Consider the following 57,671-nt stretch of genomic DNA (forward strand, 5'->3'; position numbering starts at 1 on the left):
TTAGCACGCTTTTCAGCTTTTGCCTTCTAGCGTTGCTTCAGGTTCTCCCCGAAGCGGGAGGCGCATTCTACGCCTTTCGTTTTCAGTGTCAACATGTTTTTTCAAATTTTCTTAAACTTGAGTAACCGTCTTCACTTCGTCCTGATGTGCCTGAAGGCCTCTCAAAACGTGGAGCGCATTGTACGGATCCTAATTCGTTCGTCAACCCTTTTTTTATCTTTTTTGGCTCTTAACTTAAAATTAGGTCGAAATACCTATAAGTGTTAAAAACATGATCTTAATCGACGCCGTTTCGAGCAATCTATATAAGAATTGTCGAAATTATAAATAAGGGGTAAACTATTCCAAGCCTCCAATGAAATATTAAAAACACAATAAGGTAGGTTTATGAAAGTAGGCTTAATACAGTGCGCTTTAATCAGCGCCATTTTTGCAATAGCAGGATATCTGGTTTTCACATCTACAAGCTTCGATGCGAGTCTTCCTGTAACCGTAGCAGTATCGTTATTGGTTAGTGGGATAGTTACTCCTTGGTTAGCGTCGTTATTCAGTAATTCCAGTTCATCTTCTTCCGTCTCATCATCTCAGGAGACTGCAACGTTATATGTAGGGAATCTTCCTTATAAAGCTAACGAAGATGCAGTAAAGGAGTATTTTAAAAACTATATTGATGTCCAATCTGTTCGTTTAATGAAGGATCGTAGAACAGGTAAACGAAAAGGATATGGTTTTATTGAAGTGTTAACTTCTGATGTTGATACTGCAATCAGCAAACTGAATGATAAAGTTTTTCTTGAGCGTACTCTGAAAGTTAGAGCGGCTAAAGACAAGATTGCTGTTGAATAATCAGATTGACCTGATTCTATATGAAAAAAAACCTGGCCTCGCCAGGTTTTTTTATGCCTTACGCATTAAGCTCACTGCTAACGGGATTCGGCATTGCATTCACTAATCGTTTATTAAATTCATGGAAGCGATTAATCGCAGAAATTAAATCAGGTACCTGTACGTCTTCCATTTGACTAATCAATCCATTCACTATAGCGCCATAATCATTACCACTTTCCAGCCTTTCGTCTGCTTTATTCAGTAAATCCATCATTTTATCCATATACTTGGCAATGGAATTAACCACATTCCCTTTACCCAAGGTTCCATCACTATCTTCTTTGTAATTCTTAACATTTTGGTAAGCCTGCACTACTTCAGTCTGTTTGGTGTGATTTAATTGCATAGCAAAACCAGCCAGCTCTTCATCATTGAAACCAATCTTTAATGCTTGCTCAAAAGCTTTGTCCATATCGCCGGAAAAGAAGGTGTCAGCCAAATCGTGAGCTTGATCAACTAACTCGGCAATCGCTTCCATTTCGTCTTCATCAAGTTCGCCTTTTAATGAAAAGCTAATACCTGCTGTCTCGCGGAATGAATAACTCTGCATATCTGTGAGTTCACCCGCACTACCAGCTCCGTTTCCTTCTACCGCATTATCCCTAATTGAAACCATCGACTGCTGATTGTATTGGAATTGACGCAGACTCTCGAAGTTTAATGATAATTCATCGCCATCTTTAGTACGGATCAAAATGGCACCATCTCTACTTTCACTTGTACCAACGCTTACGGCCTGTGCCGCTCGGGTGTTGTTCGCTTCATTTGGCCCCAATAAGCGTTCCTCCAACTTGTCGAGCTTTTCGCCTAACAAACTGCGACTTCGATCGATCCCTCCAGCAATGTCATCATTCATCAGGCCACCAATTTCTTTTTCGGCCATAGCGATACCTTTGGCAACCCCTTCTCTGGCTTGACCAATGAGTTCACTTAACTTTTCAGTCGATGCACCGTTTTTGGCAGCACCGTTAATTACATTGCCGACGAACTTCATCACGTTTTTGGCGATTTCTTCAAAATCAAAAAGGGTAGAGGGTTTCTCTTCCTGAGTCGTATCTTCAGTTTTATCACGCCTACCTGAATTTTGCTTGCCATCCAAAACGACAGCGTTATCCAGAGCCTGGCTCAGCATCCTCATTCCAATGGTTGTCTGTGTACTACTCACACTGACTTTTGCTGCCTGCTGTTCTTGAAACTCTGCGGCCTGACGTAAACCTTCTTCCTGCAGTTGTTTTTTGATAGCCTTATCAGGGTTAACAGCTGGCTGCTGTTCACCCAGAAACGCCTTCATTTGACCCACATTCATAATTTGATCCTCACTAACCTCAACTTATTATCGGCAGTGGCGCACCATAGTTTAGTTTATGTACGATAATAATTGAAAAAACGGATGAGGATTGCAGTGAGTTCGAAACTGACTACAATGCGTCACCTGCAGAAGATGAGGCGAAAGTTATGACCGACGAGCAATTGGATACCAAATACACTGAACAACTGACTGGTAAAACCGCTCGACTAGTGGAATTGCTAGCACCATTTGAAGCCCCTGAGCCTGCTGTGTTTTCGTCTTCACCAGAACATTACCGCATGCGCGCTGAATTCAGAGTGTGGCATGAGGGTGACGATTTGTTCCACATTATGTTTGATCAAACGACCAAACAAAAATACCGCGTAGACCATCTACCTGCAGCTAGCACCACAATAAATCAGGCTATGACTGCACTGATTGATAAGGTTCGTGCGACACCGACTCTACGCCGCAAGCTATTTCAGATTGATTATCTTAGTGGATTGAGTAACGAACTAGTGATTAGTCTGCTTTATCATACACAGCTGGACGAAGACTGGGAAACTGCCGCGCGTGAACTTAAACATTACCTCTCTACAAATTTCTCAGTAAACATTATCGGCCGTGCACGCAAGCAGAAAATAGTGATAGACCAGGATTTTATTATTGAAAAACTGCCGGTAAATAATAGAACCTATGTTTTCAAGCACACTGAGAATAGCTTTACTCAACCTAACGCAGAAGTGAATTGCAAAATGATTGAGTGGGCTTTATCTGTTTGCGGAGATAAGTCTGCCGACTTACTTGAATTATATTGTGGAGCAGGCAATTTTTCATTACCTTTAGCCCAAAAGTTTAGACGGGTTATCGGTACTGAAATAGCCAAGCCCTCGGTGGCGGCTGCCCAATACAGTATTGAACGAAACGAAATTGATAATGTAAAAATTGTGCGACTTTCGGCAGAAGAATTTGTGACTGCGATGCAAGGTCACCGTGAATTTTCGCGGTTAAACGGAATCGACCTCAACTCTTATAATTTTTCTACTGTATTAGTGGATCCACCCCGTGCAGGATTAGATCCGGAATCCACTACCATGATTCAGGCTTACGATGAAATTGTTTATATCTCATGTAACCCTGACACCTTAGCAGAGAATCTGAAACAACTGAATCAAACCCACTACATTGAAGCCTGTGCACTATTTGACCAATTCCCGTTTACACACCACATTGAGGTGGGGATTAAGCTAAAGAAACGTGGTTAAGTTTTATAACTGGACGCACCAAGCTGCACAAAGCGTAACTGAGATTTAACCCGATTACCGATTTCTTTACGCAATGGTATGTCTGCTTCGAGCGCTTCCGCTCCAGCGCTGAAAACTAGCCTTACCATAGCTTCAGCTTGCAAGCTGGCCAGCTGGTGATCGACACTTTGTTGCTCAATAATATAATCAGTAAGTTCTTCTATAAAATGCTGTATTTCACGCAACACTGCCATACGATAAGCAGCTGATGTACCTGTATGTTCTCTGAGTAATAAACGAAAAACGTTCGCATTGGCGGTGATAAACTCCATAAAAGTATCCACTGAGGTGTCGATTACCCCTCCCCCCGTTTCTATGCGACGTCGCGCTTGCCGCATCAGTTGGCGCAATGCCAGCCCCGCTTCATCCACCAACGTCAGACCGAGTTCATCAATATCTTTAAAGTGTCGATAAAACGAAGTTGGCGCGATACCTGCGGCGCGAGACACTTCGCGTAAACTTATTGCCGATAAACTACGGTTTTCATCGAGTAAGCTAAATGCAGCGTTGATAATATTCTGTCTAGTTTTTAGTTTTTGTTCCTGACGGCTCACTGTTTACCCAGCCCCTCATAAATACAGTCCGAATAATAACGTAAAAAATTGAATTCGAAAGGATATTGTAGAATCGTGTAATTTTGTTAACTAAATTCTACAAAAAAATAACTGCCCAACCTTGCCTTCAGCATACGAAAACGTTAAATTAGCGTACAGTTGTAAGCTGAGATTCATTAATGCAAAGACCTCCTTTAATAGTAACTAATGTTATCGTTTTCATCGTCACAGCAATCATTGCTTTTGTTGGCGTGCCCGTTTGGGCTATTACATATGGAATCGATACCGCTGAAATCGCTACCGCAGTAGTCCTTTTCTTCTTTACCGGTATGTCCATCACCGCGGGTTATCATCGTTTGTGGTCGCACAAAACGTATGATGCCAACATCTTTGTCAGAGTTGTTCTCGCCATTGGGGGTGCAATGGCGCTGCAAAATAGTATTTTGCACTGGGCATCCGACCATCGTGTTCATCACCGTCATGTGGATGATATTGATCAGGATCCCTACTCGGCTAAAAGAGGGCTCTGGTTTGCCCACATTGGGTGGATGCTGCGTGAATATCAAACCAAGCGATATTCTGATTATAGTAATTGCCGCGATTTGCAAAAAGATCCCATCGTGATGTGGCAGCACAAATTCTATTTGCCGATAATGCTGGTTGCGAATTTCGGTATTACCGGTTTCCTAGGCTGGTTAAATGGCGATATTTTGGGAATGATGCTGGTAGCAGGTGTACTGCGATTAGTATTAGTTCACCACGTCACATTTTTTATTAATTCACTTGCGCACTTTTGGGGTAATCAACCATTTACCGATACCAATTCGGCCAAAGACAATGGCATTATCGCGCTCTTCACATTTGGTGAAGGCTACCATAACTTCCATCATATTTTTGAGTATGATTATAGAAACGGAATTAAATGGTGGCAGTACGATCCTACAAAATGGTTGATCCGAGGATTGTCATTGGTAGGGTTAACTAAGAATCTTAGGCGCTGTCCGGAAGAACGTATTGAAAAAGCCAAGCTACAGATGAAGTTGAAATACGCAAATGATCGGTTATCTCATCTGCCAAATGCCCAAGAAATTCTGGCTAAGGTTCATGAGGAATATGATTTATTGATTGAGCGCATGAGCGAGTATTACACCACGAAAAAGCGCTTAATGGCGATTAAACAACAATGCTTAAAACGAAGTGTTGAAAGTCTTGAGCTTGATTTTAAATACAAAGAATTAAAACAATCACTGCAATTGCAAAAACAAAAATGGTTGCAATTGCATAATCTTTCACTGCGCATTGCTTAATTTCAGACGTATGAACTAATCAAGCCTGGCTGACCGCCAGGCTTTTTTTCAGGTCACATTATCAACGAAAAAGTTGAGTTGCCTCAAGAGCTTGTTAAACTTCAGTTTAAACTTAAATTGATGTCGTTTGGTAACAAACGAGTTAGTGAACAAAGGTGATGTGGCCGATGACCAAGAAAAAACCTGTAACCAGTACCCAATATGATTTTGACGCCATAGTTATTGGCACAGGTCCGGGTGGTGAAGGCGTGGCGATGCAATTGGCGAAGGCAGGTAAAAATGTCGCCATAATTGAGCGCTATAAATCGGTGGGGGGTGGCTGCACACATTGGGGCACTATTCCGTCGAAGGCCTTAAGACACTCAGTTAACCGTCTGATCGAATATAACACTACCCCGCTATTTTCAGATAACCATACTAACCATTCCCTGACGTTTTCAGAAGTAATGAGGCAGGCCAGTGGCGTCATTAAGAATCAAGTTCGCTTACGCTCGTCGTTTTATGATCGTAACCGGGTCACGCTATACCACGGTGAAGCAAGTTTTGTTGATAAAAACACGCTGAAAGTGGTGCGTGCTGATGGCTCAGAAGATACCCTGACCGCCAAACAATTTGCCATCGCTACCGGTTCCAGGCCCTATTGTCCGGAAGATATAGATTTTAATCATCCACGCATCTACAACTCCGATACGATTTTATCGCTCGATCACGATCCAAAGTCCATTATCATCTATGGCGCCGGTGTTATAGGTTCGGAATACGCCAGTATCTTCCGTGGTATGGGTGTAAAAGTTGATCTTGTTAACATGCGTGACCGCCTACTTTCGTTTTTAGATGCGGAAATATCTGATGCGTTAAGTTATCACCTGTGGAATAACGGGGTAGTTATTCGCCATACTGAAGCCTACACCTCAGTAGAAGGGCGGGATGATTGCGTTGTATTGAATTTAGAATCAGGCAAAAAAATGCGAGCTGATTGTTTACTTTTCGCGAACGGGCGAACGGGTAATACTGACATGCTCAGTTTAGAAAATGTGGGCTTGCAGGCGGACTCTCGGGGACAAGTAAAGGTAAACAGAAATTACCAGACCGATGTCGCTAACATCTTTGCCGTAGGCGATGTCATTGGCTACCCCAGTCTGGCTTCCGCCGCCTACAATCAAGGTCGTTTCGCCGCAGAGGCAATGCTGGATGGTCAAACTGATGATCGGATGGTAGAGGATATCCCAACCGGTATCTACACTATTCCTGAAATCAGTTCAGTAGGTAAAACTGAGCAAGAACTTACTGCACAGAAGATCCCATATGAAGTCGGCCGGGCCCAATTTAAACACTTAGCAAGAGCGCAAATTGCTTCCACGAAAGTGGGAAGCCTAAAGATTCTATTTCATCGTGAAACCAAAGAAATTCTGGGCATCCATTGTTTTGGGGAGCGAGCTTCTGAAATTGTACATATCGGTCAAGCCATAATGCAGCAGAAAAATGGTGGCAACACATTGGATTATTTTGTAAATACTACGTTTAACTATCCAACGATGGCCGAAGCTTATCGGGTAGCTGCTTTAAACGGTTTAAATAGAATATTCAACGAATAACCGAATTATATTAACCCGCATTGATGTAGGGTCAATGCAGAGGTAGGGGCGGATATCTTATCAAGGCGCGTTGGTTAGATGTGAAGAAGGCTAGCGCTTTTGGAACCAATGCAATGTGGAATAGATATCCGCCTCCATTTCCCTTTGGGCGCGGTTATTTACACTTTGAGTGGCACCACTTATTCGTGGCTGCAGACGTATGTAGAATGGTGCTATGACTCACGCTTCGAATGCAACATCAGCTATCTCCTAAATAACTTTGCCAGACTTTACGTTATTGTCCATTGTACTGGTAAAGCCACCGTTTTAAATTTCCAAGACGTCCTTGATCAGACGGTTAGATCATAGCTGTACCTCTAAGTTGGCTACCGTTCAACTAAATTCCTTACAGAACCTAGCCACACCTCACCGCCCAGACAATGCTTGATCCATAAAAAACCACAAATCAGTATTAACCAACATGCTTTGCGACGATGCGACCAAGGTAGCCATTGCCATTTTTAATCTAATTGTACGACGGTCTGATTAATTCACACTATGCCAAACGAAAATTTTGAACAACTCCTGCAACGGGTCAGACAATGCACAGTCTGCCAGGCAAACCTGCCGCAGCCTCCGCGTCCTGTTTTCGCGGCATCCGAAACAGCCAAAATTGTGATAATTGGGCAGGCCCCAGGGATTAAAGCCCATGATTCAACGACTCCTTGGAACGATGCCAGTGGAGATAGATTACGTGATTGGACAGGGATTGATCGGACTACGTTCTATGACGTCAAACGCGTTGCACTTATACCAATGGGTTTTTGCTTTCCGGGTTACAAAAATGGTGCCGACGCTCCGCCACGAAAAGAGTGTGCGCCAATTTGGCACCATCAGCTTATTTCCAGAATTGCACCTGAACTTATCATACTGGCAGGACGCTACGCGCAGCAATATTATTTGCCTACGTACCGCACATTGACAGAAGCCGTTGCACAGCACAACTTGATGCAGAGTACTAAAATAGTCTTGCCTCACCCATCTGGACGCAATAACAGATGGTTAACGCGCAACCCTTGGTTTGCAGAAGATATTCTCCCACGTTTAAAAGCGCAGGTTGCGCGCATATTGCAATAGTATGTGGGGTGGACGCTGCTTACCTATCGCTTATAAAAACCTATTAAGACTACTCGCCAGATCTCTCTTGTAGAAATGGCATTAGTTCAGCGAAGGGCATCGGTTTTGCAAATAAAAAGCCTTGGGCCTCATCACAGCCCAGTTTTAACATATAACTGGCTTGTTCTCTCTTTTCCACACCCTCAGCAATTGTCAGTAAGCCCAGCTTATTACCTAAGGTCACGATAGTTTCAGCTATGACCGCACTTTTTCCAGGAGTAATATCATTAACAAAAGATCGATCAACCTTCAGTCGGTCCAAGGGTAATTTTTGCAAATAGCTCATTGACGAAAAACCTGTTCCAAAATCATCTATAGCAATGGCCACTCCGTACTCTTTTAATGAGCGTAAGGCGTCGATAACTATTTGCGGTTCATCCATTACAACGCTTTCAGTAATTTCGAGCTCCAATCGACTCGGATCACACCCAAATCTTTCTATTACCGCTTTGACTTTATCAATAAACTGTTTATCTCTAAATTGTAGAATTGATATATTTACCGCGACACGCAAGTGACCAAACCCGGCTTCATTAAGCGCCTTAATTCGCCGACATGACTCTTCTAATACCCAGTCTCCGATGTCTACGATAAGCCCGGAGTATTCAGCCAGAGGAACAAAAATAGCAGGCGAGATATAACCGCCCTCGTTATCGGGCCAACGCAACAACCCTTCCATTCCTACGACCTTTTCAGACACTAAATCAACTTGAGGCTGAAACCAAAGTTCGAGCTTGCGGTCAGCGAAATCGTTGCGTAACCGTCTTATCATGCTTAACTGCCAGGTTGTTTTTTCTTCAATCTCTGGCGCAAAATACTCGAAATTTTCGGCAATGTTTTTCTTCGCCCGGTTTAACGCGATGTTAATCCGTTTGAGTACTTCAATACCGCTTTGACGTACTCTTCCCAGTTTATATAACCCGATAGTAATATTGATGGGAATGGTATGATCGCCGGCCCTAAAGGATGAACGAAAAACTTCATTTAAGCGTTCTGGACTTAAGACCTGTTCATCACCAATCAAACCAAATACATCCCCCCCAATTCGGCTCTTTTTCACTTTATCGTCAAATTCACTTTCAAGTCGTTGGGCAACCGCTTTTAAAAGTTCATTACCCGCTTCCTGTCCTAATCCGTCGTTAACATCAGAAAAGTGATTGATGTCCACTAATACTGCACATGCTCTTTCGCCCTCGTACAAGTGAGATTTGTCTAGCATGTTGATGAACTCATTGCGGTTAGGCAGACGTGTTAGCCAATCGCGGAACGCAGCATTTCTCAATTCATGAAATAAATAAACATTCTCATAACCTACAGAGATGCTGGATAGAAATACTTCGAGCAATTGCTTATCGATCTTACTCAACTCACGACTCATATTCACGTAAACAGCCGCTTCAAAACCAGAACTGTTGATGTAAAGAACGGAGCAGGATGGCTCAAAAATATGATTTTTCACTCGCAGGCAACGATTGACGTGTTCAATAATATCTTCGTTGTGTATTTCTGAAATAGGTTCGTTAATAAAACAAGCGAAATCGCCCGCCGCCCCTAATACATATACCCCATCATCGTCTCTATCTAACACTGAGCCGGCGCGGGCGCAGACCAGCCCTTCGGCGTCCAATCCCATTAAAGAGCTGATTTGTGTTACTACGCCCTCACAAAACCCTTTAACTGAATGTTCTTCCAGCAAATTTGCTGCAGAGGAAATAATTTTCTGTAAGCCTAAGCGACTTTGGTTGATGGTTAAAATTTGCTGATAGGAACGTATAGACGAGATGATTGTGGTTAACAACTTACCCCGGGTAAGTTCGGTTTTAGTTTTGTAGTCGTTAATATCATAGGCTTTAATGATGTGCTCTTCAGGCGCATAACCGGGTTGGCCAGTGCGCAGAATAATGCGCGGTTCTGTTAGCTCCATTTCTTCTCTGAGAAATTTCACCACATGCAAACCAGCATCATCTGTTTCCATCACCACATCTAACAAAATAATGGCTATGTCACGGCTATACTCATGCAGAATCTCTTTAGCTTGTTCGGCTGAATAGGCATGCAGGAAATTCAGCTTTCTGTCATGAACAATTAAATCCGAAAGTGCGAGACGGGTTACGGTATGAATTTCCTCGTCATCATCGACAATTAGGATATTCCATACTTTATAGACCTTAGTATCAAGCTCGTTATGACTATCCTCATCCAGGAAAACCAGCTCATCATTTTCGTAATCAGTTTGCGACATCGTGTCTGAAACCCTCATTACCACTATTCATCCATCCTACTCTTATGGGAGGTAATTGCAAAATTTATACTCCAGTGCGATAGTGTAAAGTATAAGCATCAGTGATGACCTGTTACGTTACTTTCCCGTTGGCCGACGTCGTTTCGTTGAAATAATTATGAAGATTATAAGCAGTCCCCAAACCTCAGCATTAAATCAGGTAACTACTGAAAAAATAGACAATTCAGTCGAAAAGGCAAGTAAACAAGAAGAATCTATCGTTTCTTCGACCAACAGTGTGCATGCAAAAATGACAAGTATGTTCGCCAAAGTAGGTATCAAACCTGCTCTGGTTATGCATGACATCAAGAGCCGCAAGTCGGTGGTAGAACGGCGCAGAGATATTTTAGCATCCAACAAGATCGCTAATTTACAAAGTATACTTAATGTTGCTTTGACTACCTCAGTAACAGAGTCGGAACAAGAGGACTTGGATCCAGATTGGTTTTTTGCGTTTACCAATCTGGCCGAGAACATTTACTCCCCCACCATGCAGGAGCTTTGGGGACGTATTTTTGCTGCCGAAGTAGCAAAACCGGGTAGTTTTTCATTGCGAAGTCTTGAAACATTAAAAGTGTTAACCCAACGAGACGCGCGTTTGTTTACCCGAGCGGTTTCGATAGCAAGTAAACGGGCTGGGGATCCCGTTCCTCGAATATTGGTGGGTTACCATCAACGTAGAGGATTAAGTACTTTACTAAGAAAAGTGTATCCCCATCAGTTAAATTTATCAGCCCATGGTCTGTCCTATCCAGATTTACTTGCACTTGATGATATGAAGCTGATTTATGCCAGCGAAATCGAGAGCGGAGAGTTACATCCACACAACACGGTACAGTGGCGCTGTGGCGCCAGCAGTTTTTCTATCACTGCAAAACGAAAAGGGGTGGCGCTAGTTTATTACAAATTTACCGCGGTGGGCGCTGAATTGTCTAAATTAATTGCCAGACAGGAGCAAACGCATTACTTAGCAGCGGTGAAGCATCTGCTTACTCCCTTTTTCACCATCAAATAGCCCCACGTCCTCATTTCGCCGCTAAAAAAAGCGTAGCCCCTGGCGGGGGCACCTAGATACCATCACCATATTCGTGCAAACCACATTCGCGTTTTAAGCCGAAGAAGCGGGTTTCTTGCTCTTCCATACCTTCCTCAATACTGCGCGTGGTATGCCAATCGCCAATTGAAACGTAACCCTCTTCCCATAGCGGATGATAAGGGAGCTGGTGCTCTTTAAGATAATAATGGAGATCTTTATTGCTCCAGTCGATCACGGGATACAACTTAAACTGACCATTGACCTTCTGTAATACGGGTAATTTTTCACGGGCGTCAGACTGGCTTCGCCGTAATCCAGCAAACCACGTCTTCGCTTCCAATTCAGCCAACGCTCGTTGCATAGGCTCGACTTTGTTCATTTGATTATACTGGTCAATGCCATCAAGACCTTGCTCCCATAATCTCCCGTAACGAGCCTCTTGCCAAGCAGCAGTCATAGAGGCTCTATACACTTTAAGATTCAGTTTTAAGCGCTCGGTTAGATGGTCAGCAAATGCATAGGTTTCGGGGAACAAATAACCAGTGTCCGTTAGTACCACAGGAATGTCAGGTTTCGCCTGCGTAAGTAAGTGCAACATTACCGCGGATTGTGCACCAAAGCTTGTAGAAAGCACATGATTAGAGGGCAGGTTTTCAAGCCCCCATTTCACTCTTTGTTGAGCCGACAAAGCCTCTAATTCCCGATTTATCTCTGTCAACTGCTGCGCAGAAGTATCCATAGATAAGGTAGACGCAGTCGCTAAATTCACGTTACTCATAGAAGTCTCTGGCTGAATCTACTACTGGTTTAATAATGTCTTTGCGAATAACAAAATCCCCGAAGGCTTCATTATGATTTCTTTCTTTTGACCAGCGGCCAATCAACTCATCAAGATTCAACATAATTTCCTGTTCGCTGATATTTTCCCGATACATTCTGGGAATACGTGTACCTTCTCTATTACCACCTAAATGCAAATTGTATTTACCAGGACCTTTACCCACCAGTCCTACTTCGGCCAGCATGGCCCGGCCACATCCGTTAGGACAGCCAGTTACGCGGAAAATAATACTGTCATCCGCCAAATTATGCTTAGCCAATAACCCCTCAAGTTCAGTTACCGCATCGGGTAAGTAGCGCTCAGCTTCGGCCATAGCTAGCGGACAAGTGGGTAAAGACACACATGCCATGGAATCTTTGCGCTGCAACGATGTATCTGGCTGAATTAGTCCATACTGCGTAGCAAGCGCTTCAATGGTTTCTTTTTGATCTTCAGGTACCCCGGCAATGATAAGATTTTGATTCGCTGTCAGACGAAAGTCGCCCTGATGCACTTTGGCTATCTCGGCACAACCGGTTTTTAGCGGTTTACCTGGGAAATCCAGAATACGCCCATTTTCTATAAACACGGTGAGATGAAACTTACCATCGATACCTTTAACCCAACCAAAGCGGTCGCCGCGTCCAGTGAATTCATATGGACGGCTCTCTGCGAATGTGACCCCCGCACGTTTTTCCACCTCAGCTTTAAAGGTTTCAACCCCTACTCTTTCAAGGGTGTACTTGGTTTTGGCGTTCTTGCGATTCACTCTATTTCCCCAGTCTCGCTGGGTAGTTACCACCGCTTCAGCAACCGCCAAAGTATCCGCTAACGCTATAAACCCAAAGTCATCCGCCTTACGGGGAAATGTCGTGGTATCCCCATGAGTCATGGCCAAACCACCACCTACTAATACATTAAAACCTACCAGCTGGCCATTTTCAGCAATCGCAACAAAATTAAGATCGTTGGCATGCACGTCAACATCATTTTGCGGGGGAATGACTACGGTAGTCTTAAATTTTCGTGGCAAGTAGGTCTCACCTAAAATAGGTTCGACCTCTTCTTCTGTCGTTTCAACCTTTTCGCCGTCCAGCCAGATTTCAGCGTAAGCACGAGTCTTAGGTAACAGATGTTCACTGATTTTTGCAGCCCATTCCCACGCTTGTTGATGGATCTCAGATTCAACAGGATTGGAGGTACACAATACATTACGATTAACATCACCCGCAGTCGCTATCGAATCGATACCCGTTTTGTTCAGCGTCTGATGCATCAGTTTTATGTCCGGTTTTAACACACCGTGAAACTGGAAGGTTTGACGTGTGGTTAAACGAATGCTGCCGTAAAGGGAATGATCTTCCGCAAACTTATCAATTACCAGCCATTGCTCTGGTGTGATCACCCCACCAGGTAAACGGGCACGCAACATGACGTTATGCAATGGCTCTAATTTTTGCTTGGCACGCTCCGATCGTATATCGCGATCATCCTGTTGGTACATGCCATGAAAGCGGATCAGCTGGAAGTTGTCCCCTGTGAAGCCTCCAGTAAGGTCGTCTTTGAGATCTTGTTCGATAGTGCCACGAAGGTGACGGCTTTCGCGTTTCAATCGCTCGTTATCGGACAATTCGCCTTCAACCACAAATGGAGATTTTTCATTACTCATTAGTAGACATCCTTCTGATATCGTTTTGCTTTACGCAATGCTAATACATACTCTTTTGCTTCCTGCTCAGTCTTGTCACCAAACTTTTCGACAATATGAAGTAACGCACCTTCAACATCTTTCGCCATGTGCATGGCATCACCACACACATAAAAGTGGGCGCCGGCTTCAAGCCAGTCGAACACTTCTTTTCCGTGTTCCATCAAACGATGTTGGACGTATATTTTTTCTTTCTGATCACGAGAAAACGCCAGGGTAATGTTAGTAAGTAAGCCTGACTTTTTATAGCCCTGCCATTCAACCTGATAAAGAAAATCCTGGGTAAAATGAGGATTACCAAAAAACAACCAGTTTTTGCCTGTCGCGCCTCGGGCATCTCTTTCTTGCATAAAAGCCCTGAACGGTGCAATGCCGGTGCCCGGCCCTACCATAATGATTGGAGTGTCATCGCTCTGGGGAAGGTTAAAGTGGTTGTTTTTTTCAATAAACACCTTAACCTCTTGACCTTCTTCTACACGCTCACTTAAAAACCCCGATGCTCCGCCCTGATGACGCTGCCCGAAGGCCATATAGTCAACATGCCCTACGGTTAAGTGTACTTCATCCTCGACTTCAGCCTGGCTCGACGCGATAGAATACAGACGCGGTGATAGTGGACGCAGCGCATCCACGAGTTGTTGTGCCTCGATCTTCCCTGGATGTTCTCTTACTATATCGATAAGTTGACGTTCTGATAGGTAGGTTCTAAATGTAGCCCTTTCCTCCATTAAGGACTGCAGCGCTGACGATTTAATATAGTCTTGATAAGCATTGACAAAACCGGGATAACTTAACGTTAACTCTAGCTTTTCCGACAATGCTTGTCTTAAGGTCATCGAGTCTCCTTTGACTGTCACCTGACTTTCTCCGTCTAATGACAATAAGGAAACAAACTCATCAACTAAAGCCGGGGCATTAGTAAACCATACTCCCAAAGCATCGCCAGGCTCATACGTCAGCCCAGAATCTTCAAGGCTGATCTCAACATGACGAATATCTTTAACTGAATCTCTACCTGTTATTTTAATAGACTCAATTAAGCTCGCTGAAAACGGATGATGCTTGTTATATTGGGAGGCCACCGCGGAAGCTGGGACGGCTGCCGTTGCCGCTGCGGTGGGTTGCGCCGCGTCAACCAGCTCTTCTTTAAGAGAGGCGATTAACTTTTCCGACCAGCTAGTTGCTTGTTGTTCGTAGTCAACATCACAATCAGCACGGGCGCATATGGCTTTCGCCCCCAATGCTGCTAAGCGGCTGTCAAAATCTTTTCCCGTCTGACAAAAAAATTCATAACTGCTATCGCCTAAACTCAACACCGCATACTTAAGTGAAGGTAGTTTAGGTGCTTTTTTCCCGCCAAGAAATTCATGCAACTCCATGGCGTCATCAGGTGCATCACCTTCCCCGTGTGTACTTACAAATACCACTAAGTGGGTTTCATTTTTTAGCTGGCGAGGCTTGAAATCGGCCATACTGACTAATTTATTATGGTAATTCGCAGCGTCAGCTTTCGCCTTGAACTGTTGGGCCAACGCCTTTGCATTACCGGTTTGGGAGCCATACAGAATAGTAAGTGATGGTGCTGCAAAAGAGGAAGCCGCGGTTGCTCCGCCAGTTAGCGGAGTACCAGACGCAGCCAGGCCGGCCATATAACCACTCACCCAGGTAAGCTGCTGAGAATTAAGCCCAGAAATAGCCTGGGTAATCGCATTAAATTGTTGCTCATTTAAGAGAGACGGCAGTACTGCCTTATTTACTGAATTGTCTGACATAACTCGAAAGCCTTGAACTAATGGCATAAGGCTAACGAGTTTATCTAAATAGAGAAAAGAATAAATCTAACTTTTTAATAACCTAAAGTGATTAAAAAAGAGGATCGGACTGATCTGCCATCAAAAGTACTCAGCCAAGGCACTGTGATTTACTCTTCATAAACCCCAGAGGGAACGTTAGGAAGAGAGAAATTGCACCTAGTTAATATGACTTGAAAGGGGGAGCAAGCCCCCCGCCGTTATAGGATGAAAGAATTCACTCAGGTAGTATTAAGTCAATTTAACTGGCTATATCCATGAATTTTACTTATCGCCAGCGCGCATTAATTAGCTAAAATCTTCCACTCTTAAACTTAAAAACACGTTTACGGGTTTTAGTATTTTTTTAAAAATGGATCTCTAGGCCAGCGAATGCGCCGTCATATTCCAAATCGGCATACACATTATCTAGATCTTCGATATCAATATTGACGCGTCGATAACCGACCTGCACCGTCATATCGACCGCTAAACTGTCAATAAACGCATAGGTTACTGCAACCTGAAAGTCACTGAGCTTATGGTCATCAATACTTAAATAAGAGCCCTCTGCGTACGCTGCAAGACCGGTAAACGGTAAACCTACTTGTACTCGTGAATACACCATAGGCACCACTCCGCTGAACTCTCGGCTGCCTTCAACTGCACTTTCTTCCTCTGCGGCGATGGGGCTAACGGTAAGCATTCCATCCACGTACTTGCCATTTAAACCTACATCGAAGCTAACTAAGTCATTATCAAATAATTCATAATAAAGAATGAAATCAGTGGTCGTGATATCAGAGAGAGTGGAAACCCCCGTTTCTGCTAAATAGGTCGTTCCGTTAAACGTAAAGTCGCTTTGCAGTGTCGTTTTCCCTTGGCTATCTAAAGAAGTATGATTTACTTTGAGGTTAGGAATAAGAGGTAACGGGTGCTCTACAGCAACATAAAATGCGGTGTTTGTTTCATCATCGAAGTTGAAATTTGCCAATGAATTGGTATCAGCAAAGCTACCAGACGTATCTGTTTGCCAGCCTTGACCACCTACATAAAGTCCAGCTACCGTATCAGCCATAACTGGCGCAGAAAGTAAGGTAGCAAGTGAAGCGGTGAGTAAAGCTTTTTTCATTAAGTTATCCTTGGTTAAGTAGTTCTGATAATTCTATCAGGGCTGCATTCGCTCTTGAAATATAATTTGCCATAACTAAGGAGTGATTTGCTAACATCCCAAAACCGCCACCATTTAGTATCATGGGGCTCCAGACTGTCTGTTGGGTTGCTTCCAGTTCACGAATAATCTGACGTAAACTAACTAATGCATTTTTATTTTCTAAAATATCAGCAAATTCAATTTCGACGGCTTTCAAAAAATGCAGCAATGCCCACGTTGCTCCTCTGGCTTCATGGAAATTATCATCTAGCTTCCACCAGCTGGTTTTCGTTTTCTTCTCACCCACCGTAGTTGATTGGCGGGCTTTTTTATCACCGGCCAGATCAGTGTTGTAACGTGACGTTTCCACGCTTGCGCTTAGCCGTTGCGACAGGCTACCCATGCGTTTTTCGACTTGCTTAAGCCACTCACGCAGGTTATCTGCGCGGGTATAAAATTGATGATCGCCAGATTCGTTTTTTACTAATTCGCGGCGATAGGATTTGATAAGATTAATAGCCGCTTGGTATTCCGATTCTGCGGAGGGGAACATCCAACTCCGACTATCAATATTGAACTTTGGTTGAGCCTTCACTAAAAAAGAGTTTTCCAAGGACTGGGATTGTGAGCGACTGAAATCTTTGCGCATGGATAACGCCAGATCTCTTACCATTTCCAACACTCCAAATTCCCATGCAGGCATATTATCGAGCAGAAGTCCGGGCGGCATCACATCGTTCGCCAGATACCCCCCTGGTTTTTTCATCAAGGTCTCTGAAACCGTGATCATTGTGGTAGTCATCGTATAGCCGGCTATACGACTGTGGGAAGGTTCGCTAGCTTGCGCACGCGTATTGGCTCGCACATCAAAAATATCCGGTTGTATACTCCAATACCAACCGACAAGCCAAAAAATAACAAATAGAACAGCAATGGTAATTGCGATAGATTTAGCCGTTAAATACTGTTTCATAGCAATTTATTCTTCCCTTGATAGCAGAGATTTGCATGGGCAGTATGCAAATCATTCATGAACAGTTTTACGTGGCGAAGGATAAATTGTTCACCACCCAGTGATTCCTACTTATCTTTCGTAAAAGGTTATTGGTTGCGAGTGTATCAGGATACAGCATGCCGTGGAGTATCTTTACGCATTAAATAGATAATGGCTGCAATTAATAATACTGGCCAAAAAGCGCTGACCCCCATGGCGAACAACGCAACCGCCGCGGCACCTATGCCAATCACTATCGCCCCAATAACACTTACCGCGATGATAAATCCAATAATACCAAAAACTAACCCCATCGCAGCCACAGCTAACACACTCTCAAAGGGTGAAACAATTTCATCGCCCACTATGATATTCATTCCCCACCAGCTATTTGCCACGTCACCCAGGCAATAGGCCAGAGTGATTGCAATGATCATGGCTATAAAGAAGCTTTTCATAATTCTCTCCTTGGCAGTAATACTACGGCAGCGATATAGGCAATGACAGAAATGCCTGGCATAAAGAATAGTGAGGCCACTGCAGCGGCTCGTACCCAAACAGTATCAACCTCGAAATAGCGAGCAACGCCCGCACATACACCTGAAATGACTGCATTATGCATTTGTCTGTATACACGTTTATGATTCGAAACAGTTTTCATAATTTTACCCCTACAAAATCCAATTGATGCCCGCAGACGCGGGCGTACGGCTCACGCTCTACGCAGCATATTTCTGCTTTAATTCAGCCAATTCTTTATCAATATCATCATTAGCTGTTAATTCATTAAACTGTGCATTTAACGATGTATCGTCTAATTCATTTTTTGACGTTAGATCGTAGGCTTCAACTTGTGCTTCGAGGCTGTCAATACGTTGTTCATACTGTTCAAAACGCGCCATCGCATTTTCAATCTTGTTACTATGCTCCACTGTTTTTGCTTTTAGACGCACAGTGGCAGACTGTTTTCTGGTAACTAACGATTTCTGTTTATTACGCGCTTCTGAAAGTTTCGTCTGTAAGCGAGCCGTATCTTCCTGCAAGTCATTTAATAGTTCGTCAACCTGCAGCAACTGTTCGCCGATAGCTTTAGCCTGCTCAGCATATTTTTGTTTTTCCTGAAGGGCAGAACGCGCCAAATTCTCTTTCCCTTTGCTCATTGCTAATTCCGCTTTTTTCATCCAGCTCTCGACTTCCAACTGAAATTTATCCTGCTGTCTGCGAAACTGCTTTTGCTGTGCAATATATTTTGCCGCTTCAAAACGTATTTCTACCAACGTTTCTTCCATTTCCTGAATAATTAAGCGGATGACCTTTTCAGGATCCTCTGCTTTATCCAGCATGGCGTTAAGATTTGCCTGTACGATATCGGTCATTCTAGAAAACATGCCCATGATTATTCCTCCAAGAATATGTGTTTTTACGTTTTCACAATGACATTTACAATAGACGTGCCAACAGAATTAACTATTGATATATATAGATTTTTTATTTTAACTGTAGCGGACACGATAAGAATAAGCGATAGAGTTAGTCAAATTAACCACTCAAAATATGTTATTTGACCAACTTGGAGCTATCATTTAATAGTCTAGAGAGTCGAGTAAAAAGTAATAAAAAAAGCGGATGCTTTCGCTATCCGCTTTTCAGAATTATTTTCTAGCTAACTACTTTTTAAGCCAATATACACCTGTGGAGAAGAGTACCGCGCTAACTACAAATGTAATAACAGGCAAAATAGTCATAGTAAGTACCAACGCTGGCTGGAACATAATTCAACCTATTAATTTCGTTTAGCTGTATGTTCCTGTTTTGACAAAGGAAGGGCTGCCAGTTCAGTAATTTCTACTTTTCCTTTAACGTAATTCTCTTCCAACGAAAAGTTAAAAGCAGAGCTGCTGATAGAGTGTTGTAATTTTGCTGACAATTCAGCCTTTGTCAGGGTCACTGCATGCTCGACAAACTGACCTACCGCACGTTCAACAACCGACTCCTCAGCATGGGCAGTGACACTACCAAAAGTTAATGCAGTGGCAGCGAGAATAGTAATGGTTTTCATAGTGGCATCCTTCGTTACGGTAATTCATGATTAAATGTTTTTCGTAACAAAAGATAGCGAAAGCCGTGCCACAACCTTAACTAATTGATTTAACTTGTAATTAACTGAATTTATGCAAAAAAAATCGAATACCTAAGCGGAAACAAACGAATAAGTAAGCAAATTAACCACATGCGCTGGTTAAATTGACCATGTTAGCTTCGGTTAAACTCTAATACGTCATGTTGAGCTTGTTTAACCTGCTGTAACGCGTTGAACAGCAAATCAGGGTCAGGGGTTTTTCCGGTCCCGTTTTGACTAAGGTAACGTCGCCAAATTTTGCCACCCGTTTGCCCTTGAAACAGTCCTAACATATGCCTTGCCACATGCCACGGTCGAAAACCTGCTTCAGTTTGACGATTAATATATTCTTGCATCTTAACAACGATTTGTTCGCGAGAGGGTACTGTTGCCCTGCTTTCAAAAATTGTGTGATCCACTTCTGCCAATAGATATGGATTAGCATAAACCTCTCGCCCCATCATTACCCCATCTATATGCTCCAGGTGGGATTGGGTTTGTTCTAACGTTTTAATGCCGCCATTTAGTGAAATATGTAAATGTGGATGCGCTAGTTTTAACTGATAGACCCGCGGGTAATTTAATGGCGGTATTTCCCGATTTTCTTTCGGACTTAAGCCTTGAAGCCAGGCTTTTCGGGCGTGAACGATAAATATTTCACACCCACCTTCCGCAACGATATCAATAAAGCGTGCAAAGTCAGCGAATTCATCCATATCATCAATTCCAATACGACACTTCACAGTAACTGGAATATCTACGCTTTTCTGCATCTCAGTGACACATGCGGCAACGGCGTCTGGGTTCGCCATAAGGCAAGCTCCAAAACGGCCATTCTTCACGCGATCTGAAGGACAACCAACATTGATATTCACCTCATCATAGCCGCGCTCTTGCGCCATTACTGCACAGCGGGCCATGTCGGCCGGGTCGGAGCCTCCCAGTTGCAATGCCACTGGGTGCTCTTCTTCATTAAAAGCAAGATAATCCCCTTTCCCATGTATCAGAGCTCCAGTGGTTACCATTTCGGTATACAGTAAGGTGTGTTTTGAAAGCAATCGCAAAAAATATCGGCAATGGCGATCTGTCCAATCAAGCATTGGGGCGACAGAGAATCGGCGGTCTATAATAGCAGGTGACTTTTTCAACTTAACCTCATGAAATAATCGATCTTTAATGCGAAATACACATTAAACTTTGCGGCTCTTTACCTTTTCATTCCTCATTTTTTGTCTATTTCGGCCACCTAAAAGCCTTTGCGGTGGAACAGTATTTGAAGATGAGGGGCAACGATTGGCGCATTTTAGCATTTCTAGGTCAGTTAGAAAAAATGAATTCATTAATCAGGCTGGCGTGAAATAAAGAGTGGAATGAATTTTTGGAAATGGAAGGAACTTCATGAAGATAGCTATGTTTAAATGCTAGCAAATGTCATTTCTTCCTATTTAGGCTGTAGGAAACCATTTCTGACACCTACCCTTTAATTTTGTCTAACTTTTTTACACCCTTCTGCATGTGGAATTGTAACCAACTGATAAACATCAGGTTTTATTGTGGCTCAGTTTATGCCTTGACTGTTCTGACTAAATCAGAGGAACTATATTTATGAAAAAAATCAAACAATTAAGCACACTCTTGGTCAACGTGCTACTAGCTTTTGGTATGTTAGCAAGTTTGTCATCTGCACAGGCCGCGTTATTACTTTCGGTCGACCTTAGCGTTGAAGATCAGATTACTATTACTGCCACTGACGGTGTGGCATCAGCGACTGTAAGCGGAGACGATTTTATTGGTTTTTACTTAGAAAATTTTTTCGAACCTGAAAACAATTCACTTTCGGATATTCTTGTTTCGGGGGACCTCGTCAGTGCACAAGATGTATCGGATCTGACGCCAGACCTCTTCAGGTCAGACGACAATGATACAGGATTGAATGTATGGAGTTATGCCGATGGAGCTATTTCAAGCTTTGTGGCCAACGAAAGAGCGTTTGAGGGCTCTGCTACTTGGACAATCTCATCTGGTGCATACCAAAATGCCCTTAACGGTGCTATGCGCGGCGATATTTGGTTTCCCGCCGATGATATTAACGATCTGCCCAGTGCAATTGTAATTGGTCAATGGGCAGTGGTGGATGCGGATGTTCCAGAAGCCCCTACTTTCGCTTTATTCAGCCTTCTATTATTTGCCTTTTCCCGTACACGAAAAGCGTAACTTCTAGCCGGAGGAGGCTAATCCCCTCCTCTTCCCCCCTCCCATCCAAAGGTATTTCTTACACCATAACTGACTCCTGGATTATCACACTACTGATTATAATAAGATGATGAGAGGTAAATTAACTGGGGAACGAACCAGAGGTATAAGGGGAAGATATTGATTCGATGTTTTTTTAAGTTGGCCCTGCAGGTTCCTCTAGTAGAATAGAGGTAAGATGGAAACCAATCCTATCTCCAGCGATATTTTCGTTATTGATGATAATGAAATAAATCGCATCGTGGTCAAAGAAATGTTGTCACAGTACAACTTGAACATCATCTTTGCCAAAAATGGTCGGGAAGCACTAAAAGCGGCGACAACCTGCGAATTGCAGTTCTTTCTAATGGACCTCAACATGCCAATAATGGATGGCTACGAAGCAACAACAAAGATTAGAAAAGCAGGGATAAATACCCCCATAGTTGCGCTTTCAGCCGCCGTGTTAGCTGAAGAAGTAGAACGCGCCCTACACGCCGGGGTAGATCAGCATTTAGCCAAACCTATTGACCGAAAGGAATTAATTAAGGTACTTAGGAAATATCTTTAATACAGGCATCTTTGGTGATGACGGTATGCATTTTTATTACCTCACGCCAATTCTACGTCCCTGCTTACCGGATCATAAATTATGTTAGATAACGCTTAAATCTTATCGGTCAATGGCATACACTATTTGCATGTGGAGCAAACCGTTTCTCTTCCTCACCCGTGAAGCGCAGCTCCTCAAAAATCGTGTAACGCGAGAGGAGTAATGATTTACGTAATTAAAGCGTTGATAGAATCTGCAGCACGATTATTTCGCCTCGCTCTAACAATTCAAAGGGGTAAAGCTGCCAGCAAATGTTCAGTTTACATCCAGGACTTCTTACTACTCTCTGCGGCATAAAGTAAATCATTGGCCAACTTCCAGGCGTCGGATTCAAACATAAAGGGAATGGTTACCGAACCACTGGCGAGGATAATTTTAACTGACGCTACTCGCTTTCGTTTCATAAAAACACTTTGAACCACGGAAACTTGCTGTACCTTATATTTTTCTAAACACTGGAAATCCAGGCCCATTCGACCACTACGCACATACACGTAACGTTCGTCTGTCGCGTATCCCCATCGCCACCATCGCAATAAGGTGAACATCGTGATGAAAACAATGGCAATGACCAGCACCCCCACCTCATTCCATAATTGAAGATAAGTTGTTATGCCAGTTAACAACACCCCTATTGGCCACACCCAGATGCCTAACCAATAGGATAAAAATTGCTTACTCACGCCTTGGTAGCTAACGGTATAGATCCCACTATGCGGTAAAGGACCGTTTACTAAAGTGTGTACTTCATCCACGGTAACAGAGGGAATAAGCAGTTTGTTGGGCGACATCAGTTCGGTTTGTGGCTGCGTACCAGACGTATTTTGCTCAAAGTAAAGGTTTACCCGTCCTAATAGTTTATCCAACCAATCTTGTTGTGCTGTCACCAGCTGAATGCGTGACATCTTCATACTGACTTCTTGCTTGCTCAATAATCCGCTGCGGCGTATATACCGGCGTTTGTCACGACTTAACGTAAAACCATAGAATGTCAGCACAGCGCCACCTATCGACAGTGATGCTAAGACAGCCAGAATAATAAGTAGCGCTGTTAAAGTATATAAGCCAAGCTGCCACCATGTAGCCGTTTCCTCGCCAAAAAGTTGTTCGAGTTTTAACCCTTTTGATTCCAACCAGTTGTAAATGATAGTTGCGGCAGAGTCATATAAAGGGGCAGCTGCGCCTAATAAAATCCATACGCGATTGTTGGTTATACCGTGAACGATCAGATCGTGAATGCTACGCCGATTGACGATTTGTTCGTCACTATCGTCGCGAGTCCGGATAGTTTCTGCGGCATTGCTTTCTTCTTGCTTCGCTTCAGCGTTATCGGCTAACACCTGTTTGCGAATCATCAGCGCATACGGCAAGGGAACCGCTACAATTTTCGCTTCCTCTTCTGAACTACCAGCCGTATCCAACACCACTAGTGCAAAATTAAACGGGCGATAGTAAAAGGGTTGTTCGATTTTTACATTTTGTATACGCCAGAAAGGTAAATTGATGTGGCGGCGATGCAATACACCACTTTTCACTTCTACATGTTGCTGGTGTATTCGAAATAAATAGAAGAAGTAGCTTATCAGCCCACTAAAAGAAACGGTCGCGAGAATGCCCGTACCTATTGCAATAAGGTAAGACGCATTATGCATTTCAAAGATGTTAGAGCTGATCGCTAATGCTGGAATGACGTAGATCAAAAATTGCGCGAACTGTTTAATGTTACCGACAGTGAAATATAGTATCGAGATGGGGGCCAGCCGCTGCCAGTCTCCTCCCGTTTCCACCTGCTTGGATGGGTTTGTTGATGGGCTGACAGAATGTTCCATTTGTGGGTCACTCATCGTGCATCAAGATCTTTATGATCGAGTATAAATTGCCGTAATTGAACAGCACGCTCGACACTCAGCCCTGGAATTTCAAAGGTATATGCACTGCCTCCTGCTGAAAACACCTGCAGCTTAGCTAAACCTGCTAAACGGTCCAATGGGCCTCGTTTAATCTCAATATGCTGAACGCGCAATATCGGCTGACAGGTTATTGTTCGAAAAATCAGCCCTTTTTGGAGAATTAAGTCCTGTTGCCGAATTGCATAACGGACAAGCGGATCGGCGAACCAATGATAACTAAATAGAAGAGTAGCTATTAGTGCTAAGACGGCAACCGCGTATGGAAACAGCTTGTGAAGTTGTTGCGGAAGCATGACCCAGGGCTGCAAATGCGCGATGGTCAATGCCAGACAGAGAATTATGAATACACTGACCACGGAGGCGAGATTCGCTATCCGGTACCGGGGGGAAACGGGTGTCATTGCTACCTCCCTGACATCAGGTAGTTCACTTGGTCTCACGGGCAGGTTACTGAAATTGTCCATTTCCATTGATTAGGCTCCAGCTATTGAGAAGCTCAGGATAAAACAATAAAGGGTCGGAGTCATTTATGGCATGTTAAAGGCGCTAACATTTTTTGTCAGTTTAACGTGTCAGCATAGCCACTTCCGAAGGCCGTAAAAGGTAATTCTAATCCTAATTCCGGGACCTCTTTTGCGATCCATGCAGGAAAAGTATTACTGTTTGGGCCAGGGAACACACGATATTCGTTGGTCCAGGGATAACGCGCAATAGCATTGAGGATCTTGGGGATAAGCTGAGACGCTTTTTCTCCTTGAACAGACAGCAGCTTTTCAGGCTTTGCGCCATACCAGTATTTGTCTGGCGTAATGGTGGTCGTTTGACGCAGGGCAATACCTCCACGATTAACTCGCCAGCCAACAACTTCAAATAATGAATAATTGTCTGCATTTTCTTCTTTCAACGCTATCCATGTATGCACAGCGAAGACTCCTTTCCAGCCGTAAGCATCTGCGGCATAAACTTCAACTACCGCACGTTTTTCCTCCTTTGGATCGGGCGCTATGCCAGCAGGCTCGCGGCTGGCGGTTTGCCAGCCGTCACTGGAGCTCGCTGAAAGGAAAAAGAGCAGTAAACAAGTAGGAACGAAGATATGTAAATTCATTTAATTAGCGTTAGCAACGTTGTTTCAGGCAACACTATTTTCAACTCATATCAAGCCTAAATGGCTGGCGTGAAATTCCAGATGATTGCGTATGAAAGTGGCGATAAAAAAGTAACTGTGATCATAACCTTCATGCATATTCAACGTAATGGCAGTATCACTTCGTTGTGCGGCATTCAGCAGGCGCTCCGGTTTTAACTGTTGAGTTAGAAATTGATCAGCGGTGCCCTGCTCTATCAGCATGGGAATCGTATGCTGCCGCTGGGAAATAAGCACCGAGGTATCATAGTCTTCCCAGCCAGACTTATCCTTACCTAAGTAAGCCGAAAAGGCTTTTTTACCCCAGGGGCAGTCTATTGGATTAGCGATAGGGCTAAATGCTGAAACGGAGACATATCGGTTCAATTGGCGCAGGGCAATTACCAGTGCGCCATGCCCCCCCATCGAGTGACCACTGATAGCGCGCTCGTTGGTAACTGGCAATGCTGACTCTACCAGTGCGGGAAGCTCTTCTGTCACATATGAATACATTTGATAGTGTTGTTTCCAGGGTTCTTCTGTTGCATTCACATAAAAGCCTGCACCGAGTCCCAAGGCATAATCGCCACTTTCATCATCTGGCACATCTTCCCCTCGAGGGCTGGTATCTGGCGCAATTAATGCTAAGCCAAGATCAGCAGCCCATTTCATAGCCCCTGCTTTTTGCATAAAATTTTCGTCAGTGCAGGTTAGTCCAGACAACCAGTATAAAACTGGAACTGGGTTATCTTTGTTGGCAAAGGGCGGTAAAAATACGGCAAATGTCATATCACAATGAGTGACCTCAGAGCGATGACGGTAGCGAATATGTCTGCCGCCAAATGCTTTGTTTTCGCTGATCATTTTCATTGACTTTTCCTTAATCAAAACTCACCACACTTCGAATACTTTTGCCTTCATGAAGTAGCTCAAATGCATGGTTGATGTCCTTAAGCGGCATCGTATGAGTGATAAATTTTTTAAGCGGAATCTCACCGTTCAAATATTGTTCTACAATTCCAGGCAGTTCTGACCGTCCTTTTACACCGCCGAAGGCAGTACCGCGCCAGACTCTACCGGTGACCAGTTGGAACGGTCGCGTACTGATTTCTTTGCCAGCTCCCGCTACCCCAATAATGACCGATTCTCCCCACCCCTTATGGCAGCATTCCAACGCAGATCGCATGACATCGACATTACCTATGCACTCAAACGAATAATCCACCCCACCGTCGGTGTACTCAACAATCACCTCTTGAATAGGTTTGGCATAATCTTTCGGATTGATCACATCTGTGGCACCGAGCTGTTTGGCTAACTCAAATTTATCGGTATTGATGTCAATCGCGATAATTTGTTTTGCTTTGGCCATGACGGCTCCAATAATGACAGACAGCCCAATCCCACCTAAGCCAAACACCGCGATCGTCGCACCCGGTTCAGCTTTGGCGGTGTTCAGCACGGCTCCCATCCCGGTGGTGACTCCACATCCGAGTAAACATACTTCTTCAAGCGGAGCGTCTTTATTCACTTTTGCCAGTGAAATTTCAGGCAGCACTGTGTACTCAGAAAAAGTCGACGTCCCCATATAGTGATAGATGGGCTCCCCGTCCTTGGAAAACCGCGTGGTGCCATCTGGCATTAATCCTTTGCCCTGGGTATCACGAATTTTACCGCATAGGTTAGTTTTCCCCGATCGACAAAACTTACACTCTCCGCACTCCGGTGTGTACAGTGGTATGACATGATCACCAGGAACTAGCCCTGTTACTCCCTCGCCGACCGATTCTACGATACCGCCCCCTTCGTGTCCCATTATGCAGGGAAAGACTCCCTCTGGATCTTCGCCTGATAAGGTAAAAGCATCCGTATGACACACTCCTGAGGCCACAATCTTTATCCGTACTTCACCGGCTTTGGGAGGCGCGACATCGATTTTCTCTATTGAAAGTGGCTTGCCAGCCTCCCATGCAACTGCCGCTTGGCAGCTTATAGTTTGTCCGTCCATTGCTCATCCCCAGTTGATTCTAGTAATAAAGTAAAGGGTCTATCGGATTTTTGATCAAGTTCGTTTACAATATCTGCGACATTTTTAAGGTAGTCAGCATGATTAAAAATATCGGACATCATATTATTGGTGGTTTTTCAGCACTATTGTATATCGTCAATACGGTGATATGGACAATTCCCGTATTGGCCTTATCAATATTTAAGCTTATTCCTATATCCAGCTGGCGCCGCTTGATTTCATACATTTTAGACGCCTGTGCCACCGCTTGGATTACATTTAACAACTTAAATCAGAAACTCACCAGCCGCACCAGGTTACATGTGAAAGGCACGGAGTCCCTTGCTCGAAAAGGTTGGTATTTGGTCATTGCCAACCATCAGTCCTGGGTAGATATTCTGGTCCTGCAAAGGGTATTCAACCGCAAAATTCCCTTCCTGAAGTTTTTTCTAAAAAAGGAACTGATCTTTGTGCCCCTGTTAGGGTTAGCGTGGTGGGCACTGGACTTTCCTTTTATGCGCCGTTACAGCAAGTCATTTCTGGCTAAAAACCCACATATGAAGGGCAAAGATATGGAAACTACACGTAAGGCATGCGAAAAATTCAAATTTAAACCCGTTAGTGTCATGAACTTTGTAGAAGGGACCCGCTTTACAAAACATAAACATCATAAACAAGCCTCTCCTTTTTCTCATTTACTCAAGCCAAAAGCGGGCGGAGTAGCCTTCGTATTAAATGCAATGGGTGAACACCTGCATAAACTAGTCGATGTGACAATAGACTATCCCACAGGGGTGCCAACATTTTGGGACTTCATCAGTGGCAAAGTGGGTGACATTCGGGTCAACGTGCAGGTGACACCGATTAAGGATATCGTGCAAGGAGGGATTATTTCTGACAAATATTTCGAAGATCCTCAAGAACGCATAAAATTTCAAGCCTGGCTTAACGATCGCTGGCTGCAAAAAGACAAGTTATTAACTTCCGTTAACTCTACGCAAAATCCATTATGAAAGTCGCAGTATCACTTCTCATTTTTCTCATTCATACACCCTTGCAGATAATTAACCTTGCGTGTTGGGGGTGCCTGATTATTTTTTTTGGCCTGATTAAATTGGCGCTTCCCATTCCCCCCATACAAAAACTGCTGGCCAATTTAATGCACACTTTTCTATTTGGTTTTGGCACTGTGAGTGTGAGGATGGTTCGCTGGTTCAATGATGTCGATGTGCAGATTGATGTGCATGGCGAGTTGTCGAAACAAAACTGGTATCTGATTATGGCCAATCATTTAAGCTGGTTAGACATCATTTTATTGATTGAGTTTGCCGCTAAGCGAATCCCTGCGCCAAAGTTTTTTCTAAAAAAAGAACTCATCTGGATGCCTTTCGTGGGCCTGGGTGCCTGGGCGTTGGAAATGCCGTTTATGAGCCGTTACTCGCAGGCATATTTATCAAAGTATCCTCATAAACGTGGACAGGATATTGAGACTACGAAACGTTACTGTCATAAATTCAAAACTATGCCTACGACGGTAATTAATTTTGTGGAGGGCACCCGTTTCACCGCTAATAAGCACAAACTTAAAAAGAGTTGCTATCAGCACCTACTTCCCCCTAAAGCAGGCGGGATTGCTTTTACATTAGCTACGATGGGTGAATTGTTTACTAATATTTTAGATATATCGTTACTCTATCCAGAAAACAAACGCCACCCCATGTATGCTATGTTAAGTGGACAAATGAAACGCATAGTCATTGATGTGAATATTATTCCAGTGCCTGAAAAAGCGAACAGCGATTATTTTAGTGATAAGGTGTATCGCCAGCAGTTTCAGGAATGGTTGAACGAGTGCTGGGCAATTAAAGATGCCCGCATAGCAAGGATCATGGAGCATTAAATTTGAGTATCGCCTCTTCAGTAAAAAATGAATTCGTCACTTCTATACAAATGCTACTGCCCTCCATTACCACTGAAGATACGTTGTATAACGTTATTGCAGTCAGCACTATTTTAGCTGTTGCGTTTATCGTGCTAATGACATGCCGGGTGATTTTGCGACCACAGATAGGTAAGTGGGTAGAACACACGAAAAACACCTGGGATGATGCTTTGTTTGCCCACGGCTTTTTCCGTCAGTTAATGCATCTCATACCTGCTGTGATCATTTTTATAAGCACACCTGTCTTGATTGATGACATAGGTATTCTGCAAGGCTTTTTAATTAAAGCTGCGCAAATTTATATGCTGTTTACTACGCTTCTTGCCTTGTATGCCATTCTTAATACGCTCGAAGATAAATATAACGAGTCTCATCTTTCCCAACGCGCATCGATTACCGGGTTCATCCAGGTCGCGAAACTGTTTTTAGCGATTATGGTGTTACTGTTTAGCATTTCCCTGATCATTGAAAAAAGCCCGTTAATTATTGTTTCTGGTTTAACTGCGCTGGCCGCAGTGCTCATACTGGTATTTAAAGATACCATCATGGGGTTCGTAGCTGGTATTCAAATCGCTGCCAATCGCATGTTCAATACGGGCGACTGGATTCAAATGGATAAGTTTGGGGTGGACGGGGAGATCATGGAGCTAGGTTTAACCAATGTGAAGGTGCAAAACTGGGATAAAACGATTTCTACCATCCCCTCCTATTCTCTCGTAAATGAAGCGGTGAAAAATTGGCGCGGCATGCAGCTTTCAGGGGGGCGTCGGATAAAACGCGCGATTCATATTGATATGCATTCTGTTAAGTTATGTGATCAAGAAATGCTGAAACGTTTTAGTCAAATCCGCTACATTTCAGAATATATTGATGACAAAGTAAATGAATTAAGGGTTTATCACAAAGATTACTCTATTGATGAATCAGACCTGTTAAATACCCGGAAACTAACTAACATTGGTACGTTTCGCGCGTATATTGAAGCGTACCTCAACAAGCATCCAAAGATAAATCAGTCACTTACCGTTATGGTCCGTCAATTGCCACCCAATGAAGTCGGTTTACCCTTGGAAATTTATTGTTTTAGTGCAGAGAAAGCGTGGGTGGAGTATGAAAAAATCCAGGCGAATATATTTGATCACCTGCTTGCTATGATGCCTTTATTTGATTTAAGAGTATTTCAACGAGACGCCCACCTGATGGCTGTACCCTCATCAAACGTTCAATTAGAGCAGAATATAAAAGCAAAAGGCGAATCCGATTAAAGATTCGCCACTATGTACAATGAGATGTTGGCTAAGTATATGTTACGCCAATGCATAGCCCATTAAAAGACAAATAACTAAGCCCGAAACTCCAAAAAATCCGTACTCGATTTTTTCTTGCATGCCATGAGCGCCACTTTTAGAGCTCATCATGCCCATAATGATGCTGCTTAATCCTAAAACAAATGCAATCAGACCCAGACCAAAACCAATTGCGCTAAACCATTCGTTCATCGTTAAACCTCTAAGTACGGCAGAAATAAAAGTGGGAAAATACCCAACATTTAGTTGTCTTTAACACTACCGAAAAACTATAGCACATTCGACGGTAGCCAAATTTTTTGCGGCGGTATTATGCATGAATTATCGCTCGAAAGGTACATTTAACATGCAAATAGTAGAGTGGTTGAATTTGCCACTTAATTTGACAGCCACTAAAATTTAGTATTATCCACCAAAATCATCCACCCCAACTCATCCAACAGACTGAAATATAAAGAAAATAATTTTGGCTTATCAATTGCTAATATTTTGACATCATTAAGTTTTGATTATTAGGGAATATCAGATGAAAACGCTTATCGCTTTAACCACATCCGCTGCTATCTTGTCCGCTCCCGTTTTTGCTCATCGCTCAGATTCAGATTGCGATGTCAGCTTGGATGGTAATCTTCGCTACCACCAAGGGGTGTTAGAAATTGAATCAGATAACGGCACAACCTTCACCATAAACCAGGCTCATGAGCTTTATGTAGAAAGTAAAAAGCTTGAGTTAAACGCAACTCAGCAGCGAGCGGTAAGTGATTACTATGAAAATATCAGTGATGCCATCCCGATGACAGTGACCATCGCAATGGAAGGGTTGCAATTAGCCAGCAGTGCAGTTTCAGAAGTATTCGCAGAGCTGTTGGGCGACAATGATATTGTGCGTGACTTTGATGAACTATTTACTGAATTAAGCAGTGAAATAAATACGCGGTTCTACGACGAAAACGGGGGTTATCGCGTAGATACCCGCGAATTCAACGACGATGATTGGATGAGCTCTACCTGGGAAGACCGATTTGAAGAAAGGGTAGAATCTTTGGTGGAGCAGTCTATCGGTCGTATCATGATTGCGGTAGGTAAAGAAATGGTGTGGGAAGGAGGCGACATTGACGCTTTTGCGGACAAGATGGAACGTTTCGGTGAAAACATTGAGAATAAAGTTGAGCATCAAGCCGAAGCACTTGAAGATAAAGCGGAGGAATTATGCCATATACTGAAGAAGGCAGATAATGCTGAGGATAGGTTGCAATCATCAATAGGCGAACTTGCGTCCTTAAATGTGCTGGAAATCGATTAGTGACACAAGTAATGCGCTGCAGTGTATGACAATCCGTCCAGGGGGCTGTTCAGCGCAGCTAGTTTTTCCGTCTGCTAAGACAACTGGCTAAAGCCAGGACGGCGCTATCATTAGCCATCGTATAATCGCAATGGCTAATGATGAAAGGCTATTTAAACAAAAGAAGTGAAAAGTTTAGACCTGAATGACACATTCAGATTACGCCTGGCGTGAATTGTTTTTTACATTGTGTTTCCGTTAGAGAAAAGTTTCCTTTCCACCCTCCCCCCCGCCGTAAGATAACCTGGTAGCCTCAATTCATTCTGAGCTTTTTAATCCCACAATTTCAGTTATGCTTGTGCTTATTCACCATGTTTTCAGGTAGATGGAATGCAACGTAATATTACCCTCTGTGGCTGTGGCTGGCTTGGCAATTATTTATTGCCGGTTCTTGCTGATGATTTTCAGGTGTTAGGCACTACCAGGAGTCCTCATCGGGCGGAACAAATCAAAAAAAATGGTGGTGCGGTCTACTTATTTGAACTGGGCGATAATCCCAGCGAACTATGTCAGCAAAGCGAAAATGCCACTGTGATATTAAATATTCCACCAGGTCGTCATCATCAGGAATTCAATACATATTCGCAGCAAATGTGTTCATTAATTGACGCTTTCATGGCACACCATGCGCGCCACCTTATTTTTATTAGTACGACGTCTGTATATGGTGAGAAAGAGCGCATCGTCACCGAAAATTCGGAGCTGATACCGCAAACAGGATCTGCCAAGTCGCACTGCACTATCGAGGCGTATGCAAAACAGCGTGCGGGTGATGCTGCCACCATAGTCCGACTTGCTGGCTTAGTTGGCCCTGATCGTCATCCGGTCACCTCCCTTTCAGGTAAGCAGCTTTCCCAAGCTAATCGAGTGGTGAATCTGGTGCATATTCATGATGTTGTGATTGCATTGAAAAGGGTCGTCGAACAGGGTGCAGCGTCAAAGACCCTTCACCTATGTAGCCTGGTTCATCCAACCCGAAAAGATTACTACACACAATGCGCGATGAAGATGGCACTGCCATTACCTATCTTCGATGAAGACCAAAAAGAGGTAAAAGGAAAGCAGATAGATGCCTCTGCTAGCTGGGAGTATTTGGGGCTGACGCCAAAATACGCCAGCCCGTTTGATATGATAATTTAACCGAACAGGCTTACACCGAAATACTTAAGCGCAACCGTATTCACAAAAATTACGAACAATATGACAGGAATAAAGGTTCCTACAGATATGTCTACATACTTTTCAAAAAAGCTCCCTTTATAGTGGGGAGCCCCCTCGTCTAATGCTTCATTAAAGTTGTGCTTTTTCCATCGATAGATAACAAAAATACAAATTAATAAACCATTAAGCGGGAGAATAGTTTCATAAAACACATCAAATACAATATCGAAGAACGATTTCTGAGTCCCTGCGTAACTCGTAAATGAGGTAAAGAAATCGTTATATCCAAACGACATCGCGCACATGCACGCCAACACGATTAACAACACACCAAGGATCATCAAAGCAGGTTTACGGTTCACATCTTTTTCGCTCATTAAGGCAGCGACGGGCACTTCAAAAATTGACACCAATGATGTTATGGCAGCAAAAAATACCAGTAAGAAAAAGATCCCTGCTACTATCGATGCGCCCATATAACCAATAGTCGCTTGCAAGGCGAGGAAGATTTTTGGCAAAAACGTAAAGATCATGCCAATGGATGATTCGCTTAGCTGAGACGGGTCGGTCTGCGGATTGAAGGAAAATATTGCTGGCAGGATCATTAGTCCTGCGGTAAACGCTACCGCAGTGTCGGTAATTGCAACCAACTTCGCGGAACCCGGTACGTCAGAGCGGTTATCGATATAGCTACCGTAGGTAATCATGATCCCCATGCCCAGCGATAACGAGAAAAACGCCTGAGAAAGTGCACCATTGACCACTTCGGCAGTGATTTTAGAAAAGTCTGGGATTAAATAGAACTTTACACCTGCCATTGCATTGTCCTGGGTAAGAACGAAAATGACAAGTAACAGCAACATTAGAAACAAGGAAGGCATAAGCAACTTTGCGGCCTTTTCGATTCCTTCTTTTACTCCCCCTTGTAAGATAAGGTACACAATGCCAATTACTGCAGCCATATAACCAAAAATCGATGGGCTATTAATAAATTGTCCAAACATTTCTGGATTAGCGAGGGCGTCAAGATTACCCATAAAGACTTCGGCAAGATAACCCAGGATCCAGATCGTGATCACCATATAAAATACAGCAATCATAAACGGTGTAATGATGGAGAGCCAACCTGCAAGCTTCCATCCCGTCGAATTACCTCCCAATATCCGGTAAGCTCCCAATGGGTCTTTTTTTGCTTTTCGTCCTACTGACATTTCTGCCAGCATTACGGGTAGACATATTGCAAAGACAAAAATGGCATACATCAATAAGAACGCACCGCCGCCATTTTTCGCTGCACCGACTGGAAATCCTACCAGATTTCCTATTCCTACGGCAGAGCCCGCTGCCGCCAAAATGAATCCAATGCGCGATCCGAACTGTTCTCTCGCCCCGCTCATACCCTAAATTCCTCTTAAACTTATTATTGTTAACTTGTTGTCCTGATGATTCTGTATTTCTATTTATATAAGGTGAATGGTGTGTAGATGAGTGATATCACACTTTTAAACCCCATCAGGCTTCGGCATGTTAACAGTAGTGAAATCAAAAGTCTTGAGGTTCAATACAAGTTATTTAGGCCTTTAAGGTGGTCAGAGCTTTACCAATTTATTGTCTCGCCTTGCCAGTCGACAAAGCGGCAGTGAGGGGGAGCATGTAAATTGGACGTTATAGATAATAGTTGTCTAACTGCGAAGGCAGGGTCGAATAAATTTTCCGCCTTAACATTAGTCTGGAAAGGTTTGGACAGTCCTGTATCCACCGTGCCGGGTTGATAGCATACCAGCACTGGGTCTTTTAGACGCCGGGCATATTCAATGCTGGCTGTTTTTACTAGCTGATTTAAAGCTGCTTTAGAGGCGCGATACCCATACCACCCGCCTAATTGATTATCTGCAATACTGCCTACTCTGGCGCTTACACAGGTAATAATGGGGCGTTCAGATATGACAATCTCAATCAAATGCTTTAACCAAAGTGCGGGGAGAATGGCGTTGACAGCAAAATAATTGGCTAATTGTTCAACATGAATCTCTTCTAATTTTTTTTCCGGGGCAACCTTATCGTTATGTAACAGCCCAACGGTACAAAACACACGCTTCGCGCGCATTCCCCGTTTTTTCATAGCGCTTATCAGCTGAGCTATTGCTATTTCATCTGCAGTATCCAATTCTTTTTTAATAACATTTTCGGGCCACACAATATTAGCGTCGAATGCGCGTGACACTGCAATTAACGGTGTGCCATGCTCTTGTTCCGCAAGTATTTTAACGAGTATACGTCCAATCCCACCATTCGCTCCGATTACCAGATTGACTGTTTGCATGAATGATCCGCCTAAAGATCTTTGTGGCATAACTTATACCAAACCCCATTGATGTTTGATCAACTCAGATATAGAGGCAGATATCTAGTCAAGGGGCTTTGGTGAAAAGTGAAATGAGGCGAGAGCATTTCGTGCCAAGGTAGCGCGGAATGCATATCCGCCTCTCTCCCCCATTGTACGCGGCTTTTTTACTATTGAGCAGCACCAATTGCGTTCAATTTAGCTCATTGAAACTTTCACACAATTGGCTTATCTAAAGTGCAGAACATCACGCGCTGAGTGAGCAAACCCCAGGGCGGATTGGTATCACGCTTTAAAAGTTTAACAGGATGCCTTGAACTTATCCTGATTAGCACCCACAGTGATATTTTAAATTAACGATTAAGATATATATGCAAACGATTACCTTAGGTGGTGGCTGCTTCTGGTGCATTGAATCAGCCTTTAATAAAGTTGAAGGCGTAGTAAAAGCCGAATCCGGTTATTCAAACGGGTCCAAACCTTCGCCGACATACGAGGAAGTGTGTAGCGGTTCGACAGGTCACGCTGAAGTGGTTCAAGTCTCGTTTGACCCGGAAAGATTATCACTTCGTGAAGTATTAGAAATTTTTTTCGCATTACATGACCCCACTCAGTTAAATCGACAGGGCAACGATATTGGCACTCAATATCGCTCAGGCATTTATTATCATTCGCCAGAGCAGAAAGATGCCGCAGAGCAAATCATTAAAGAAATGGTAGAGGACGAGACGTGGTCAACTCCAATTGTCACAGAGGTAGAAGAAGTAAGTAATTACTACCCTGCTGAAACTTACCATCAAGGATATTTCGAAAGCAACCCGCAAAATCAGTACTGCGCTATGGTAGTGGGGCCTAAGCTGGCTAAGTTTAAAAAAACGTTTGCCAGCAAGTTAAAATAAGCTTGGAAATGGCAGAAAAAGGGGTCGGAGTCATTTATTAGCTAAATGACTCCGACCCCTTTTTACTTTTTACTTCTTATCTCTTTTATTTGAACCAGCCTGGGTTAAGGGGGATAGAGAACAATAAAGGTGCATTAGCTTTGTAGTGCGCTTCCATAGCGGGGCATTTTATATTTTTCAGATAATTTTTTTTCCATGGATCGTTAATCATCCATAGTTGATTACCCAGTACTGCCAACCCCTCTATCGACGCGTTATCCATTACGTCATTCTTATTACAGTTATCAGACACCCCATCGTTGGGTGCAGTAAAATAGAGTGGTATTTTTTTGGTAGTTAATTGCTTATCGATATTAATGATCCACAATTCGTCGTCATTACGCGCCACAGCCAATAAAAAACGTCGTTTCGAAACAGGGTCGATATAAAACTCCAGCCCATTTATGGGGTGATTACCACTTACAAATGTGGGTACAGGCAAATTAGCATCCTTGACCACCGCAAAATCCTTCGAAGACCAGAAATCTTTATCCATCTTCATCGTGAAGATGCGAGGATTGCCCGCCTTATCTTTTTCAAGCGCCAGATAAAGTTGTTTTTCGGGCGAAATCGCCATTCCTTCTATGCCATCGTTAGGGAAGTCGCCTACCTCTAATTTGGCAGGGAATTGAATAGGCCTCGCATGGGTTAGCTCAATTTGGCCGTCATCCTGTCTTTCTAATCTGACCAGTAAAGTAGGGTAATCTGTTGAACCCGTTTTTTCATAGCGCTGCTGACACTTCGGCGACAGTGCGCCGGTACGCGTGGCATCTTCAGTTACGGTATAGAACACGTTAGCATCCGTGGGATCGACAATCAGCGCTTCGTAATCAGGTTCGTCCATTAAATAATTAGCAAAACACCCTCTCCTAACGTGATAACCGGTATTAAACACCGCCCCTTTTGCCGTAAGTTGTGCCGCCATAGGATCGATAATGTGAAGTCTGCGGCGCTGCTCTGGCAATGCGCTGCCATCAGAAATGGTCACCAACTTTCCATTCCAGCTCACTAAGCCGGAAGGCTGAGGGTCACGCATAATTGTGCCGTCTGCTTCCATGAGCCATCTACCATTGACTTGCACCGATGGGGGAATATCTGTCACCGTGTGGTCTTTTGCGTCAGTATCTTGTGGTTCCGCACAGCTTTGGCAGCTGAGAAAAAGCAGTGCCATTCCCCATACTCGTAAATTCATTCGACCTTCCTTTTAATCACGTTAGAATAATCTCCCATTCAATGGCTGCTAGCTAGTGCACCAAGCTATCACACAATTTACAATTGTTTACCGTTTCGTAACAGGCAGACATTGTCATCATCAATACATTTAACTTATAGTTTTGCTCATTTGAAAAATGGAAAATAACATCAGCGAACTAAAAGCATTACCCATTGTGATTGCTGGCCCCATCTTGCGGCGACTTGACGCCGATCGAATGGTTGTCTGGGCTATTTCATCACAGCCCGATGAAATAGCGTTAAACCTATCGCATGCTAAGGGTGTCGTTTCCATTGCAAAACAAAACAACCGCAGTGTTAAAATTGGTGACCATGCCTATGTTTGGCTGTTAGAAGCAAAAGTCGCCTCGCCTTTTGCAGCAGGCGAAGTCTATTACTACGACCTCACTTTTTGCAATAAGGACACTACAGAAATATGGGCAAAAGAAAAACAGCCCCTCCTCTATTCGCCAGAGACTCAGTTTAGTTTTCGTTATCAAAATAAGTTAACCAATATTTTGCATGGGTCGTGCCGGAAACCCCACTTTGAGGGAGAGGATGCATTACTCCAGGCAGATAAATTAGTTGAGCAAGAACGAATAGATGGGACATCTCGCCCTGATCTGCTGCTATTTACCGGTGATCAAGTGTATGCCGATGATGTGGCAGGACCAACGCTTCAGGCTATCCAACAAATTATTCAGCGTTTAAAATTGTTCGATGAGGCACTGGAAGGGGCAGCAATCACCCATAGCAGTGAGTTACCCGGTCACGAACACAATTTTTATCAGAGACAACAAATTCTTCCGCAAATTGCGACCAATTCAACCTTATCAAAATTGTTTTTTGGCGCAGCTAAAAAACCGGTATTCACTTCCGTCAACGCCCAGAACCACCTTATCTCCTTTGCTGAAGTCATGGCCATGTACATTCTGTGCTGGTCAGATGCGATGTGGGAGCATACGCAATTTGACGCTTCAGAAATAAAGGAAGAGTTCAGATCCCGCTTCAGGGAAGAGGAGCCTATCGTAACCGCCTTTTCACAAGGGACGAAAAACGTAAGACGAGTGATGGCGCATATTCCTACCCTGATGATTTTCGATGATCACGACGTGACTGACGACTGGAATCTGACGCGGGGGTGGGAGGAGGAAGTATACAACCATCCTTTTTCTCGCCGAATGGTGGGTAACGCACTTATGGCTTATTGGCTATGCCAAGGCTGGGGCAATGCGCCTGAAAAATTTAACCACATCGAATCATTCGCAAAAAATGTATTCTCACAAAACCAGTTAAATCAGCATGATGAGTTCATTAGCTTATTGTATGAACATGAGCACTGGCATTTTGCGCTGGATACACAACCTCCGTTATATGTGATGGATACGCGAACCCGACGCTGGCGTTCAGAGTCGAGTAACTTAAAACCCTCGGGATTAATGGATTGGGAAGCATTGTGTGAGTTTCAACAAGCAATCATTGGCCAACCTAGTGTCATTGTGGTCTCGGCGGCGCCGATTTACGGCGTCAAAGCCATTGAGGCCATTCAGAAAATATTCACCCAATTCGGTAAAGCATTAACCGTGGACGCGGAAAACTGGATGGCGCATAAGGGAACCGCTAACGTGATATTAAACGTTTTTCGTCATGTAAAAACGCCTCCTGAGTTCATTATCCTATCGGGGGATGTGCATTACTCTTTCGTTTACGATGTGCGTCTTCGTTTTAGACGTAACAGCCCACATATTACTCAGTTTACCTGTAGCGGGCTTAAAAATAGCTTCCCCGCTGGCTTACTCAGAAACCTAGACAGATTAAATCGATGGTTATACGGCCCAGACTCGCCACTTAACCTTTTAACACGCAGGCGCAACATGTCAGTAAGTGCTTGCAAACCTTTCTTGAATAACGCGCAAACGTTAGTCAACAAACCTGCCTTGGGTCAGCTTTTGCTAACGCATGAGCATCGGGTTAAGCAGTGCAAAGTTTTGTGTAATGATGGAGAAAAGGTAGAATTCAGCATTACACCTGACAACCCTAACGAGGAAAAACTCAAATAATGTCTTCCCTGTCTATAGGCCTGTTTTACGGCTCCACCACGTGCTACACCGAAATGGCTGCAGAAAAAATTCAAGCGCAACTGAACGCGCTGTTTGATGAGCAAGTGGTTAGCATGTACAACATTCAGGAAACCCCCTTAAAGCACGCTGAGCAGTTTGACATTATCATTTTTGGTATTTCCACCTGGGATTTTGGTGAATTACAAGAAGACTGGGAATCCTGCTGGGAAGATGTCTATAAGTTAGAACTTCGCGGTAAAACCATTGCACTGTTTGGATTAGGAGATCAAATCGGCTATACCGACTGGTTTCAGGACGCTCTGGGAATGCTGCACGATGCACTTCTGCCATTGGAGTGTAAGATTATCGGTTACTGGCCTAATCAGGGCTACGAATTTGCCGAGTCAAAAGCGCTGACCGAGGACAAATCTCACTTTGTGGGTTTATCGCTGGATGATGAAAATCAATATGATCTCACTGAAGAGCGCATTCACTCTTGGTGTCTTCAGCTTCTTGAAGAGTTAAGTTAATCTTTAATGCAACGAGAAAAAAGTCGCCTTCATCGCGAATACTTTCGTAACGGCAATTCTCATAGGGATGGCGCCGATGTTTCTTTTCAGGATATTAAAAAGCTTTTTAACTTTCGTACTATCACTATTGGGCGATGGGTAAGCGCGCAGGAGCAACAAATCGCTGCCAATTTATTTTTTGATGCGCTTTACGATTTGGCCGATATTTTACATGTGAGCGAACAAGTTATTTCGTTGAATGGCAGCTTATCGTTAGCGTTCGGAAGTGGAGGAGAAAAGCATGTCAGTGCACACTATCATCCCGGCAGGCGTCAATTAGCACTGGCTAAAAATGCAGGAGGCGGGGCATTAGCGCACGAATGGTTTCACGCATTTGATCACTATATCGCAGGTAAGGTGTTTGCGGCGTCTCAAGCAAAGGATTTCGCCTCAGCACTCTGGCTTGCAGAGGCGACCCTGTTGTCCCATCCGCTCAACCTTAAATTAGATCATTGTTTTAAGGCTATTTTTTTAGACGAAACCTACACACCAAATGAGTTTGTAAATCGCAGTATACAAGCGGATAAGGCTATGGGCATGTATTACTACTCTCAACCACAGGAGCTGGCGGCCAGGGCATTCGAGGCATGCGTGCAGGATAATGTGATAAAAAACGCGTTTTTGGTTCAGGGGACGAAACAGTCGGCCGAGGCTAGACTTGGTATCTATCCTCATGATATCTTGCGAAATCGAATACAAAATGCCTTTTTTGATTACTTTGCGCATTTAGGATTGGGTGTATCCCAAAGCAAACAGATGCAAAAGGCAGATAGCGTTGTAGCCGGTCAGTGAGTAGACATACCAAGCTGATTCATGAGAAAAGTAATCCAGTTTTGTAACAAAATACTATTTATTTTGATTACATACAGTATACTTAACCGTTCAAGTGTAAGAGAAGAAAGTACCGAAAGATGAAAAGAAAGAAGCATACTTCCGCCGATGACGAGGCGCAAATCGACATGACCCCCATGTTGGACATCGTGTTCATCATGTTGATTTTCTTCATTGTTACCACTTCATTCGTGAAAGAGAAAGGATTGGATGTTAACCGTCCTGAAAACAATACAAAAACGGACAAACCTTCTAAGTCATTATCAATCCGTATAGATGCCAATGGCACTATTATGATGAATGGACGTGAAGTGGATATTCGTCGTGTGGTGGCGAATACCCAGACCTTTTTAGCAGAAAACAATACCGATTCTGCTGGTATTCAAGCCGATAAGGATACTGAGCATGGTGTTGTGGTAGAAGTGATGAACCAGGTCAAAATTGCTGGAATCGAAAAAGTTTCAGTGCTGGTTAAATCTTAACTATTCATGCATTATAAAAAAACCGCCTAGATGGCGGTTTTTTTATTTATCATTTTAAACTTTTTCTGCAACGCGTAATTTAGTATTACTTATTTTTGTTCTGCAACCGAGAGTTGCCACTTAACTTGCACACGAGCCGATATATGGATAAACAAGTTTATACGTTTGATGCAGCCCTGTATGATGAACTCAAAGGCATCAACATACTTCAGGCCGTTGCTCCATTGAACTACCGCCAAGAAAAAGCCGCCTTTCTTGATTCCAACTATCGGTATACGCCAAGATTTAATTATGCCAAAACCGAGGTTGATGTCTTCTCACGTAAAAGAGCGCTTTACAATCTTCCCTTAGAGTCGCTAACCCATCCTACCCTCATTACGCTTTATCAGCAGGTAATTCATTCATATGCGGATAAACTTGACCAATTTCTGGCAGTGGGCACACCTGATTTTCTGTACGATTCCATGCGTTACTACGGTGAACCCTCTGTCAAAGATATTCGCAATGCCCACTTTATTTTACATCTCCCAGATGAACCTGAGGAAAATGAAACAGAGTATGATTCAGCCGGAATTAGCAAGTGGTTAACCGCCTTTGCCGAAAACGCCGGGTACGATTACGACATTGTGCTAGATAATACGATGATTGCGAATGCGATGGTTTCAGACATAAAAGTGAAAGTAAACCAGAGTGCTCGAATTAAGGAAACCGAACTAAAAGCGCTTGCGCATCATGAGTTAGGCGTACATTTAGCTACCACCTTAAACGCCAAACAACAGCCGCTGAAAATCATGACGCTAGGCTCACCCGTTAATACAACAACGCAAGAAGGCTTGGCGATTTTATGCGAGTACCTGTCAGGCAATTTGACCCTCTCACGTTTGAAAGTGTTAGCGATGCGAGTGTTAGCTGTCGCCTCTCTCATCAAAGATAAGCACTTTAACGAAACCTTTTTACTGTTAAAAGAGCAGTATCACGTGCCAGACGAGCAAGCTTTTACCATTACTGCCCGCGTGTACCGTGGTGGCGGTTTCACTAAAGATTATTTGTATTTGCAGGGTTTTAGGCAAATGTTAAATGCCTACGAACAGCGGCAGGATTTTCATCATTTATTGTGTGGTAAGGCGTCGCTTGAACAGTTGGATCTGATATCCGAGATGGTGAATGAAGGTTATCTGATTGCGCCTAAATTCATTAGTCCAGCTATCAAACAACCGGCCCAATTAAGTGAAGTAGATAAATTTATTGCGCATGCGATTAAATAAGAAAGCCGGCTCACGCCGGCTTCTTTTTACTTTTTAATTAAGTTGTACCACTGCTATGAAATGTCTCTCTTCATCGCAAGTGTATAAAAACTGCCTTAGAAGCGGTTTTCCCATTCACTATACTTTCCGCTTTTTCAAGCGAACCAGCGAAGCGAGCAATAACCACGCAGTGGCCGGCGCAAATACCTCGGCCGGTGTGATCACACTTAGTGCGGAAAACACGGCTGTCTGACTTTCCGTGTAAACCCCAACATTGCCACCAGCGAATAACAGATCGTCGAAGTTAAAATTGACAGCTGATTCGGTCAACTCCGGGTTCTGGCTTGATGGAGTTTGAGCTGATTGATCTCCTTGCACGTTTTGCGTGGTACCCGTTAACGTAAGGGCAAAACTACTTCCTTCGCGGGTAAGTGAGAATGAATACAAAGCTTCATCTACCCAGAAAAGATTGGCCCAATTCATCACCGTATTGCTCACGCCACCTTCTTCTTTGACCAGAAATAAGCCTGACTTGCCGGTAATATCACTCACCCCGCCCTGGCTCCAGCCGAGGCGATAATGATTGTCTGCATCCTGCCAGCCGAAAACAATTCCTAAGATATCGTCGTCGTTACATGAACCCTCGTCGGGTGTCGCACATGCGCTGTTTGAGGCATAGGTAGGAGAAAATTTACCGCTAAAGACAAAATCACTGTTTATTGAAAAATCACTGATCAACGAGCCCGATGAGTTGCTTAGCTTAGTTGGCGTGTTAGAGAGCAACCGCGTCCAGCCATCTTTGGTGCTGATGCGATTAGACGATGGGGACAACTCATAACTCCAGTTTTTGGTATCAACTGGGATCACTGCTGCGGAGCTTACACCCGAAATACAAATTGCAAAAACTGCTGCAAACAACCTTTTCAAAGAACTTCTCCACTGGTATTTTGCCTGCATTTTAATCAATAGTGGGGGTAAAGGCAATTTATCTTTGTCGGCTACTCGATTAGTAGCACTACACGCTTGCACCAGTATTTAACAAGTGGTAAAACCCTTTAACATAGAATCTATACTGCAACCCAATCAAGTAGCATCTCTCTGTTTTTATATAAACAAGTACAATAAATTATGCGCTATTTTTCCAGATGTTTAAATTTCGCCATAGCATTGGCAGGGATCGCATTAGGGCCGACCGCCCTGGCGCAAACCACCAACTTGACTCCCCAACAATTCTGGCAAACATTCGAACAAGCTTATAATGAAACGCTGCAGGTGATGGAAACCCCGCAAGCGCTAACGGATGCTGCGGCGATACTTAATACCTCATGTGCAGCGCGTATTTTGCCGCATGGTATTTCACCCTATCTGCAAGAACAGGCCGAATACTGGAAGCACAATTATGGCATAGAGCTGCGAGCCGGATTAACCAGTGGCGATATTGAATCCAGCGACTTCGATGAGCAAGGCAGTACGTATGTTGAATTGTCTTGGGACGTGTTAGATAACGGCTATAAAGAATTTCAACACCGTAGCAAAGACTTTAAACGCAAGGCGCAATTAGAAAAAGTTTTATATGATATTCGCAAACAGACATTTGATTACCGCTGTCGAGAGTATCAAATTCACGCACGTTTCGACAGCACCTTACTTTCTTTAAAGCGTACCTTATTGGCTTTGATGGAAAAAGTTTATCTGGTGGAGGAAGAAGCCTATTTTAAAGGGGATAGCTATCTTGACGAGTTACTTCTGTCTGAAGAGTCAGTGGTGCAGTTACGCTACCAGATTGAACAGTTAGAAAGTACTGTCGAAGCACAAGAACATGTGACGAACCCGCCGCTGATAGACGTAGATATTGATGCCATCCTGCTGGCGACTCAGAATAATACAAGCTTACATACGGTTCAGCGACTACAACGACAGGAATACGCAAATACCAACCCTTACCAGAATGGTGCCCGGTTACGTCTATTTCTTAGAAAAGAGTTAGATATCCTCGCCTCCCAGAGGGACGACCTGGTAGCAGGATTACGCTTTTCCATGCCCATTACCTTCAAGCAAAAAGTAGATGAGTCTTTAAAGCTGAACCGGATAGAAAAAGATGCCGAGGCTGACACCTGGGAGCGCATTCAACGTATAAAATACGCGTATACTAGCTATCAGGAGCAATTACAGCGGGTTATCACCCAAAAATACCGCTACAAACGAGCTAATGAGCGTATTCGAAGGGTGTTAGTCAAACAGTCGCTGAATGAGTCATTGCGTCCGTCTGCTGTTGTCGCCCGCCTTAAAAACTACGCTGAGTCTGCCATCGAGCTACTCGAGGCCAAACGAGAACTGTATGCCCGAATTAACAATATCTTTCTGGTTAGTCACGTCCCCTTTACCGCTGACAAACTTGCCCCGGCGCCCAACGTCGAGTTAACCAACCGTCACCGACCTAACTTGCGCGCTATGTATATATGGTCTGATACATTTAATCAGATGAGTAACGCACAGCTGCATTTATTGCTGCGTACGAAACAAATTCATCGCCCAGTTGTTTCGTTTTCTAAAAATACAAACTTACCTAAACTGACTGAGTTTATAGCTGAGCAAAAGAAAAAGAATAAGCCTGTTGAGCTGATGTTAAGCACGAACACATGGATCCGCAAAGACAAACGCCCACAAGCATTATCCTATATTGGTAACGTAATCACGTATGCCCACACGGTACATCTGGATATTGAACCTCAGGTACTCGCAGATTATGACGAGAAAAAGGATGCCTATCAGCAGGACTATATTGAGCTGATAAGCGCTATCAGGACAGCTTACCCTGACCTTGAACTTTCTATTTCAGTCCCGTTTCATTGGCAGGAAAGCACCTACCGCAAGCTTCAACCACTAGTAAAACGCATGTATGTCATGCTTTATGAATCACCCGTAGCGGAGGTGATTAAGCGTAGAGCCAGTAAATTACTGCCGATTATCGGCCGCGATAAATTCGTTGCAGCGCTGAGAACGAATGATTTTGCTAATGAATATGAACTGGAAAAAATGATCCGTCGCCTTACCACTGAGGGTGTGAATGAGTTTGCGATTCACGATGCCAAAGGCGTAATTAGTTGGGAACAGTTGCCATGAAACTTCACAATAAAAAGAGTGTGTTACACGCCGCACCGCATTCACATCCTCCAAGAAAGAAAACCCCCATTATTACCCAGTGGCTTTATATTATTTTCTTGATCGGCATTTGCCTGTATGTACTGTATTTTGTGTGGAAACAGGCATTTACTATTCAGACTGCCGGGGTGATTGAAACCCAGTCATTTAGCATAAAATCGCCCTACTCCGGGTTACTTACTAGCTTTGCGCCCGAACATGGCCAGCAAATCTCCCGCGGCGACATCATCGGTATGGTCTCACCACTGGAAACCTGTGAACCTGAAGACAACACAAAAGATGAGCGCGCTTTGCGTTACCGAATTCAGGACGCGAAATTCGACCTGCAATTATTAATTGATGAACATCAAATTGACCAGCGGGAATATGAACGATTGCAGACACAAGACAGAAAGCTTAAGCGAGCATTGGAAGTAAACGCGCCCCTGAACAACGAAAGTGATAAATTACGTCTGAAATTAGCCAAACAACAGGCAGAAATAAACGTTGAAAAAGCCAAAGTGAAGGCGTTAGAGGCAAGGTATCACGAATTAACTGCGTTACCCCCTACGATCGAGCCGGCCCGCTGCCGCCCTCGCGCGATTGTGGCAAATCAGTCAGGCACGGTGGCAGCCGTGCCTGCCACTCAGGGAGATGCGGTCAAGGCGGGTGAAACTATATTGACACTCATGCCTGACAATCCAAAACTTACTCTTACAGCATATCTTGAGGTCAGTGAGTTTAATGATCTTGTCGTTGGCGATACCCTTTCAATTATTCTACCCGATGAATCTCACTCAAGCGGCAGGGTAGTTCAGATCGCTTCGTCTGCTACTGGTCGCCACGACTTAGAGTATGACAACTACCGTCCCGTGTTACCTCAACTAAAGGTTACCTTGGTACCCACCGATGTTACAGAAGCACAGAAATGGGTTCGCTTTGATAAGTTTCAGGTTTTAGTCGAAGGAGTAGAGTGAAATGAACATCTATGGTATTACCACTGAAGCATCCTTTGTACTGCCTGATATACGAACTTCTTCAATTGAGCAGTTGTTAGCCGACACGCAAACAACCAAAGCGGCTGTTTTTCACTTCCAGCAGGGTGAAAAAGGAAAGCTGCACCATTGGGTACAGAGTATTCGTCAACACCCACATCCGCGTATTTATTTAATGCCTTTGGCTTTGGTATTTGATGAAGAAAAACCACCTGCTTCTTTACAAAAACAGTTTGATGAATGTATATCCGTGACTCAATTGGGGCATACATCGACCACTAAAAGCGCACTTTTTGAACGTATCTCGCAGTGGCTGGAGAGGGTACCTAACTTAGATACCCATTCCTCGGATAGCAGCATCCCGTTTAAGATATTGCGTTTGATGGCTAGCCGTAATAAACGTCTGGAACCAATGTTAACCCCCGCTAACACCAGAGGGTTTGTTTATCCTGCAGTAGAACCTTTCTTTGCCCGCAATGACGACAGCTCTATCAACAGTTTAGATTTTTTACATAAGCAACAATTTGTGGGACGGGAATTTTTCAAACGCGCCCATTTTTGTCCCACCTGTGAAAGTGCGTTTTTAAATTTTATCGAAACCTGTACCGATTGCGGAGCAGAGAATTTAAAAAAAGAAGAGTTAATTCATCATTTTAAATGTGGCCATGTGGATAATCTTTCGCATTTTGAACGCAATAATCTGCTCATATGCCCTAAATGTGATGAGCGACTAAAACATATCGGTGTCGATTACGATAAACCTTCTATCGTATATCAATGTCAGCAATGTACATTGCAATTTCAGGATCCCTTACTTAAGGTCCAATGCTACACCTGCGAAAGCGAAGCCAGTATTGATGACGTAACGGTGGAAGACATTTACGCCTATGAACTAAGTGCCATAGGTCTTAATGCGGCGCTGTATGGTTTGGATGCATTATTTACCTCCATTTTACAAACAGACCTTCAGCTGTACAGCAATCGCGAATTTAAAAGCTTTATACATATAGAAAAAGCACGTATTGCACGCTACAAAAAGTCCACCAGCTGTGTGGCAACCATTTATTTCGAAAATCTCGACAGTATTTTCCAACGCTTAGGCAAACGCACTGAACAATTATTTAAAGAAATTAGTGCCGTGTTTAAATCAGTATTTAGAGAATCTGATGTAATTTCGGCATTAAACGAAAGTGTTTTTGTTATTTTGATGACAGAAACATCCGAAGAGAACGCCAACCTAGCCCTTAACCGATTAAAGACTGCCATTCAGGATTTATTTGCTGCCAATTTAGCAGAAGAGCTGTCAGTGGGAATATCAACTCGTGTTTACGGGATAGACAGTTCAAGTGATTTGAATCTGATGCTAGAAAATGCTCTGAAGGTTAAGGAAGAATGAGCTTAACCGGCCTGTTTGCGTTTGTTCAAAATCTGACGCTTGCACAGGTTTTGGCTTATTTCTGGCCCTTTTTCCTGTTGGATATGTTGCGCTATGTGATCATTGAATCACTGCTTATTTTTAAGTTTTTATTCAACAGAAAACGTCGAGAACGTGAACGCGCATATGCACGTCATCAGCTTTTTGCTGAGCGTCCCATTGTGTCCATCATCGTGCCGGGTAAAAATGAAGGAAAACATATTCCGGCGCTCGCCAACTCACTCAGCAATCAAACATACAATAATTTCGAGCTGATTATTGTGGATGATGGCTCGGATGATAATACGGCGATGATATGCCGACAGCTACTTAAACAAGGTAAGATAGACCGTTTTTTTCGCAATGAAGTCAGAGGAGGGAAAGCCTCTGGTGCCAATACAGCGCTGCGCTTTTCTCAAGGCAAATACATTATTCACATTGATGCTGACTCCCACTTAGCTGAAGATGCCATAGAGCAGATATTACTTCCCTTTTACCTAGACGAGCGCGTAGGTGCTGTCGGTGGGGATGTCCGAGTCGCCAACGAAGATGACAGTTTCGCTACTCGATTACAAACAATTGAGTATATCAAAACCATAAGCGCGGGTCGGGTCGCCGCTTCGGAATTGGGGATTTTACGGATTATTTCTGGCGCACATGGGGCATTTCGAAAAGATGTACTCGCCCAGGTTTATGGCTGGGATGTAGGTCCTGGGCTGGACGGCGACATCACGCTAAAAATACGCAAGTTGGGATACCGGGTAGTCCATGCGGTACATGCTGTGTGCTATACCAACGTGCCGCTAAAATTCGCTAATCTGCGTAGACAACGATATCGCTGGGACCGTTCATTAGTTCGCTTTCGTTTGCGTAAACATTTAAATATGTTGGCACCCGCAGCTAACTTTCGAAGTTCCTCTTTTTTTTCAATCATCGAAAACATCGTATTTAACGTATTTTTCGACTTTAAATGGATAATTTACGTAATCTACATGCTTTATACTGCGCCGCACTATTTAGGTTATGTTTTTATCATCAACTACTTTCTGTATTTTATCGCGAATATTATTCAGTTTGTGGTTGCCCGCGCACTGATCTCTCCCTCTTATCGAGCGATAGATGGATTAACTCCCTTTTTTCTACCCCTGATGCCCTTCTATACAGGCTTATACTTACGAGCGGTAAGAACCTACGCGTATTTAATGGAGTTTCTGCATAAGACATCGTATGACGATCCTTGGAACCCATGGAAAGTGTCCCGGATCGCCAAGAAAGAAAAATTATGAGGCTTGTTTGAGTTTTCTATCCTGCACCAGCTTGGTGATAATGCTGGTCAGATTCGTAATGTTGAAAATGGTACCAAAGATGCTGCCCACAGCGACTGCATATATGAGCCCCAAAATCTCTGCCAGAATAAACCATTGACGAATACGGGTAGCATCACGCAACACGATTGAACCAATGGTGAAAATAAGCGCGGATGAGTAAGCAAAGAAAATCAGCCAGCCGTGGTTCAAAATAAACCATTCGTAAGCGAGAAACGCCAAGTTAGCCGCGACGAAACCGATGAGTACGCCTTTCCCCCGGTTCTTAAGCGCCACGACATTTCGGATGCTGGCTAATAAACAACCAATGCCCGCGGCCATGGCATCCAACATAAAGAAATGAATACTTACGCAAAAAAGCGCAACCGCTGACACCATCAGATAGCGTTCTACGGTATTTTGACGATAACCAATAAAATTGAAAATTACTGCAAGGGCACCAAAGCCCTCAGCCCAGAACTGCATAGACAAACCCTACAGACAATTAGAAGATAACATCAACGAAGCTTGCTAATCATTGTATGGTCATTAGGCAGAGAAAATGGTTTCAACACCGTATCTGCAGGATACGCGAACAAGCCAAAGCGATTACCACTGGTGTGGCTAAGTATCACCGCATAAGCCGGCATGCAATCCATATCATGATGGCAAGGATCAAAAAGCGGAACATCATACTTGTCCAGCGACAAAATGGCTACTTTTTGTTTTTCATGATAGACAAAACGCTCAGCCACCGGCTGTTTTAAGATGGCATAGACTTGAAATTTCGGGACGCGCCATTCGGTGTCGCGCCATTGGAAGGGCTGAATCTGGATCCGCTTGACAATCTTTTCGATACATTCGGGTAACATACTTGCCTCCGTGATGTAGCTTGATGCCGTTAAAAGTGCAGATAAAAGTCTCTGCACAGCGTTTTGAATTCTGAACTGTATTGCGCTTGTTGATTTCTTATAACTAGGGTTTGCCTATTTATTAGATACTCGGTAACTCGTTTTTCGGATTGACTAAATTTAAACGCCACCACATGGGCGGGTTTCTCTTCACTGTGCCGTACGGTTAACAGTTCATCACAGACTAAATTAACAGTCTTAGCCATTGATAAAATTTCTGCTTCACGCGCGGCAGGATAGAGACAATAAAAATAACCATTTTTTATTAAATGCTTCGCCACCCAATGAAATAGTGTTGAAATCGATAACCCGTGATCAATTCTAGCTCGCTCTCTGTGTCGATTAAGCTGGATATAGGCACGGCTGGAGCTAATCGGCGCAGCAAAATAGGGCGGGTTGGCAATAATCGTGGCGTAATGTTGTGTTGGCGTAAATTGCGCTATGTCCATTAGTATTACGTTCATGCGCTTAGACCACGGCGATGCGGCGAAATTTTTATCTGCTTGCTGTGCTGCGTCCGGGTCGATTTCAATGGCGTAGACAGATGACATTTGCGATTTTTGCGCCATCATCAACGCCAATATACCGCTACCAGTACCAATATCCAAAATAGGCCCAGTGACCGAAGCAGGGCTAGCCCAACTTCCTAATATCAGGCTATCGGTATTAACTTTCATCGCACAGTGGTGCTGTTCGACCACAAACTGTTTACAGGCAAACACGGAGCGTTTAGTCGCCATCAAAGACCTGAAGTTTAATCATCTCATGCGCCACTTCGATGGCCGATACCGGCCGGTATTTTTTTAACGGTCCGACCAGAAGCATGCCCAAGACAGGGGCGATGGTTTGGGCGATATCTTCCAACGGACGATTTTCATGACGCTCACCGAGCAATAGTGAGGGTCTTACCGCTGCAGCATTTTTGAGCTGTGACATTCCCATAATGGCATTTTCTAATTCTCCTTTCACGCGCAAGTAAAAATTAGCACTTTTGGCATTTGCGCCAATCGAAGATATCCATACAAAGCTTTTACAACGCTGCGCACGGGCAAGCTGCGCGGCAACATGCACATATTCGAAGTCAACCTTTCGAAAGGCCTCTCGGCTGCCAGCTTTTTGAATGGTGGTTCCCAGACAGCAATACACATGGTCCACCTTAAAGTAGCCTTCATACTCTTGCAGCGATTCGAAATCAATGACCAGCCAATTCACTTTTTTCTGTTCATGCGATACCACCGATGAAGGCATAGGACGCCTGACCAAGCAGGTTACTTGCTTATATCTAGGATCGTTTTGCAGCTGTTTTATTAATGCTTTTCCGACCAGTCCCGTTGCTCCCAGGACCAATGCCGTTTTAAATTGCGCCACCTTATGCCATCCTATTGCCAACAAGCACTGTTGATTCGTTGTGCCTAATCACTTATTTAGAATTGCTCTGCCATCGCTGAGCTGATCACATAATAAAACGAATTGATGTAGTCTAGCTACTTTTTACTTTTTACTTTGCATATATAAGACGACATTTAGAATGAAAAAAGCCTTACTTTGCGGAGCCATTATGCTCACCACCGTTGCGAAAGCAGAACCGTTAACGATTGAACGCATTTTCGAGTCCCCTTCCTTGGATGGTAATGCACCGACTGAGTTAAAGGTTTCTCCAGATGCTGAGCGGGTGACTTTCCTTAAGGGGAAAGAATCCGATTATGAAAAACTTGACCTCTGGGAATATCACATTGCTTCAGGTAAAACCCGTCTGTTATTTGATTCTGACAAACTCACAACTGGCGAAGTAGAGCTGTCCGATGAGGAGAAAGCCCGCCGCGAACGGATGCGATTAAAGGGGACCGGTATTGTCAGTTATGAATGGTCTGCAGATGGCAAAGCATTGCTTTTTCCCCTAGGCGGTGACGCTTACTATCATAAGCTAGGCGAACAGGGAGCGAAACGACTGCTGGATACTGAAGCATTTGAAACCGATATCAAGCTCTCGCCAAAAGGTAATTTTATTTCCTACATTCGCGACCAGAACCTGTATATCAAGCATATTGCTTCAGGCAAGGAAACCGCCATAACCCAACAAGGGGGGGGTGATATCAAATTTGGCATGGCCGAATTTGTCGCTCAGGAAGAAATGAGTAGGATGACCGGCTACTGGTGGTCACCCGACGAACGTTTTATCGCGTTTACTAAAGTTGATGAGGCCCCCGTACAGGTGATAACGCGCTCTGAAATTTATGCTGATGAAATTAAAATGATTGAGCAGAAATACCCAGCAGCAGGCACACCCAATGTTAACGTCAAACTGGCAATTCAGAACATTCAATCCAGTGAGCGCCAGTGGGTTGATTTAGGCAAGCATGAAGATATTTATCTTGCCCGTGGCAAGTGGATGCAGGATGGCAAAACTTTCACTTATCAATGGCAAAGTCGCGACCAGCAACAACTGGAACTGCGCGCTTACGATGTAGAGACAAAAGCACAAAAGACGCTACTTACTGAACAGAGCGATACGTGGATAAATTTACACGACGATCTTACGTTTTTGAAAAAGTCACCGCAGTTTATCTGGGCTTCAGAGAAAGATGGTTTCAAACACCTCTATTTGATGGAAAATGATGGCAACCAAGTTCGCCAGCTTACACAAGGTGAGTGGGTGGTAGATAACCTTGAAGCGGTGAATGAAGCTGAGGGAATAGTGTACTTTACGGGGCGCAAAGATACCCCCATCGAAAGCCACCTTTATTCAGTATCGTTAGCAGGCGGAAAAATCTCTCGGATAACCACCGAAGAAGGATTCCACGAGGTTGAGTTCAGTGCAGATGCAAGCGTCTATGTAGACAGCGTTTCCACCATTAACCGTCCTCCGCAGGTCAGCCTGCATCAGGCTGATGGCAAGCAAATTACCTGGCTTGAAGAAAATAAACTGGATCAGACGCACCCATTGACGCCGTATGTGTCTGGGTGGACAAAACCTGAATTTGGTACCTTCGAGACCAAAGATAGTACCACTCTGCATTATCGTATTTTTAAACCCAAAAACTTGAAAAAGAAGCATCCTGCAATCGTATTTTTATACGGTGGCCCGCATGCACAAGTGGTCCAGAACAAATGGTATGGCAGTCGCGGTTTACTGATGCAGTACTGGGTAGATCAGGGCTATGTAGTGTTCAGTGTGGATAACCGAGGCTCCAACTACCGGGGGAAAGCGTTTGAAGATCCTATTTATAAAAAAATGGGATCAATCGAAGTCGATGATCAGGTCGCCGGTGTGGAGTTCTTGCGCACGTTGCCCTATGTCGACGCAGAGCGAATTGGTGTGCATGGTCACAGTTATGGCGGTTACATGACCCTGATGGCAATGTTTAAAGCGCCAGATTATTTCGCAGCGGGTGTGTCGGGCGCACCGGTAACTGATTGGCGTATGTATGATACGCACTATACTGAACGCTATATGGGTAATCCGCAAACCGATGACCAGGCTTATACTGATGCTTCCGTGTTTCCCTATGCAGACAACCTCAAAGGGCCATTATTGATTTATCATGGAATGGCGGATGACAATGTACTGTTTACTCACAGTACCCGTCTTTATAAGCATTTACAGGATCAGGCAATCCCTTTCGAAACCATGGATTACCCAGGCAAGAAACACAGCATCAAGGGTAAAGCGACAGGAATTCACTTGTATAAGACCATTAGCAACTTCTTCAATCGAAACCTTCATCCTAATAAATAGCCAGTTTATAGGGCTTGTATTTTTCAAGCCCTATTCTACCCCTTCGGCGCCTCACATTAAAAATCACGACAAAACATAGAGTTACCCTAAATCATAAATTTAACAAATTGTTACATGTTGTAACAGTTAGGATATTTTTATATGGTTAGTCGTGCGAATTTCATTCGAATTTATAATATAGAAAAAGTCTGGTTCGATACCGACACCCAACTTTAACAACACAAGTGAAGAAGAAGTCTATGTTTAAAACGACAGTAAAACCTGCTTTCGCTGCTACTTTATTAGCATTAAGTGCGTCAGCAGTAGCGGATAATGATCGCTACATCATTCAGGTCGAAAATAACGGCAAAGGCATTGTAAAAGCAATTGCTAAGCAAGCTGGTGCTGACATCAAAGTTGATGCCGATGGATTTATAGCTGCAACGTTTACAGGGAAGTCACTTGAGCAAGTTAAGGGGTTAATGAATAACCCGCATGTTAAATTAGTTGAAGAAGATCTGGTTCGTCGCCCAATGGCATTGTTCAATGATGATGCCGGTGACCCTATGGTAACCCAGGTTACACCTTATGCTGTTTATCAATCCCAAGCTAACCAGGTGGTATTTAACGCCAACGCGGGAATGAAAGTGTGCGTAATCGACTCCGGTCTAGACAGCTCCAACTCTGATTTCATTTGGAGTGGCATCACCGGGGATAATGACCCAGGCACCGGCAACTGGTTTGATCACGGTGGTCCCCACGGTACCCACGTAGCGGGTACCATCGGTGCCGCAGACAATGGTTATGGTGTGGTCGGTATGGCCCCTGGCGTTGATATGCACATTATCAAAGTATTTAATGAAGCGGGCTGGGGCTATTCCTCTGACTTGGCTCATGCTGCACAACTTTGTCAACAGGCCGGTGCGAACATTATTAATATGAGCCTTGGTGGCGGCGGAGCTAACAGCACAGAAGAAAACGCGTTTATTGATTTCGTAAATGGCGGTGGCTTTGTAGTCGCGGCTGCAGGTAACGACGGCAATTCAGTTCGCTCTTATCCTGCTGGCTACCCTGCCGTTATGATGATCGGCGCGAACGACGCTGACAATAATATCGCTGATTTCTCTCAGTTCCCATCATGCACTACTGGACGTGGCAAGAACGTAACCACCGACGAGACGATTTGTGTGGAAGTAACCGCTGGCGGTGTAGATACGCTGTCCACCTACCCTGCGGGTATGGCGACAATGTCAACATTGACTGCCGATGGAGCAGGTTTTGACTCTTCTGCTATGGAAAACAGCGGAAACGCATCAGGTGCAACGTACTTTATGGGAATTGGCGATTCAGTTGATGCTGGCGCTGCAGGCAAAGTATGTGTTATCGACCGTGGTACCATTTCGTTCTACGACAAAGTGAATAACTGTGAAATGTCAGGCGGTATCGGTGCTGTTATCGTTAACAATGAACCCGGCATGCTTTACGGCACTCTTGGCGAAACCAACAATACAACAATCCCAGCTGTTGGTGCAGCACAGGAAGACCGTTCAGCGCTTCTTGCCGCAGCTAACATGGATATCAGTATTGGTGCGAGCGACTACGGATTCATGAGCGGTACTTCAATGGCTACTCCTGCAGTAGCTGGTTTAGCGGCGCTTGTCTGGTCAAATCACCCTACGTGTACAGGTGAAGACATTCGTGCGGCATTTAAAGCCACAGCGTTGGATTCTGGTGCAGCAGGCAAAGATGCATACTTCGGTCACGGCATCGTACAGGCAGCTGATGCATCTGCTTATCTGACAGCAAATGGTTGTTCTGGCGGCGGTACAGGCGGCGGTAGTGACTTAACACTTAATGCAAATGGCTACAAAGTACAGGGCACTCAACGAGTTGACCTGACGTGGGGCAACGCAGCAACTACCAATGTGGATATTTTCCGCAATGGTGCAAAAATCGTTACTACGGCTAACGACGGCGCCTATACAGATAACCTGAATACAAAAGGTGGCGGCAGCTATCAGTATCAGGTGTGTGAAGCGTCTTCAACCACCTGTTCTGCAACCGTAAGTGTTGTGTTTTAAAGAAAACTCCTAAGCGGTTAAACCGCTTGCTCGACATCCCAAAGCCGGTAATTAATTGATTACCGGCTTTTTAATGGTGGTTTGAAACTAAAGGCCAAAACGTTTTTCTAAAGAACCTTTGTTTAACCAAATAACTGTTGGGCCAGGGTTTTCTGAACGCCTTGAGCCGCATTTTTACTCAGCTCTATTTTAAGGGGTGAGTTCTGTCCTGATACCCATAGTGTCAGCTCTGAATCGGTATCAAAATGTCCTGCTGATTCCACCACAAATTGAGTAATGGCACGATATGGAATCGAGTGGTAATTTACTTTTCTTCCGGTTAATCCCTGCTTATCAATGAACATGACGCGTCCGGTGGTGAAAATCACCAGATCTCTTACCAGTTTGTAGGCCTTCACGACTTGTTCGTTGTCGGCCAGAATAGCAGCCAACTCGTCTTTAACTTCCTCTGCGTTGGTTTCGCTGGCATTACCCATCAATGTGTCTAACAGTCCCATAGCATCTCCTTTTATCCTTCGCTTTCACACGGTTACAGTGATAGTGTAGCAATATAACGAACGAACTATATTACCCATTAATAAATGACAAGTATTACTTTCGCTGACATTCAGGCAGCATATTGCCGAATACACCACAAAGTTAAGCGTACACCACTTTTAGAGTCATCATTGTTAAATAGGTGGCTGGGGCAGCGCATTTTGTTTAAAGCCGACTGTTTACAAACGGTGGGCGCATTTAAAATCCGCGGGGCTACTAATTTTGTTGCCCATCTAGAAGAAACGGACAGGTTACCCACACAT

Annotated in this window: 54 protein-coding genes (1 of these 54 running past the window's edge); 26 read left to right on the plus strand and 28 right to left on the minus strand. The window is 43.9% G+C overall.

Features of this window, described 5'->3' with window-relative positions; all coding sequences use genetic code 11:
• The first annotated feature begins 387 nt into the window (after nucleotides 1-387).
• Entirely contained in the window at nucleotides 388-846 is a 459-nt protein-coding gene (locus OPS25_RS13965; RefSeq protein WP_265618444.1) for an RNA recognition motif domain-containing protein, read from the plus strand.
• A gap of 58 nt (nucleotides 847-904) precedes the next feature.
• Here OPS25_RS13965 and OPS25_RS13970 read toward each other — a convergent pair whose 3' ends face one another.
• On the minus strand, nucleotides 905-2,194 hold the full coding sequence (locus OPS25_RS13970) for a DUF5610 domain-containing protein (RefSeq protein ID WP_265618445.1): 1,290 nt from the start codon (nucleotides 2,192-2,194) through the stop codon (nucleotides 905-907).
• 149 nt (nucleotides 2,195-2,343) lie between these two features.
• On the opposite strand from OPS25_RS13970, the gene trmA reads away from it, so the two are divergent.
• Nucleotides 2,344-3,441, plus strand: a complete 1,098-nt coding sequence (trmA, locus tag OPS25_RS13975; RefSeq protein WP_265618446.1) for a tRNA (uridine(54)-C5)-methyltransferase TrmA — start codon at nucleotides 2,344-2,346, stop codon at nucleotides 3,439-3,441.
• Here the strand turns inward: trmA and fabR are convergent.
• Nucleotides 3,438-4,034, minus strand: a complete 597-nt coding sequence (gene fabR / locus OPS25_RS13980) for an HTH-type transcriptional repressor FabR (protein WP_265618447.1) — start codon at nucleotides 4,032-4,034, stop codon at nucleotides 3,438-3,440. The genes trmA and fabR overlap by 4 nt on opposite strands.
• 179 nt (nucleotides 4,035-4,213) lie before the next feature.
• Between fabR and OPS25_RS13985 the strand changes: the two genes are divergently transcribed.
• The 3 genes from OPS25_RS13985 to OPS25_RS13995 all read left to right on the plus strand — a co-directional run bounded on the left by OPS25_RS13985 (nucleotide 4,214) and on the right by OPS25_RS13995 (nucleotide 8,052).
• On the plus strand, nucleotides 4,214-5,341 hold the full coding sequence (locus OPS25_RS13985) for an acyl-CoA desaturase (RefSeq protein ID WP_265618448.1): 1,128 nt from the start codon (nucleotides 4,214-4,216) through the stop codon (nucleotides 5,339-5,341).
• Nucleotides 5,342-5,508: 167 nt separating this feature from the next.
• Nucleotides 5,509-6,936, plus strand: coding sequence for a Si-specific NAD(P)(+) transhydrogenase (gene sthA / locus OPS25_RS13990; protein WP_265618449.1), 1,428 nt, complete (start codon nucleotides 5,509-5,511; stop codon nucleotides 6,934-6,936).
• 537 nt (nucleotides 6,937-7,473) lie between these two features.
• On the plus strand, nucleotides 7,474-8,052 hold the full coding sequence (locus tag OPS25_RS13995) for a uracil-DNA glycosylase family protein (protein WP_265618450.1): 579 nt from the start codon (nucleotides 7,474-7,476) through the stop codon (nucleotides 8,050-8,052).
• Between the two features lie 49 nt (nucleotides 8,053-8,101).
• On the opposite strand, the gene OPS25_RS14000 is transcribed toward OPS25_RS13995, so the two are convergent.
• Nucleotides 8,102-10,333 (minus strand): bifunctional diguanylate cyclase/phosphodiesterase, encoded by a 2,232-nt coding sequence (locus tag OPS25_RS14000; protein ID WP_265618451.1) that lies wholly within the window; start codon nucleotides 10,331-10,333, stop codon nucleotides 8,102-8,104.
• 157 nt (nucleotides 10,334-10,490) lie between these two features.
• Between OPS25_RS14000 and OPS25_RS14005 the strand changes: the two genes are divergently transcribed.
• Nucleotides 10,491-11,387: a TIGR03899 family protein gene (locus OPS25_RS14005; protein ID WP_265618453.1), complete on the plus strand. Its 897-nt coding sequence runs from the start codon at nucleotides 10,491-10,493 to the stop codon at nucleotides 11,385-11,387.
• Between the two features lie 52 nt (nucleotides 11,388-11,439).
• Here OPS25_RS14005 and OPS25_RS14010 read toward each other — a convergent pair whose 3' ends face one another.
• The 10 genes from OPS25_RS14010 to dusA all read right to left on the minus strand — a co-directional run bounded on the left by OPS25_RS14010 (nucleotide 11,440) and on the right by dusA (nucleotide 21,092).
• The gene (locus OPS25_RS14010; RefSeq protein ID WP_265618454.1) at nucleotides 11,440-12,186 is read right to left on the minus strand and encodes a phosphoadenylyl-sulfate reductase; all 747 of its coding nucleotides are present in this window, start codon (nucleotides 12,184-12,186) and stop codon (nucleotides 11,440-11,442) included.
• Complete coding sequence (cysI, locus tag OPS25_RS14015; RefSeq protein WP_265618456.1) at nucleotides 12,179-13,897, minus strand: assimilatory sulfite reductase (NADPH) hemoprotein subunit; 1,719 nt, start codon at nucleotides 13,895-13,897, stop codon at nucleotides 12,179-12,181. Before cysI ends, OPS25_RS14010 begins: the two co-directional genes overlap by 8 nt.
• Complete coding sequence (locus OPS25_RS14020; RefSeq protein ID WP_265618457.1) at nucleotides 13,897-15,708, minus strand: assimilatory sulfite reductase (NADPH) flavoprotein subunit; 1,812 nt, start codon at nucleotides 15,706-15,708, stop codon at nucleotides 13,897-13,899. The genes cysI and OPS25_RS14020 overlap by 1 nt, the downstream gene beginning before the upstream one ends.
• Nucleotides 15,709-16,093: 385 nt before the next feature.
• Entirely contained in the window at nucleotides 16,094-16,858 is a 765-nt protein-coding gene (locus tag OPS25_RS14025; protein WP_265618458.1) for a TIGR04219 family outer membrane beta-barrel protein, read from the minus strand.
• A 4-nt stretch (nucleotides 16,859-16,862) separates the two neighbouring features.
• Nucleotides 16,863-17,852, minus strand: a complete 990-nt coding sequence (locus OPS25_RS14030; protein ID WP_265618459.1) for a DUF2333 family protein — start codon at nucleotides 17,850-17,852, stop codon at nucleotides 16,863-16,865.
• A 146-nt stretch (nucleotides 17,853-17,998) separates the two neighbouring features.
• Nucleotides 17,999-18,331: a hypothetical protein gene (locus OPS25_RS14035; protein ID WP_265618461.1), complete on the minus strand. Its 333-nt coding sequence runs from the start codon at nucleotides 18,329-18,331 to the stop codon at nucleotides 17,999-18,001.
• Entirely contained in the window at nucleotides 18,328-18,534 is a 207-nt protein-coding gene (locus OPS25_RS14040) for a PspC domain-containing protein (protein WP_265618463.1), read from the minus strand. Before OPS25_RS14040 ends, OPS25_RS14035 begins: the two co-directional genes overlap by 4 nt.
• A gap of 58 nt (nucleotides 18,535-18,592) precedes the next feature.
• A complete protein-coding gene (pspA, locus tag OPS25_RS14045; RefSeq protein ID WP_265618464.1) occupies nucleotides 18,593-19,267 on the minus strand; it encodes a phage shock protein PspA in 675 nt (224 codons plus the stop codon).
• 389 nt (nucleotides 19,268-19,656) lie between these two features.
• Nucleotides 19,657-19,932 (minus strand): hypothetical protein, encoded by a 276-nt coding sequence (locus OPS25_RS14050; RefSeq protein WP_265618465.1) that lies wholly within the window; start codon nucleotides 19,930-19,932, stop codon nucleotides 19,657-19,659.
• A 194-nt stretch (nucleotides 19,933-20,126) separates the two neighbouring features.
• Nucleotides 20,127-21,092 (minus strand): tRNA dihydrouridine(20/20a) synthase DusA, encoded by a 966-nt coding sequence (gene dusA, locus OPS25_RS14055; RefSeq protein WP_407080245.1) that lies wholly within the window; start codon nucleotides 21,090-21,092, stop codon nucleotides 20,127-20,129.
• Nucleotides 21,093-21,597: 505 nt separating this feature from the next.
• On the opposite strand from dusA, the gene OPS25_RS14060 reads away from it, so the two are divergent.
• Both OPS25_RS14060 and OPS25_RS14065 read left to right on the plus strand, forming a co-directional pair.
• Nucleotides 21,598-22,206, plus strand: a complete 609-nt coding sequence (locus OPS25_RS14060; protein ID WP_265618467.1) for a hypothetical protein — start codon at nucleotides 21,598-21,600, stop codon at nucleotides 22,204-22,206.
• 217 nt (nucleotides 22,207-22,423) lie between these two features.
• Nucleotides 22,424-22,795, plus strand: coding sequence for a response regulator (locus OPS25_RS14065; protein WP_265618469.1), 372 nt, complete (start codon nucleotides 22,424-22,426; stop codon nucleotides 22,793-22,795).
• A gap of 302 nt (nucleotides 22,796-23,097) precedes the next feature.
• On the opposite strand, the gene OPS25_RS14070 is transcribed toward OPS25_RS14065, so the two are convergent.
• The 5 genes from OPS25_RS14070 to OPS25_RS14090 form a co-directional block, all read right to left on the minus strand.
• Nucleotides 23,098-24,681, minus strand: a complete 1,584-nt coding sequence (locus tag OPS25_RS14070; protein WP_265618471.1) for a PH domain-containing protein — start codon at nucleotides 24,679-24,681, stop codon at nucleotides 23,098-23,100.
• The gene (locus tag OPS25_RS14075) at nucleotides 24,678-25,217 is read right to left on the minus strand and encodes a PH domain-containing protein (RefSeq protein ID WP_265618472.1); all 540 of its coding nucleotides are present in this window, start codon (nucleotides 25,215-25,217) and stop codon (nucleotides 24,678-24,680) included. Before OPS25_RS14075 ends, OPS25_RS14070 begins: the two co-directional genes overlap by 4 nt.
• 89 nt (nucleotides 25,218-25,306) lie before the next feature.
• Nucleotides 25,307-25,852 carry a DUF3750 domain-containing protein gene (locus tag OPS25_RS14080; protein ID WP_265618473.1) on the minus strand — a complete coding sequence of 182 codons (546 nt, stop codon included), beginning with the start codon at nucleotides 25,850-25,852 and terminating at the stop codon, nucleotides 25,307-25,309.
• Nucleotides 25,853-25,897: 45 nt separating this feature from the next.
• Nucleotides 25,898-26,740, minus strand: coding sequence for an S-formylglutathione hydrolase (fghA, locus tag OPS25_RS14085; protein ID WP_265618474.1), 843 nt, complete (start codon nucleotides 26,738-26,740; stop codon nucleotides 25,898-25,900).
• Nucleotides 26,741-26,750: 10 nt separating this feature from the next.
• Nucleotides 26,751-27,878 (minus strand): S-(hydroxymethyl)glutathione dehydrogenase/class III alcohol dehydrogenase, encoded by a 1,128-nt coding sequence (locus tag OPS25_RS14090; protein ID WP_268741505.1) that lies wholly within the window; start codon nucleotides 27,876-27,878, stop codon nucleotides 26,751-26,753.
• A 98-nt stretch (nucleotides 27,879-27,976) separates the two neighbouring features.
• On the opposite strand from OPS25_RS14090, the gene OPS25_RS14095 reads away from it, so the two are divergent.
• Genes OPS25_RS14095 through OPS25_RS14105 form a run of 3 tightly spaced genes read left to right on the plus strand, consistent with a single transcriptional unit; the run spans nucleotide 27,977 to nucleotide 31,085 of the window.
• Complete coding sequence (locus OPS25_RS14095) at nucleotides 27,977-28,891, plus strand: acyltransferase (protein ID WP_265618475.1); 915 nt, start codon at nucleotides 27,977-27,979, stop codon at nucleotides 28,889-28,891.
• Nucleotides 28,885-29,778 carry an acyltransferase gene (locus tag OPS25_RS14100; RefSeq protein WP_265618570.1) on the plus strand — a complete coding sequence of 298 codons (894 nt, stop codon included), beginning with the start codon at nucleotides 28,885-28,887 and terminating at the stop codon, nucleotides 29,776-29,778. Before OPS25_RS14095 ends, OPS25_RS14100 begins: the two co-directional genes overlap by 7 nt.
• Before the next feature lie 50 nt (nucleotides 29,779-29,828).
• Nucleotides 29,829-31,085, plus strand: a complete 1,257-nt coding sequence (locus OPS25_RS14105; protein WP_407080246.1) for a mechanosensitive ion channel family protein — start codon at nucleotides 29,829-29,831, stop codon at nucleotides 31,083-31,085.
• A gap of 42 nt (nucleotides 31,086-31,127) precedes the next feature.
• Here OPS25_RS14105 and OPS25_RS14110 read toward each other — a convergent pair whose 3' ends face one another.
• Nucleotides 31,128-31,319 (minus strand): hypothetical protein, encoded by a 192-nt coding sequence (locus OPS25_RS14110; protein WP_265618477.1) that lies wholly within the window; start codon nucleotides 31,317-31,319, stop codon nucleotides 31,128-31,130.
• Between the two features lie 334 nt (nucleotides 31,320-31,653).
• Between OPS25_RS14110 and OPS25_RS14115 the strand changes: the two genes are divergently transcribed.
• Complete coding sequence (locus OPS25_RS14115; protein ID WP_265618478.1) at nucleotides 31,654-32,430, plus strand: DUF2884 family protein; 777 nt, start codon at nucleotides 31,654-31,656, stop codon at nucleotides 32,428-32,430.
• Between the two features lie 369 nt (nucleotides 32,431-32,799).
• A complete protein-coding gene (locus OPS25_RS14120) occupies nucleotides 32,800-33,609 on the plus strand; it encodes an NAD(P)H-binding protein (protein ID WP_265618479.1) in 810 nt (269 codons plus the stop codon).
• Here OPS25_RS14120 and OPS25_RS14125 read toward each other — a convergent pair.
• Together OPS25_RS14125 and OPS25_RS14130 are read right to left on the minus strand one after the other, a co-directional pair.
• Entirely contained in the window at nucleotides 33,606-35,027 is a 1,422-nt protein-coding gene (locus OPS25_RS14125; protein ID WP_265618480.1) for a sodium-dependent transporter, read from the minus strand. The two genes, OPS25_RS14120 and OPS25_RS14125, sit on opposite strands and share 4 nt — an antisense overlap.
• Nucleotides 35,028-35,227: 200 nt before the next feature.
• Nucleotides 35,228-35,953: an SDR family NAD(P)-dependent oxidoreductase gene (locus OPS25_RS14130; RefSeq protein WP_265618481.1), complete on the minus strand. Its 726-nt coding sequence runs from the start codon at nucleotides 35,951-35,953 to the stop codon at nucleotides 35,228-35,230.
• 392 nt (nucleotides 35,954-36,345) lie between these two features.
• Here OPS25_RS14130 and msrA point away from each other — a divergent pair, with 392 nt between their 5' ends.
• Entirely contained in the window at nucleotides 36,346-36,873 is a 528-nt protein-coding gene (gene msrA, locus OPS25_RS14135) for a peptide-methionine (S)-S-oxide reductase MsrA (protein WP_265618482.1), read from the plus strand.
• Nucleotides 36,874-36,958: 85 nt separating this feature from the next.
• On the opposite strand, the gene OPS25_RS14140 is transcribed toward msrA, so the two are convergent.
• A complete protein-coding gene (locus tag OPS25_RS14140; RefSeq protein ID WP_265618484.1) occupies nucleotides 36,959-38,104 on the minus strand; it encodes an esterase-like activity of phytase family protein in 1,146 nt (381 codons plus the stop codon).
• Between the two features lie 157 nt (nucleotides 38,105-38,261).
• Here OPS25_RS14140 and OPS25_RS14145 point away from each other — a divergent pair, with 157 nt between their 5' ends.
• The 5 genes from OPS25_RS14145 (at nucleotide 38,262) to OPS25_RS14165 (ending at nucleotide 43,331) form a co-directional block, all read left to right on the plus strand.
• Complete coding sequence (locus OPS25_RS14145) at nucleotides 38,262-40,184, plus strand: metallophosphoesterase family protein (RefSeq protein ID WP_265618486.1); 1,923 nt, start codon at nucleotides 38,262-38,264, stop codon at nucleotides 40,182-40,184.
• A complete protein-coding gene (gene fldB, locus OPS25_RS14150) occupies nucleotides 40,184-40,714 on the plus strand; it encodes a flavodoxin FldB (RefSeq protein ID WP_265618487.1) in 531 nt (176 codons plus the stop codon). Before OPS25_RS14145 ends, fldB begins: the two co-directional genes overlap by 1 nt.
• A gap of 6 nt (nucleotides 40,715-40,720) precedes the next feature.
• On the plus strand, nucleotides 40,721-41,545 hold the full coding sequence (locus OPS25_RS14155) for a CLCA_X family protein (RefSeq protein ID WP_265618488.1): 825 nt from the start codon (nucleotides 40,721-40,723) through the stop codon (nucleotides 41,543-41,545).
• Nucleotides 41,546-41,664: 119 nt separating this feature from the next.
• On the plus strand, nucleotides 41,665-42,066 hold the full coding sequence (locus OPS25_RS14160) for an ExbD/TolR family protein (protein WP_265618490.1): 402 nt from the start codon (nucleotides 41,665-41,667) through the stop codon (nucleotides 42,064-42,066).
• Nucleotides 42,067-42,209: 143 nt separating this feature from the next.
• The gene (locus OPS25_RS14165) at nucleotides 42,210-43,331 is read left to right on the plus strand and encodes a flavohemoglobin expression-modulating QEGLA motif protein (protein ID WP_265618491.1); all 1,122 of its coding nucleotides are present in this window, start codon (nucleotides 42,210-42,212) and stop codon (nucleotides 43,329-43,331) included.
• A gap of 117 nt (nucleotides 43,332-43,448) precedes the next feature.
• On the opposite strand, the gene OPS25_RS14170 is transcribed toward OPS25_RS14165, so the two are convergent.
• Entirely contained in the window at nucleotides 43,449-44,237 is a 789-nt protein-coding gene (locus OPS25_RS14170; protein WP_265618492.1) for a hypothetical protein, read from the minus strand.
• Nucleotides 44,238-44,438: 201 nt separating this feature from the next.
• On the opposite strand from OPS25_RS14170, the gene OPS25_RS14175 reads away from it, so the two are divergent.
• Genes OPS25_RS14175 through OPS25_RS14190 form a run of 4 tightly spaced genes read left to right on the plus strand, consistent with a single transcriptional unit; the run spans nucleotide 44,439 to nucleotide 50,146 of the window.
• Complete coding sequence (locus tag OPS25_RS14175) at nucleotides 44,439-46,433, plus strand: hypothetical protein (protein WP_265618494.1); 1,995 nt, start codon at nucleotides 44,439-44,441, stop codon at nucleotides 46,431-46,433.
• The gene (locus OPS25_RS14180) at nucleotides 46,430-47,428 is read left to right on the plus strand and encodes an HlyD family efflux transporter periplasmic adaptor subunit (protein ID WP_265618495.1); all 999 of its coding nucleotides are present in this window, start codon (nucleotides 46,430-46,432) and stop codon (nucleotides 47,426-47,428) included. The genes OPS25_RS14175 and OPS25_RS14180 overlap by 4 nt, the downstream gene beginning before the upstream one ends.
• A gap of 1 nt (nucleotide 47,429) precedes the next feature.
• Nucleotides 47,430-48,842, plus strand: a complete 1,413-nt coding sequence (locus tag OPS25_RS14185; protein ID WP_265618496.1) for a TackOD1 domain-containing metal-binding protein — start codon at nucleotides 47,430-47,432, stop codon at nucleotides 48,840-48,842.
• Nucleotides 48,839-50,146 (plus strand): glycosyltransferase family 2 protein, encoded by a 1,308-nt coding sequence (locus tag OPS25_RS14190; RefSeq protein ID WP_265618497.1) that lies wholly within the window; start codon nucleotides 48,839-48,841, stop codon nucleotides 50,144-50,146. Before OPS25_RS14185 ends, OPS25_RS14190 begins: the two co-directional genes overlap by 4 nt.
• On the opposite strand, the gene OPS25_RS14195 is transcribed toward OPS25_RS14190, so the two are convergent.
• Genes OPS25_RS14195 through OPS25_RS14210 form a run of 4 tightly spaced genes read right to left on the minus strand, consistent with a single transcriptional unit; the run spans nucleotide 50,141 to nucleotide 52,443 of the window.
• Complete coding sequence (locus OPS25_RS14195; protein ID WP_265618498.1) at nucleotides 50,141-50,650, minus strand: YgjV family protein; 510 nt, start codon at nucleotides 50,648-50,650, stop codon at nucleotides 50,141-50,143. The two genes, OPS25_RS14190 and OPS25_RS14195, sit on opposite strands and share 6 nt — an antisense overlap.
• 32 nt (nucleotides 50,651-50,682) lie before the next feature.
• On the minus strand, nucleotides 50,683-51,036 hold the full coding sequence (locus OPS25_RS14200; RefSeq protein ID WP_265618499.1) for a hypothetical protein: 354 nt from the start codon (nucleotides 51,034-51,036) through the stop codon (nucleotides 50,683-50,685).
• Between the two features lie 29 nt (nucleotides 51,037-51,065).
• On the minus strand, nucleotides 51,066-51,815 hold the full coding sequence (locus OPS25_RS14205) for a tRNA1(Val) (adenine(37)-N6)-methyltransferase (protein ID WP_265618500.1): 750 nt from the start codon (nucleotides 51,813-51,815) through the stop codon (nucleotides 51,066-51,068).
• Nucleotides 51,805-52,443 carry an NAD(P)H-binding protein gene (locus OPS25_RS14210; protein ID WP_265618502.1) on the minus strand — a complete coding sequence of 213 codons (639 nt, stop codon included), beginning with the start codon at nucleotides 52,441-52,443 and terminating at the stop codon, nucleotides 51,805-51,807. The genes OPS25_RS14205 and OPS25_RS14210 overlap by 11 nt, the downstream gene beginning before the upstream one ends.
• Nucleotides 52,444-52,603: 160 nt before the next feature.
• Here OPS25_RS14210 and OPS25_RS14215 point away from each other — a divergent pair, with 160 nt between their 5' ends.
• Nucleotides 52,604-54,811 (plus strand): S9 family peptidase, encoded by a 2,208-nt coding sequence (locus tag OPS25_RS14215; protein ID WP_265618503.1) that lies wholly within the window; start codon nucleotides 52,604-52,606, stop codon nucleotides 54,809-54,811.
• A 239-nt stretch (nucleotides 54,812-55,050) separates the two neighbouring features.
• Nucleotides 55,051-56,871, plus strand: a complete 1,821-nt coding sequence (locus OPS25_RS14220; protein ID WP_265618504.1) for a S8 family serine peptidase — start codon at nucleotides 55,051-55,053, stop codon at nucleotides 56,869-56,871.
• Between the two features lie 122 nt (nucleotides 56,872-56,993).
• Here the strand turns inward: OPS25_RS14220 and OPS25_RS14225 are convergent, their stop codons facing one another.
• On the minus strand, nucleotides 56,994-57,368 hold the full coding sequence (locus OPS25_RS14225) for a PH domain-containing protein (RefSeq protein WP_265618505.1): 375 nt from the start codon (nucleotides 57,366-57,368) through the stop codon (nucleotides 56,994-56,996).
• A gap of 84 nt (nucleotides 57,369-57,452) precedes the next feature.
• Between OPS25_RS14225 and OPS25_RS14230 the strand changes: the two genes are divergently transcribed.
• Nucleotides 57,453-57,671: the 5' portion of a serine/threonine dehydratase gene (locus OPS25_RS14230; RefSeq protein WP_265618506.1), read on the plus strand. 783 nt of this gene lie beyond the right edge of the window; 219 of the gene's 1,002 nt are visible here — the first part of the coding sequence; its start codon is at nucleotides 57,453-57,455; the stop codon falls past the right edge of the window.

It is taken from the genome of Alteromonas aquimaris (genome assembly GCF_026183695.1).
Taxonomy (GTDB): domain Bacteria; phylum Pseudomonadota; class Gammaproteobacteria; order Enterobacterales; family Alteromonadaceae; genus Alteromonas; species Alteromonas aquimaris.

Coding starts and splice junctions, on each gene's coding strand:
- OPS25_RS13965 (WP_265618444.1), top strand. CDS start 388: ATGAAAGTAGGCTTAATACAGTGCGCTTTAATCAGCGCCATTTTTGCA.
- OPS25_RS13970 (WP_265618445.1), bottom strand. CDS start 2,194: ATGAATGTGGGTCAAATGAAGGCGTTTCTGGGTGAACAGCAGCCAGCT.
- trmA (WP_265618446.1), top strand. CDS start 2,344: ATGACCGACGAGCAATTGGATACCAAATACACTGAACAACTGACTGGT.
- OPS25_RS13985 (WP_265618448.1), top strand. CDS start 4,214: ATGCAAAGACCTCCTTTAATAGTAACTAATGTTATCGTTTTCATCGTC.
- sthA (WP_265618449.1), top strand. CDS start 5,509: ATGACCAAGAAAAAACCTGTAACCAGTACCCAATATGATTTTGACGCC.
- OPS25_RS13995 (WP_265618450.1), top strand. CDS start 7,474: ATGCCAAACGAAAATTTTGAACAACTCCTGCAACGGGTCAGACAATGC.
- OPS25_RS14000 (WP_265618451.1), bottom strand. CDS start 10,333: ATGTCGCAAACTGATTACGAAAATGATGAGCTGGTTTTCCTGGATGAG.
- OPS25_RS14005 (WP_265618453.1), top strand. CDS start 10,491: ATGAAGATTATAAGCAGTCCCCAAACCTCAGCATTAAATCAGGTAACT.
- OPS25_RS14010 (WP_265618454.1), bottom strand. CDS start 12,186: ATGAGTAACGTGAATTTAGCGACTGCGTCTACCTTATCTATGGATACT.
- cysI (WP_265618456.1), bottom strand. CDS start 13,897: ATGAGTAATGAAAAATCTCCATTTGTGGTTGAAGGCGAATTGTCCGAT.
- OPS25_RS14020 (WP_265618457.1), bottom strand. CDS start 15,708: ATGTCAGACAATTCAGTAAATAAGGCAGTACTGCCGTCTCTCTTAAAT.
- OPS25_RS14025 (WP_265618458.1), bottom strand. CDS start 16,858: ATGAAAAAAGCTTTACTCACCGCTTCACTTGCTACCTTACTTTCTGCG.
- OPS25_RS14030 (WP_265618459.1), bottom strand. CDS start 17,852: ATGAAACAGTATTTAACGGCTAAATCTATCGCAATTACCATTGCTGTT.
- OPS25_RS14035 (WP_265618461.1), bottom strand. CDS start 18,331: ATGAAAAGCTTCTTTATAGCCATGATCATTGCAATCACTCTGGCCTAT.
- OPS25_RS14040 (WP_265618463.1), bottom strand. CDS start 18,534: ATGAAAACTGTTTCGAATCATAAACGTGTATACAGACAAATGCATAAT.
- pspA (WP_265618464.1), bottom strand. CDS start 19,267: ATGGGCATGTTTTCTAGAATGACCGATATCGTACAGGCAAATCTTAAC.
- OPS25_RS14050 (WP_265618465.1), bottom strand. CDS start 19,932: ATGAAAACCATTACTATTCTCGCTGCCACTGCATTAACTTTTGGTAGT.
- dusA (WP_407080245.1), bottom strand. CDS start 21,092: ATGCTTGATTGGACAGATCGCCATTGCCGATATTTTTTGCGATTGCTT.
- OPS25_RS14060 (WP_265618467.1), top strand. CDS start 21,598: ATGAAAAAAATCAAACAATTAAGCACACTCTTGGTCAACGTGCTACTA.
- OPS25_RS14065 (WP_265618469.1), top strand. CDS start 22,424: ATGGAAACCAATCCTATCTCCAGCGATATTTTCGTTATTGATGATAAT.
- OPS25_RS14070 (WP_265618471.1), bottom strand. CDS start 24,681: ATGAGTGACCCACAAATGGAACATTCTGTCAGCCCATCAACAAACCCA.
- OPS25_RS14075 (WP_265618472.1), bottom strand. CDS start 25,217: ATGGAAATGGACAATTTCAGTAACCTGCCCGTGAGACCAAGTGAACTA.
- OPS25_RS14080 (WP_265618473.1), bottom strand. CDS start 25,852: ATGAATTTACATATCTTCGTTCCTACTTGTTTACTGCTCTTTTTCCTT.
- fghA (WP_265618474.1), bottom strand. CDS start 26,740: ATGAAAATGATCAGCGAAAACAAAGCATTTGGCGGCAGACATATTCGC.
- OPS25_RS14090 (WP_268741505.1), bottom strand. CDS start 27,878: ATGGACGGACAAACTATAAGCTGCCAAGCGGCAGTTGCATGGGAGGCT.
- OPS25_RS14095 (WP_265618475.1), top strand. CDS start 27,977: ATGATTAAAAATATCGGACATCATATTATTGGTGGTTTTTCAGCACTA.
- OPS25_RS14105 (WP_407080246.1), top strand. CDS start 29,829: ATGCTACTGCCCTCCATTACCACTGAAGATACGTTGTATAACGTTATT.
- OPS25_RS14110 (WP_265618477.1), bottom strand. CDS start 31,319: ATGAACGAATGGTTTAGCGCAATTGGTTTTGGTCTGGGTCTGATTGCA.
- OPS25_RS14115 (WP_265618478.1), top strand. CDS start 31,654: ATGAAAACGCTTATCGCTTTAACCACATCCGCTGCTATCTTGTCCGCT.
- OPS25_RS14120 (WP_265618479.1), top strand. CDS start 32,800: ATGCAACGTAATATTACCCTCTGTGGCTGTGGCTGGCTTGGCAATTAT.
- OPS25_RS14125 (WP_265618480.1), bottom strand. CDS start 35,027: ATGAGCGGGGCGAGAGAACAGTTCGGATCGCGCATTGGATTCATTTTG.
- OPS25_RS14130 (WP_265618481.1), bottom strand. CDS start 35,953: ATGCAAACAGTCAATCTGGTAATCGGAGCGAATGGTGGGATTGGACGT.
- msrA (WP_265618482.1), top strand. CDS start 36,346: ATGCAAACGATTACCTTAGGTGGTGGCTGCTTCTGGTGCATTGAATCA.
- OPS25_RS14140 (WP_265618484.1), bottom strand. CDS start 38,104: ATGAATTTACGAGTATGGGGAATGGCACTGCTTTTTCTCAGCTGCCAA.
- OPS25_RS14145 (WP_265618486.1), top strand. CDS start 38,262: ATGGAAAATAACATCAGCGAACTAAAAGCATTACCCATTGTGATTGCT.
- fldB (WP_265618487.1), top strand. CDS start 40,184: ATGTCTTCCCTGTCTATAGGCCTGTTTTACGGCTCCACCACGTGCTAC.
- OPS25_RS14155 (WP_265618488.1), top strand. CDS start 40,721: ATGCAACGAGAAAAAAGTCGCCTTCATCGCGAATACTTTCGTAACGGC.
- OPS25_RS14160 (WP_265618490.1), top strand. CDS start 41,665: ATGAAAAGAAAGAAGCATACTTCCGCCGATGACGAGGCGCAAATCGAC.
- OPS25_RS14165 (WP_265618491.1), top strand. CDS start 42,210: ATGGATAAACAAGTTTATACGTTTGATGCAGCCCTGTATGATGAACTC.
- OPS25_RS14175 (WP_265618494.1), top strand. CDS start 44,439: ATGCGCTATTTTTCCAGATGTTTAAATTTCGCCATAGCATTGGCAGGG.
- OPS25_RS14180 (WP_265618495.1), top strand. CDS start 46,430: ATGAAACTTCACAATAAAAAGAGTGTGTTACACGCCGCACCGCATTCA.
- OPS25_RS14185 (WP_265618496.1), top strand. CDS start 47,430: ATGAACATCTATGGTATTACCACTGAAGCATCCTTTGTACTGCCTGAT.
- OPS25_RS14190 (WP_265618497.1), top strand. CDS start 48,839: ATGAGCTTAACCGGCCTGTTTGCGTTTGTTCAAAATCTGACGCTTGCA.
- OPS25_RS14195 (WP_265618498.1), bottom strand. CDS start 50,650: ATGCAGTTCTGGGCTGAGGGCTTTGGTGCCCTTGCAGTAATTTTCAAT.
- OPS25_RS14200 (WP_265618499.1), bottom strand. CDS start 51,036: ATGTTACCCGAATGTATCGAAAAGATTGTCAAGCGGATCCAGATTCAG.
- OPS25_RS14205 (WP_265618500.1), bottom strand. CDS start 51,815: ATGGCGACTAAACGCTCCGTGTTTGCCTGTAAACAGTTTGTGGTCGAA.
- OPS25_RS14215 (WP_265618503.1), top strand. CDS start 52,604: ATGAAAAAAGCCTTACTTTGCGGAGCCATTATGCTCACCACCGTTGCG.
- OPS25_RS14220 (WP_265618504.1), top strand. CDS start 55,051: ATGTTTAAAACGACAGTAAAACCTGCTTTCGCTGCTACTTTATTAGCA.
- OPS25_RS14225 (WP_265618505.1), bottom strand. CDS start 57,368: ATGGGACTGTTAGACACATTGATGGGTAATGCCAGCGAAACCAACGCA.